Below are 57671 nucleotides of genomic sequence, written 5' to 3'. Positions count from 1 at the left end.
AGAGGGAAAAGACCATGCCTGACTTTCGATACGGCCCCGTGGAGATCTATCTGCTCGCCTTCGAGGGACAAGAGCCGGCCCCCGGTGCCCTGACCGCTCTGGCAGATGTGCTCTCCACCGGCGCGGTGAGACTCCTTGACCTGGTCGCGGTGAGCAAGGACGAGGCCGGACGAGCGGCCATGCTCGACCTGGCGGGACGCGACCGGCTGGGACTGAGCGTGGGGCCGGACCCGGTGACCGAGGGGCTGATCGGCGAGGAGGACCTCATCGAGCTCGCCGCGCCGCTGGCCTGCGGGTCTTCGGCGGTGGTGCTGGCCCTGGAGCTCAGGTTCGAGCTGATGCTCGCAGACCGGCTGGCCCAGGGGGAGGCGGAGGTCCTGCGCACCACGCGAGTACCGGCCCCGGTCGTCAACGCACTCATCGACCTGTATGACCCCGTGGAGGGAGGACCGCCGTGACGATCGAACGTGTCGGACGCCCGGGGCTGATCGGACTGGCTGCCCGAACGTCTGTGCTGCTCGGCGCCACCCAGGCCTTGACCGGGGAGGGGGACGTCTATCAGCAGCGTCGGGCACAGGACCGCGACGACCAGGAGCACTACGCCGCCGCCCATCAGCAGGCGCGCATCGAGGCAGCCGCGCTGGCGGCGATCGCCCATGCCGCTCCTCCGGCCCCGCTCGCACCTGTGCCGCTGGCAGTTCCCAGCGGCACGAGCTTCATGGATGACCTGCAGCGGCTGGCCGAGCTGAGACGATCGGGTCTGCTCAGCGAGGAGGAGTTCGCGGCCGCGAAGGGCAAGCTCCTCCGCTGAGCCGCCGCTGCGCCGCCGCCGAGCGATCACCCCCGACGTTCCCGGAGACTCGGTCCGCCAGCGGGCCGGGGCTGAGCAGGGCGCACCCACAGGGCCCGGTAGGAGGTGCGGCGAGTCTCAGGCACAATAGAGACGCACCGCAGACCACCACCGATAGGACCGTCATGGCCACCGCCCCCCGCCCCACCGGTGAGCAGCGCTTCCAGGATGCCCGCGCCGCGAAGATCGCCGAGCTGATCACGCCTGCGATCACCGCGCAGGGGCTGTACCTCGAGGAGATCGAGCTCGCCGCAAACGGGCCCACCACCACGCTGAAGGTCTCGGTGGATCTGCTCACCGGCACCGACCAGGTGGATCTGGACACCATCGCCGAACTGTCCCAGGCCATCTCCGCCCGCTTCGACGAGGACGACGTCCTGCCCGAACTCGACAGCTATGACCTCGAGGTCTCCACCCCCGGCGCGACCCGCCCGCTGACCACACCGCGGCACTTCGAGCGCAACCTGGGCCGGATGCTGGAGATCACCCAGGCCGGGCACAGCCCGATCCTGGCCCGGCTGCAGGCGGTCAGCGACGGCTCCATCACCGTGGTCGAGCAGAAGCCGACCCCCAAGAAGGGGATGCCGGTGAAGTACGGAGATCCCGCGGAGATCAGTCTCGCGGCGATCACCCACGCACGAGTGCAGGTAGAGTTTTCCCACACGCAGTAGATACTGGCTTAACCGGAGGCACAAGTGGATATCGATATGAGCGCACTGCGCATGCTTGTCAAAGAGCGAGAGATCCCGCTGCAGCGGCTGATCCCCGCCATCGAACAGGCGCTGGTGCTGGCTTACCACAAATCGCCCGGAGCGCTGCAGCACGCCCGGGCTGAGATCGATCAGTCCACTGGCCACGTCACGGTGTGGGCCAAGGAGCAGGACGAGAACGGCACCTTCATCGGGGAGTTCGACGACACCCCCCGGGACTTCGGACGGGTCGCCGCCTCCACCGCCCGCCAGGTCATCATGCAGCGGATCCGCGACGCCGAGGACGATCAGGTCCTGGGCCAGTTCAAGGGCCGCGAGGGCGAGCTGATCTCCGGCACCATCCAGCAGGGCCGCAACCCCAACATGGTCCAGGTGGACCTGGGCAGCGTCGAGGCGCTGCTGCCCCCGCAGGAGCATGTCCCCGGCGAGGAATACGTCCACGGTCATCGGATCCGCGCCTTCGTCGTCGACGTCCACCGCGGCATGCGCGGACCCTCCATCACGCTCTCGCGCTCACACCCGGGCCTGGTGAAGAAGCTCTTCGAGCATGAGGTCCCCGAGATCGCCGACGGCTCCGTGGAGATCACGGCCATCGCGCGTGAGGCCGGGCACCGCACCAAGATCGCGGTGCGCGCCCACCAGTCGGGGATCAACGCCAAGGGTGCCTGCATCGGCTCCATGGGCTCCCGCGTCCGGGCGGTCATGAACGAGCTCAACGACGAGAAGATCGACATCATCGATCACTCCGACGACGCCGCCGAGTTCATCGCCCACGCACTCTCACCCTCGAAGGTGAAATCGGTCACCATCCTGGACGAGGCCACCCGCAGCGCCCGCGTGGTCGTCCCGGACTATCAGCTCTCCCTGGCCATCGGCAAGGAGGGTCAGAACGCCCGCCTCGCCGCGAAGCTCACCGGGTGGCGGATCGACATCGTCTCCGACGCCACGCTCGCCGCACCCTGACCGGCCGCCCACTCCCACGTTTCTGCTCGACGCCGCCGGAAGGGGTAGACTGTCATGGTTCCAGTGCGTACCTGTATCGGCTGTCGCCGTGAGGTCGCTCAGGACAAGGCAATAAGGCTCGCACTCAGCGCAGCCCAGAACGCCGATCCTGCACCGCCGCTGGTGGTGTGGGACACCGATCGGGCCCTGCCCGGACGAGGCGCCTGGCTGCACCCGCAGCGTGAGTGCTTCGAGACCGCCGTCAAGCGCAAGGCCTTCAACCGGGCCTTCCGCCGGACCGTGGACCCGAGGACGCTCGACCTGCACGACATTATTGGCACCAACGGTTGACGCCGCCTGGGGCTGCAGCAATGCAGCGGACAGTCGGAAGAGACCAGAAAGCGGGTTCAGAGAGATGGATCCCCGATGAAGACCGACGCATGAGTTCGCAGCGATGACCCATCACAGCAACTCCGTCACGGTTTCAGAACAGTTCAAACGGCCTTCGCCGATGAACCGCTGACATCAGCCCCGCTGGTGCCAGCGGGGAAGCGTGGGCCAGACAAGGAGAAATGTGGCCAAGGCCCGCGTACACGAGCTCGCCAAAGAGCTCGGCATCACCTCGAAAGAAGCCCTCGCAAAACTGCAGGGCATGGGCGAATTTGTGAAGTCGCCCTCCTCCACCGTGGAGCCCCCGGTGGCGAAGAAGCTGCGTCAGGCATTCCCTGACGCCAAGCCCGCCGCCGACGCCCCCGCGTCCAACGGCGCTGCCCGCCCAGGTCCGAAGAAGTCCGACGGTGCCTCCGCGCCCGCCGCTGACAGCTCAGGCCCGGCACAGCCCGCCGCATCAGGATCCTCCGCGCCACGGCCCGGCGGTTTCAAGCCCGGCCCCCGGCCCGGCCCGAAGCCTGCTGCAGCGCCCGAACCCGAAGCCCCCGCAGCTGCTGCCCCCAAGGCGTCGGCCCCGAAGGCCGAGACCCCGGCTCCTGAGGCCGAAGCTCCCCAGGCTGAAGCCCCCAAGGCTGCCGAGAAGCCCGCTGCGAGCACGGAGGCTCCGGCTGAGAAGCCCGCCTCCAAGCCCGCCGCATCAGGCGCCAAGCCCGGCGGTCCCCGCCCGGGCAACAACCCCTACGCGCCGAGCCAGGGCATGGGCGCCGAGCGCCAGGCCCCGCGTCCCGGTGGAACCGGCGGCCCCCGCCCCGGTCCCAAACCGGCTGGACCCCGTCCGGGCAACAACCCGTTCGCACCCCAGCAGGGCATGCGCAATGAGCGCAGCGGTGGACCCCGTCCCCGCGGCGGTCAGGGTGCACCAGCCGGCGCTCCGCGTCCGGGTGCACCTCGCCCGGCCGGCGCCTCACGTCCCGGCGCACCGGCAGCGGGCGGCGCAGCCCGCCCCGCAGCCGCACCACGTCCGGGCGGTCCCAAGCCGTCGATGATGCCCAGCCAGACCCCGGCTCCTGCCGGTGGTCGTCCCGGCGCCCCCGCCGGTGGCCCGCCACGCGGCGGTCGCGGCGGCGGTCCTCGCCGTGGCGGCGCAGCAGGTGCCTTCGGTCGCGGCGGCTCCAAGGCCAAGGCTCGCAAGTCGAAGCGCGCAAAGCGCCAGGAGATGGAGCAGCGTCAGTCCCGCGAGATCGGCGGCGTGCGCGTTCCCAAGGGAGACGGCACCACCGTCGTGCGGCTGCGCCGCGGCTCCTCGCTGGGCGATTTCGCCGAGAAGATCAATGCCGAGCCGGCAGCCATGGTCACCGTGCTGATGAAGCTCGGTGAGATGGCCACAGCCAACCAGTCCCTCGACGAAGAGACCTTCCACCTGCTGGGCGATGAGCTGGGCTATCCGGTCCAGATCGTCTCCCCGGAGGACGAGGACCGCGAGCTGCTGAACACCTTCGACATCAACATCGAAGATGAGCTGGCAGCCGAGGGCTCCGACGAGCTCTCCGCCCGTGCCGCCGTCGTGACCGTCATGGGTCACGTCGACCACGGCAAGACCCGACTCCTGGACTCCATCCGCAGCGCGAAGGTGACCGAAGGCGAAGCCGGCGGCATCACCCAGCACATCGGTGCCTACCAGGTCCACGTCGAGCACGAGGGCGTCGAGCGCGGCCTGACCTTCATCGATACTCCCGGTCACGAGGCGTTCACCGCCATGCGTGCTCGTGGTGCGAAGGTCACCGACATCGCGGTGCTGGTCGTGGCCGCCGATGACGGCGTCATGCCCCAGACCATCGAAGCGCTGAACCACGCGAAGGCCGCCAACGTGCCGGTCGTCGTCGCGGTCAACAAGATGGACAAGGAAGGCGCCTCCCCGGACAAGGTCCGTGGTCAGCTGGCCGAATACGGTCTGGTGCCCGAGGAGTACGGCGGCGACACCATGTTCGTCAACGTCTCCGCGCTGAAGCACCTGCACATCGACGAGCTCCTCGAGGCCGTGCTGCTCACCGCAGACGCAGCCCTGGAGCTCACCGCGAACCCGAACAAGGCAGCTCGCGGCGTGGCCATCGAAGCGAACCTGGACAAGGGTCGCGGCGCCGTGGCCACTGTGCTGGTCCAGTCGGGCACGCTGCGGGTGGGCGACAACATGGTCGCCGGCACGGCTCACGGCCGCGTCCGCGCCATGTTCGATGAGCACGGCGAGACCGTCAAGGAGGCCCTGCCCTCCCGTCCGGTGCAGGTGCTGGGTCTGTCTTCGGTGCCTCGCGCCGGTGACACCTTCCTGTCCACCTCCGATGACCGCACTGCTCGGCAGATCGCTGAGAAGCGTGAAGCCGTGGAGCGCAACGCTCAGCTGGCCAAGCGCCGCAAGCGCATCAGCCTGGAAGACTTCGACCAGGCTGTGGCCGACGGCAAGATCGACACGCTCAACCTCATCCTCAAGGGCGACGTCTCCGGTGCCGTGGAGGCCCTGGAAGATGCGCTGCTCAAGATCGATGTGGGTGCCGATGTGCAGCTGCGCGTCATCCACCGCGGCGTCGGTGCGATCACGCAGAACGACGTGAACCTGGCCACTGTGGACAACGCAGTGATCATCGGCTTCAACGTCCGACCTGCGGAGCGCGTCAACGACCTGGCCGAGCGTGAAGGCGTGGACATGCGCTTCTACTCGGTCATCTACGCCGCGATCGATGACATCGAGGCAGCCCTGAAGGGCATGCTGAAGCCAGAGTACGAAGAGGCTTCACTGGGCAGCGCGGAGGTCCGCGAGGTCTTCCGCTCCTCGAAGTTCGGCAGCATCGCCGGTTCGATCGTCCGCTCCGGCCTCATCCGCCGCAATGCCAAGGCGCGCCTGGTGCGCGATGGCAACGTGGTGGCAGACAACCTCACCATCGAGTCGCTCAAGCGCTTCAAGGACGACGCCACCGAGGTCCGCGACGGCTTCGAGTGCGGCATCGGCCTCGGATCGTTCAACGACATCCGCGAAGGTGACAGCATCGAGACCTGGGAGATGCGCGAAATTCCGCGCTCCTGACCAGGCCCGCCGGTTTCACCGGTGACAGCTCCGGGGACCCTGCCACAGGCGGGGTCCCCGGACCTGTCCGCAGACCATACCCACCTGGCCCCGCATCAAGCGCGGATCCAGGCCAGGGACACACAAGTCTTCTGAAAGGAGCGCATCATGGCAGATCCAGCACGCGCCGCCCGATTGGCGCAGCGCATCAAGGTGATCGTGGCCGAGGCGCTGCGCCGCCGGGTCAAGGATGAGCGCGCAGAACTGATCACCGTCACCGACGCCCGGGTGACCAATGATCTCCAGCACTCCACGGTGTACTACACCGTCATGGCCCCGGACGAGGAGTCCCGGGCAGGGGCCGAGGCCGTCCTGGCCGCGAACCAGGGCACCCTGCGCTACGAGCTCGGTCGGCAGCTGAACATCCGGCTGACCCCGACTCTGGAGTTCGTCGCCGACGAGATCCCGGAGACGGCCGCGCACATGGAGGACCTCCTGCGCAAGGCCCGCGAACAGGACGAGCAGGTCGCCGCCCTGCGCAAGGACGCCCAGCCCGCCTCGGAGGAGAAGCCCTACCGCTGGCAGGTCGAGGAGGAGCCGGTCGCATCGCAGGACGACGCCGCATCCGACGACGACGCCGGCCGCTCCAGCTCCGCGGATCGCTGAGCGCACGGAAGCTGAGGCTGGATACGCATGGGGAAGAAGCAGAAGCCTGAAGAGCTGGAGGTCGGCTCCGGACTTGTCCTGGTGGACAAGCCGGCCGGCCTGACCAGCCATGACGTGGTCGGACGGATCCGCAAGCTCGCCGGGACCCGCAAGGTGGGCCATGCCGGCACTCTGGATCCGATGGCCACAGGCGTCCTGGTGGTCGGGATCAACCGCGCCACCAGGCTGCTGACCCATATCGTCGGAGTGGACAAGACCTACACCGCCACCGTGCGGCTGGGTCAGTCCACCTCCACCGACGACGCCGAGGGCGAGGTCCTGCAGACCCGGTTCGCCAATGCGGTGACCCCGGAGGCCATCGCGGCCGAGATCGCGAAGCTCACCGGCGCGATCCAACAGGTCCCCGCCACGGTCTCCGCGATCAAGGTGGACGGCCAGCGCGCCCACGCCCGGGCCCGCGCCGGCGAAGAGGTCGCGCTGAAGTCCCGCGACGTCACGGTCCATGACTTCGAGGTCTTCGAGATCCGCCGGATCGACGGCGGCAAGCTCGTCGACGTCGACATCGAGGTCCGGGTCTCCTCCGGCACCTACGTGCGCGCCCTGGCCCGGGATCTGGGCGAGGCGCTCGAGGTCGGCGGTCACCTCACCGCGCTGCGCCGCACCGCGGTGGGCTCCTACAGCATCGACCAGACCCTGACCCTGGACCAGCTGGGCGAGGACTTCGGCTACATCGGCCTCGCCGAAGCCGCCGAGCACCTCTTCCCGGCGCGTCAGCTCACCGCCGAGGAGACCGAGAACCTCGGCTACGGCCGGCGGATCACCGCCTCGGGCACCGGCGAGGACCCGCAGCTCACGGCGGCCTTCGACCCCGACGGGGAGCTGGTCGCGCTGCTCATCGATGTGCCCGCCAAGAAGGGCGCCTCGGCCTCACCGGACGCCGCCCATGCCGCGGACTCCGACTCCATCGACTACCAGGCCAAGCCCGAGCTGGTCTTCGCGATCAGCACCGGACCCGGCTCGGCCGATTCAGCATCGGCGGATTCAGGGTCGCAGACTGCCGGAACCGGGGCTCGGCCCGCCGGAACCGGAGTCACACAGCCGCCCGGAGCCTCCGAATGACGGTGATGTTCCTCATAGGCGCCATCGTCTGTGGGCTCTCCGTGCTGGTCTGCTGGGTGATGACCGCGGCCCGCGATCACCCCGCGGACTCCTCGATCATCTCGCTGGCCGCGATCGAGCTCTACCTCATCGCCTACGGCATCTACGCCGGGATCCGGCAGATCGCCGGGGCTCCGGTGGCCGGCGAGGCGTGGGAGTTCTGGGGCTATATCCTGACTGCACTTCTGCTTCCGGTCGGAGTGTTCATCTGGGCCATGATCGACAAGACCCGCTGGTCCAACCTGGTGATGAGCTTCGTCGGACTTGTCGTGTTCGTGATGGTCTACCGCTTGGAGGAGATCTGGTGGGGAAGCGCGCTATGACCCGGCCGTCGCCGGACGTGCCGGCCAACGCCTCGCCCACTCCGCGCAACCGCGGAGTCGGCATGCTGATCATCACCGCCTACGGCATCTTTGCCGTCTCCTCCTTCGCCCGAGCGCTGTATCAGATCCTCACCGACTTCGACGCCTCCCCGGTGTCCTACTCGCTCAGCGCCTTCGCCGCCGCCGTCTACATCGTCGCCACCCTTGCCCTGGCTCGGATCGGCCCCCGCGCCTGGCTGGTGGCTCTGATCGCGGTGCTGGTGGAGCTGACCGGGGTGCTCGGCGTCGGCTTGTGGACCTACCTGGATCCGGAGCTCTTCAACGAGGCCACCGTGTGGTCCCACTTCGGTGCCGGCTACGGGTTCGTGCCGCTGCTGCTGCCGTTCATCGGCCTGTTCTGGCTGCTGCGGCACCGGCCGGGCACCGAGGCCGCGCGGGACACCCAGTGATGAGCGATAGGCTGATCGGCGTGCAGTTCTGGAATGGTCTTGAAGAAGTCCCCCGCGGGCTCGGACCCACCGCCGTGACCATCGGCAACTTCGACGGCGTCCACCTGGGTCACCAGGAGGTCCTGACCCGTCTGGTCGCCGCCGCCCACGGGCCGGCCGATGGTGCCGCAGTGGACGCTTCTCCGCGCGCCCAGGCCGTGGCGATCACCTTCGATCCGCACCCGCTGCAGGTCCACCGCCCCGAAGAGTCCCCGGAGATGCTCACCGGCACCGCGGAGAAGGTCCAGCGCCTGGCCGAGACCGGCATCGACGCGCTGCTGGTGCTGCACTACAACCTCGACCTCGCCGGGCTCACCCCCGAGGAGTTCGTCAAGACCTATTTCGTGGACACGCTGAACGCCTCCGTGGTCGTCATCGGCCACGACGTGCGCTTCGGCCGCGGGAACTCCGGGAACTTCGAGACCATGGTCGAGCTGGGCCGACGCTACGGCTTCAGCGTGCTCGGCGTGGATGATTTCGCGCTGATCGGGCATTCGGTGGCCGAGACCGAGCGGCGCTGCTCCTCGACCTGGGTGCGTGAGGCCCTGGAGGCCGGCGACGTCGCCGCGGCGGCCGAGGTGCTCGGACGCCCGCACGCGGTGCTCGGCGAGGTGGTCCACGGGGCCGCCCGCGGACGCGACCTGGGCTTCCCGACCGCGAACCTGGGCCGCGACTCCGAGGGCATGATCCCCGCCGACGGCGTCTACGCCGGCTGGCTGGTCGACGCCGCCGGCGCCCGCTGGCCCGCGGCGATCTCGGTGGGCTCGAATCCGACCTTCCACGGGGTCGAGCGGGTGGTGGAATCCCACGTGATCGACCGGCCCACCGAGGCGGTGGAGGACTTCGACCTCTACGGCCAGCACGTGCGGGTGGAGTTCGTCGAGCACCTGCGCGGCATGGTCGCCTATGAAGGCGTGGAGAAGCTGGTCGAGCAGATGTACCAGGACGTGGATCAGACCCGCCAGGTCCTCGCCCGCCTCTCCGTCGAGTAGACCGGATTCGGCACGTGCCCTCCCGTCCCAAGCCACGGCCCGCCCAGCAGGCGCTGATCTCCGACCCAGAACGACGACGTCGCCTGGGCGCCTCCTTCGCCGATGACACCTCGCTCGAGGAGGCCCGGCGCTACGACGCGGTCCGTCCCCGCTACCCCGACGAGATGGTGGACCAGCTGCTGCGCGCGGCTGGATCCTGCGCTTCCGTCGGGCCGCCGGTGGTCGCAGACCTCGGCGCCGGCACCGGGATCCTGACCCGGGCGTTGCTGGCCCGAGGTGCCAGCGTCCACGCGGTCGAGCCCTCTGCGGCCATGACCGAGGTCATGTGCGCCCGCAGCGTCGAGCAGAATCCGGAGCAGAATCCGGAGCAGAGTCCCGGACAGACCCGCCCGCCGCACCGCCTCAAGGTGCACCGCACCACGGCGGAGGCGACAGGGCTGGAGCAGGAGAGCTGCGACGTCGTCGTCGCGGCCCAGGCCTGGCACTGGTTCGATGACGCCCTGGTGCAGGACGAGGTGCGCCGGATCCTGCGGCCGCAGGGAGTGCTGGGGGTGGTCGCGAACTATCTGGACACCTCGGTGCCCTGGGTGCACCGGCTGACCCGGATCATGCGCGCCGGAGATGTCTACCGGCCGGGCTGGACCCCGCCGGTGGACCCGGCACGCTTCACCGCCTGGGACACCACGCAGACCCGGTGGGAGCGGAAGATCACACCTGAACAGATCCGGGAGCTCTCCACCACGCTGAGCTCCTGGCTCTCCGCCGAAGAGCCCGCCCGAGCCCGCCGCCGGGCCAACCTGGACTGGTACCTCGACGAGCACCTGGAGCTCACCCCGGGGGAGCCGGTCGCGCTGCCGTACCTGACCGTGCTGCACACCAGCGTTTCCCGTGTGCCAGGCGCTCCTGTATCGTAGAAAGGTCGCTTCGGCGACGTCGTCATGCTGCAGTCCGCGGTGGCTGACACTGGTCCCTGGCCCTCACCGGCAAAGCCCGGTCCTGTTCGCGGTACAACAATGAAGGAGCTCTTCCATGGCTTTAGATCCCGTTGTCAAACAGGAGATCATCAAGGAGTACGCAACTTCCGAGGGTGACACTGGTTCACCCGAGGTTCAGGTTGCGGTTCTGACGCGTCGGATCTCCGACCTCACCGAGCACCTGAAGGTGCACAAGCATGATCACCACACCCGTCGCGGTCTGATGATCCTGGTGGGTCGCCGTCGTCGTCTGCTGAAGTACCTTGCTGCTACGGACATCGAGCGCTACCGTTCGCTGATCAAGCGTCTCGGTATCCGCCGATGAGCTTCAGCGTCAAACGCTGATCACCAAGCAACGAAACAGGCGGCTCCTGAAACGGTCTTCATGACCGTAGGAGCCGCCTGCTTTGTATGCGAGGATAGTGGGTGGCGCACCCGCCAGTGAGAGGGATCGAACTCATATGTTCCGGTCCTCGGTAGTAGCCTCCGGGAGGCACGACACGTGCCAGGCCCGTGGGCTTCGATCGATGACCGACCGTATGTACGCAGATCCTTTCCTCTCACTGGCTCGCCAGCAATGCACGCTACTGAGAGGAGACACCTGTAATGCAGGGTCCCGAGATTCACTACACCGAAGCCGTGATCGACAACGGATCATTCGGTACACGCACGATTTCCTTCGAGACCGGCCGCCTCGCCAAGCAGGCCGCCGGTTCCGTCCTGGTCACCATGGACGAGGACACCACGCTGCTCTCGGCCACCACGGTGGGCAAGTCACCCCGCGAGGGCTTCGACTTCTTCCCGCTGACGGTCGACGTCGAAGAGCGCATGTACGCCGCAGGTCGCATCCCCGGCAGCTTCTTCCGCCGCGAGGGTCGCCCCTCCGTCGACGCGATCCTGGCCTGCCGCCTGATCGACCGCCCGCTGCGCCCCGCCTTCAAGAAGGGCATCCGCAACGAGGTCCAGGTCGTCGAGACCATCCTCTCGATCAACCCGGATGACCTCTACGACGTGGTCGCCATCAACGCCGCCTCGATGTCCACCCAGCTCTCCGGTCTGCCGTTCTCCGGCCCGATCGGTGCAGTGCGCGTGGCCCTCGTGGACACCGGCTCAGGCGCCCAGTGGGTCGCCTTCCCGAAGCACTCCCAGCTCAAGGACGCCGTGTTCAACATGGTCGTCGCCGGTCGAGTCGTCAACGACGACATCGCCGTGCTGATGGTCGAGGCCGAAGCCACCGATGACTCCTGGAAGCTCATCAAGGAGCAGGGCCGCACCGCGCCCACCGAGGACATCGTGTCCGAGGGCCTCGAGGCTGCAAAGCCGTTCATCAAGGTCCTCTGCGACGCACAGGCAGACCTGGCAGCTCGCGCCGCCAAGCCCGCCATCGACATCCCGACCTTCGTGGACTACGAGTCCGACGTGCTGGCCGCGGTGGAGTCCTCCGCTTCGGAGCGTCTGAGCGCGGTCTACCAGATCGCTGACAAGCAGGAGCGCGACGCTGCCGACTCCGAGCTGAAGGCCGAGGTCCGCGAGGACCTCGCCGGCGAGGGCAAGGAGTTCGAGGGTCGCGGCGGCGAAGTCGCCAAGGCATTCGGCGCGGTGACCAAGCAGGTCATCCGCCAGCGGATCCTGCGCGACCAGGTCCGCATCGACGGACGCGGCCTGACGGACATCCGCCAGCTCACCGCCGAGGTCGAGGTCCTTCCCCGCGTGCACGGCTCGGCCATCTTCGAGCGCGGCGAGACCCAGATCATGGGTGTCACCACGCTGAACATGCTCAAGCTCGAGCAGAACATCGACTCGCTGTCGCCGGTGAAGACCAAGCGCTACATGCACAACTACAACTTCCCGCCGTATTCGGTCGGTGAGACCGGCCGCGTGGGTTCACCCAAGCGCCGCGAGATCGGACATGGTGCTCTTGCTGAGCGCGCCATCACCCCGGTGCTGCCGTCCCGCGAGGAGTTCCCCTACGCGATCCGCCAGGTCTCTGAGGCCCTGGGCTCCAACGGCTCCACCTCGATGGGTTCGGTCTGCGCCTCGACGCTGTCCATGCTCAACGCCGGTGTGCCGCTGAAGGCTCCGGTCGCAGGCATCGCCATGGGCCTGGTCTCCGACCAGGTCGACGGTGAGACCCGCTACGCCGCCCTGACCGACATCCTCGGCGCCGAAGATGCTTTCGGCGACATGGACTTCAAGGTCGCCGGCACCTCCGAGTTCGTCACAGCCATCCAGCTGGACACCAAGCTCGACGGCATCCCCGCTTCGGTGCTCTCCGCAGCGCTGAAGCAGGCCCGCGAAGCTCGCCTGCACATCCTGAGCGTCATGGCCGCCGCCATCGACACCCCGGATGAGATGTCCGAGTTCGCACCGCGCATCATCTCGGTGATGGTCCCCGTGGACAAGATCGGTGAGGTCATCGGCCCGAAGGGCAAGATGATCAACCAGATCCAGGAGGACACCGGCACCGACATCTCGATCGAGGATGACGGCACCGTGCTGATCGGCGCGACCAACGGCGAAGCTGCTGAGGCAGCCCGCGCCGCGGTCAACGCGATCGCCAACCCGCAGGTCCCCGAGATCGGCGAGCGGTACCTGGGCACCGTGGTCAAGCTGACCACGTTCGGCGCGTTCATCTCGCTGACCCCGGGCAAGGATGGCCTGCTGCACATCTCCGAGCTGCGCAAGCTCAACGAGGGCAAGCGCGTGGATGACGTCGAAGACGTCGTCAACGTCGGCCAGCGCATCCAGGTCGAGATCTCCAAGGTCGATGACCGCGGAAAGCTCAGCCTGGCACCCGTCGTCGAAGGTGACGGCTCCTCGGAGTCGGACAACGACGACGCGTGATCAGCTTCTGCGTCAACGGCTCCAGCTGAGAAGCTGAGCCACTGAGACGGCCGGTGAGGCTCCCCTGACGGGGACCTCACCGGCCGTCTTCGTGTCACGGGGGTCCCAGGACCAGTGCCCTCTCCAGCTGCTCTGTCGCGCATCGAGTGGGCGATTTGAGGGATCTCTGGGCCCCGAAAGGGCCGAAAAAGCGCCCAAATCGCCCAGTAGATGAAGGCTGTCGGGGTTCCAGCCTGCCCGGACGCAGCTGTATCCCACCCAGTGAGGCGGCGGGGGTTCAGCGGCTCGATGGACCATGACAAGGTGGGTCCCATGGACCATGTGGTGGGATGGCTGTTCCTCGCCTTCTGGGTCGTGCTCGGCGGGGCGGTGGTGGTCCGCCTGGTGCTGGCCCTCCGACGACGACGCCGCGGATCCTCGCTGCAGGAATCAGTGCTGCGCCCGGTGCTGAGAACAGGCACGGCCGGGGTCTGGCCGACCCTCGACGCGCGCGCCGGAGAGCATCCCGAAGACGTGCCGGGGGGAGCGGAGCGCCGCAACGAGGCGGAGGATCAGCACCACGACCAGGCTGAGGGTCAGTCCCGGGAGTAGTCCCGCGCGTTGCTCACACCCAGCGCATTGGCCACCGCGGCGAGGATGATCAGCAGCGCGGCGACCAGCGGCACCAGCGCCGCGACCTGGGTCCCGAAGCCCTCAGCCAGATACCCGGTGATCGCCGAGGAGGACGACTGACCGATCACGATCGCCGTGGTCAGCAGCGACATCACCGTGGTGGAGCGCCCGCGCGGGCTCCGCTCGGCCACCAGGCTGAACTGGGTGACCAGGGTCGGGCCGATCCCCACCCCCATCACCAGCAGCACCAGCAGCAGCACCGGCAGGGCCGAGGCGAACTGCAGTCCGATGGTGCCCAGCAGCAGCACGCCGCCGAAGCTCAGCCAGCGCGCCTGAAGGCTGAAGCTCGCCGGGAACAGGGCCGCGGCGAGGGCGAAGACCGCCGAGCCGATGCCCATCGCGCCGTAGACCAGCCCGGCGCGTTCGGCGTAGCCGAGGTCGGCCATGAAGGAGGTCAGCGTGGTCAATGTGGAGCCGAAGATCAGCCCGATGCCCAGCGCGCCGGCCATCAGCACCAGCAGCCGCGGCGCGAACAGTGACCGCACCGGTGCGGGCTCCTGGTGGGTGGCGGCGTTCTTGGGCACTACGTCCGCGGTGCGGTGCAGCGCGAAGGTGATCAGGAAGCACAGGGTCAGGATCGCGGCGCCGATCATCGGTGCCGCTCCGCCGAGCGTGGCGGCGAGCAGGCCCACGATGACCGGACCGAAGACGAAGGTGATCTCGTCGGCGGCGGACTCATACGCCATCGTGGAGTTCATCGTCTTCTGCTGCCGTGCCGGGGGCAGCTCGCGGAAGATCACGCTCACCAGTCGGCTGCGCGACATCGGCGGGACCTGCGGAGCGGTGGCTCCCACGAAGAAGGCCGAGGTCAGCACGGCCCAGGTGCCGAAGGGGCTATAGACCACCCAGGCCATGGCGAGCAGCGAGAGGCTGCTGGCGGAGCCGGCGATCAGCAGCACCCGGCGCTGGCCCCAGCGGTCCGCCGCAGCTCCGATGAGCGGGCCGAAGATCGCGGTGCCCAGACCGACCATGGCCGATGTCAGTCCGCCCAGGCTGATGGAATCCCGCGCGGCCACCACCAGGGTCAGCACCCCGACCACCATCATCGCGTAGGGGAAGCGCGCCAGCAGGGCCACCGGGAAATAGGCGGGACCCACGGCGCCGCGCAGGGTCTGCCGCGGGTCGGAGCCGGGGAAGCTGGGTGCGGGACGAGTGCCTGGCTCAGCAGCTGGTCGCGGCTGCACGGCGTCGGACTGGTGCGCGGGCATGGTGGTGGATCCTCCGGGAGTCGGCTCTCGCGTGCTCAGTGCCGCCTTGACTCCACAGCGAGGCCGCCGCCGAGACAGGTAGATACACGAAATGTCAGCGCTCCCGCGATGCGGCCGCAGCTGGACCGGGCCGGGGGAGGGCAGAGTTCTCAGCGTACCGGCTGTCCTTCAGCTGGCGCCATCTGCACTTCCTGCCTCCGGCGCTCAACGCGTCGCGCGCCGGAGGGCTTCCTCGGCGCCTGGGCTGTCTGAAGAGAGGGCCACCGGTGGACATCAGCCTCGTGTCCAGGGGCGCCAGGGGTGCCGGTGAGGAGGTGCTGAGTTCAAGGACTTGCAGAGGCTTCTCAGGGGAGTGCCGTCGGATGACCCTCTTTGGCCCATAGAGTCATTCCGCCCTCCATGCTCTCGACGGTGAATCCTGCGTCGCTCAGGGTCTGCGCCGCCGTCAGACTTCTCCGACCGCTGCGGCACACTGTGATCGTCGGCCGTGCGGAGTCGAGTTCCGGCAGCCGTGTCTGCAGCTGTCCCAGGGGTATATGGAGGGCTCCCGGGATCATGCCAGCGCTGACTTCTTCATCTTCTCGCACGTCAACGATCTGAGCCGTCTCCATCCGTTTGAACGTCATTGAAGGTGAGACTTCCTGCATTGTGGCCTCCTGGGCTATGGGTCGAGGGTCGAAACTGAATTGTGTGCAGTTCAATGTCTGCTCATCGAGGGCCTCTGGTGGGTCTCGTACATCCGTGCCGCCACTATCGCGGCCGAGACTGCGCTGACGGCGGCAGCCACCCACACCGCGGCAGAGAGTCCCATCAGGTCGGCCACGATCCCGCCCAGCACAGCCCCGGCTGCGTAGCCGAGATCGCGCCAGACCCTGTAGACGCCTACCGCACGACCGCGCCAGGCCGGGTGGGCGACGTCGCCGACCACGGCGAGCAGCGTCGGGTAGACCATCGCAGTGCCGGCCCCGAGCAGAGCCGTGCCCGCGGCCCAGCTGCTGAAGTCATCACCCGAGGCGATCAGCATCAGAGCCACGGCTTGCGTGGACATCCCTGCGGTGATCAGATGTTTGCGCCCGATCCGATCCGAGAGCGCGCCGGTGACCAGCTGCCCCGCTCCCCACACGCCTGGGTACAGCGCGAAGAGTAGCCCGACCTCGCCTACCGAGAGGTCGGCCGTGGCGAAGAGCAGGGGAAAGAGACCCCAGGAGAGACCGAAGTTGAGATTATTGACCAGCCCAGCCTGGCTGGCCGAAGAGAGGGCCGGTTCCCGGAAGCTCGTCTGGACTGCGACCTGCCGGCTGGTGAGGTCTGCGTGCAGGTGATCGTGGGTGCCGTCGGCACGGGCCACATGCTCGGCCGCCTCCAAGTGGGCGTGCCCGATAGTCTCGCGCACGAACGCACCTGAGAGCAGCAGCGCCAGGGCGGTGTAGGCGAGGCCCAACAGGAACGGTGCCGGGCGCAGCCCGAACTGCTCCGCCAGGTATCCCGCCAGCAGGGAGGTCACGGCTACAGCGCCATACCCTGCGGCTTCGTTCAGCCCCATGGCCAAGCCGCGCTTGGTGGGCCCCACGAGGTCGATCTTCATCACTACTGTGGTGGACCAGGTGAGCCCCTGGTTGATGCCCAGCAGGACATTTGCGGCGATGATCCAGCCCCAGCCCGGCGCGAGGATCAACATCAGCGGAACGGGCACGGCGAAGAGCCAGCCGATGAGAAGCACCGGCTTGCGGCCGTACCTGTCCGACAGGGTCCCGGCGAAGTAGTTGGCGATGGCCTTGGTGACGCCGAAGGCGGCGACGTAGGTGAAGATGAACGTATAGCCCGTGAGCTGGAACTCGGATTCCGCGAGCAGCGGGAGCACCGTCTGCTGTTGGCCGACCATGCCTCCCACCAGGGCGTTCACCGCGACGAGGAGGGTGAACTGGGAGATGTTGGCGCGCAGTCCCAGCGTCGGTGGCCCTGCGGGGGACCGACGCGCGCTCATGTCTCCACCTGCGGGCTCGCCGTGAAGCGCTGGGTCCGCTCGACGGCGGCCCCAGCGTTCCTGCGAATGTGAGTGCATCCCGAACCCTTCATGAGGCTCGCCCTTCCTAGGCCGGCGCTGCCCGAGGAGTCGGGCTGATCTCGTATTCCAAAGAAAACTAGAATACTGGTTGTTATGATAGTCCAAAGAAGTCTGGAGGATCAATTGGGTGATCGGCAGAAGAAGACCGTGCTGTTCGAGCAGCTGGCTCGAGTGGGGAAGGCGCTGGGCAGCGGCAAGCGCCTGGAGCTGCTGGATTTGCTTGCCCAGGGCGAGCGAAGCGTCGAGCACCTGGCGGCTGCAGCTCAGCTGGGGCTGAGCACCACCTCGGCTCATCTGCAGGTGCTCAAGCAGGCTGGGTTGGTGACCACTCGCCGGGACGGTACCCGGGTGCACTACGGCTTGGCGGGCCTGGATGTGATCCGGCTCTATGAGCAGCTTCGAAATGTGGCCGGTGAACGAGTCTCCGATGTGGGTCGCGCCCGGGAGGACTATCTGGCCAGCGGTCGGGCTGCCGGGGCCCCGGGTGAGCAGGACGAGGTTGGCCGGGACGAGCTTCTGGCCAGGGTTGCCGCGGGCGAGGTCACGGTGCTTGATGTACGTCCTGTCGAGGAGTATGTGGCCGCCCATATCCCAGGTGCCGTGTCCATCCCGGTGGAGGAGCTTCCTCGGCGGATCAACGAGCTGCCGTCCGGTCAGGACGTCGTTGCATACTGCCGTGGTGCCTACTGCGTGCTCGCGTACGAAGCGGTGGATCTCCTGCGTGCCGCCGGCCGGACTGCCTGGCGGCTGCATGAGGGCATGCTGGAGTGGCGCCTGACCGAGCTGCCTGTAGACACAGGCCCTGGCTTGGTGGCCTCCGGAGTGGCTGCACGCCTGCATGACCAGTGAGGACGTCCTCTCCCAGCTCGCATCGGCAAGGTCCAGAGCGCTATGGAGCCCGGGCGACTTGGCTAGATTTGTATACCCCAGGGGGTATGTGCGAGAGTAGTGACATACCCCCTGGGGTATCCATTGACTTTCAAAGGAAGGGATCTCATGCTTCTTGAACGGATCTACGACGAGGACCTGGCTCAGGCCAGCTACTTCATCGGCTGCCAGTCCAAGGGCGAGGCCATCGTCATCGATGCCCGCCGCGACAACAGCGAATACTTCGAACTGGCCGCCCGCCACGGCATGCGCATCACCGCCGTGGCCGAGACCCACATCCACGCCGATTACCTCTCCGGCACCCGCGAGCTCGCTGCCGCCGCGAACGCGGAGGCCTACGTCTCCGGCGAGGGCGGCGATGACTGGCAGTACGGCTTCGACGCCACCCGGCTGACCCACGGGGACACCATCAAGCTGGGCAACATCACCATTGAGGCCCGCCACACCCCCGGCCACACACCTGAGCACCTGGTGTTCCTGGTGACCGACGGCGCCTTCAGCAACGACCCCGGCTACATGATCTCCGGAGACTTCGTCTTCGCCGGAGACCTCGGCCGCCCCGACCTCCTCGATGAAGCCGCCGGGGGAGTGGACACCCGCTTCGTGGGAGCCAAGCAGCTCTTCACCAGCCTCAAAGAGCAGTTCCTCACGCTGCCCGATCATGTGCTGGTCTACCCCGGCCACGGCTCCGGCAGCGCCTGCGGCAAGGCACTCGGCGCGCTTCCCGCCACCACGGTCGGCTACGAGCGGATCAACGCCTGGTGGTCCAAGCACCTGGCCAATGACGATGAACAGGGCTTCATCGATGAGCTGCTCGACGGCCAGCCAGACGCGCACGCCTACTTCGGTCGGATGAAGCGCGAGAACAAGGAAGGCCCCGCAGTGCTCGGCCCGCTGAGCCCCCTCGAGGCCTTCACCTCGGACCAGGTGCGCAGCGCCCTGGAAGAGGACCGTGCGATCTTCGTGGACACCCGCACCAACGACGAGGTCAAGCAGGGCACCGTCCTCGCTGCGCTGAACATCCCCGCCGGCGGCAAGTTCGCCAGCTACGGCGCCTGGGCCTACGACCCGGAGAAGGAGCAGCAGCCGCTGATCCTCCTGGCCGCGGATCAGGACCAGGCCGAGGACATGCGGAATCACCTGATGCGAGTGGGCATCGATGCGGTCAAGGGCTACACGGTCAGCATCGCCGACCTGCCGCAGACTCAGCCGGCCACCATCACCCCTGCCGAGCTGGAGAACTTCGAGCCGGCTCTGCTGCTGGATGTGCGCAACAAGTCCGAACACGCCGACGGCCACGTCCCCGGCTCCAAGCAGCTCAGCGCCGGCCGCGTGCTGTGGAACCAGGATCAGCTTCCTGCTTCCGGCCCGATCGTCACCTACTGCCAGTCCGGGGTCCGGAACTCGGTGGCCGCCAGCGCGCTGCGCCGGCAGGGCCATGACGTCCGCGAACTCGTCGGCAGCTATGCCGGCTGGTCAGACTGGAACAAATCACACTGATCAGACTGTTCTGGTCTCAGCAGCACCACACACTTTTCGAGAGGAAACACCAGCCCTATGGCTAACACCACCACGAGCACCCTGAACCCGACGACGACGGCGGCCGCATCCCCGATGAGCCCCACCGAACTCGTCGAGAAGCTCCGCTCACAGAACGCCCCGCTGCTCGTCGACGTGCGCACCCCTGCGGAGCACGAGTCGCTGCGGGTCCCCGGGTCCCACAACGTCCCGCTGGATCTGCTGCAGAAGAACAAGGAGACCCTGGCCGAGCAGTTCAACGGCGATATCGTGCTGATCTGCCAGACCGGCAACCGCGCCAACCAGGCCCTGCAGCACCTGCGCGCTGCAGGAGTGGACACGGCACGGGTGCTCGAGGGCGGCGTCGTCGCCATGGAAGCGCAGCACAGCCAGCACACGCACCGTGGCCAGCAGCGTTGGGCCATGGATCGCCAGGTCCGGATGGTCGCCGGATCGCTGGTGCTCGCCGGGTTCCTCGGCGGCAAGCTGATCTCCCCGAAGGTCGGCTACGTCGCCGGCGCGATCGGTGCGGGGCTGACCTTCTCCGCGGCGACCGATTCCTGTGCGATGGCCGCGGCGCTGAACAAGATGCCGTGGAACAAGGTGGAGGCTGACCCGACCGTGGAGGCATTCCTGGCGCAGATTCCTCGCTCCACGCAGATCCAGACTCCGGCGTCGCGGGGGTGAGTACCGGTCTCATCCTGGCGATGATCCTTTCCGTCATCATCGGGATCTCGCTGGGCCTGCTCGGCGGCGGGGGTACGATCCTTGCGGTTCCGCTTCTGACCTACGTGGCGGGAATGCCGCCGAAGGAGGCGATCGCCGCCTCGATGTTCATCATCGGGGTCACCTCCGCGGTCAGCGTGGTCGCCCATGCCAAGCGCGGGAACGTGCAGTGGCGAACCGGGTTCATCTTCGGCGCCGCGGCCATGGTGGGAGCCTTCGGCGGCGGACTGCTGGGGAGCCGACTGCCCAGCGTCGTGCTGATGGTGGCCTTCGGCATCATGATGGTCGCCACGGCGTTGGCGATGATCCTGGACCGTCGCGCCAAAGCCTCTGGTCAGCCTAGGAAGAAGCTTCCGCTGGCCAAGATCCTGATCGAAGGACTCGTGGTCGGTCTGGTGACCGGCATGGTCGGTGCCGGTGGCGGGTTCCTGGTGGTTCCGGCGCTGGTGCTGCTCGGCGGGCTCTCGATGCCCGCCGCGGTGGGCACCTCGCTGCTGATCATCTCGATGAAGTCCTTCACCGGGCTCGCCGGGTATCTGACCTCGGTGAGCATCGACTGGGTCCCGGTGCTGATCATCACCGTGATCACGGTGATCGGCGCGCTGATCGGCACCGCGTTCGGCAAGCACGTCCCAGAGAAGGCGCTGAAGAAGGCCTTCGGATATCTGGTGTTGGCCATGGGCGTGGTGGTGTTCCTCCAGGAGCTGCCGCTGGCCTACGGCCTGGGCGCCGCAGCGGCCATCGTGGTGCTGCTCGGGACCCTGCTGTACCGCCGGCGCGGAGATCAGCTGGCAACATAGAGACGAATCAGTGCGAGAAACAGGGAGAGAATCATGAGAGAAGCCGATCCGGAGACACAGCGCAAGATCGTGAACCGCCTGAAGCGGGCCCGCGGCCAGCTGGACTCGGTGATCAACGCCGTGGAGAACGGCGGCAGCTGCCGCGACGTGGTCACCCAGCTCGCGGCGGTGTCCACCGCCCTGGACCGCGCCGGGTTCAGCGTGGTCTCCTCGGCGATGCAGTTCTGCGTCACCGACCCTGAGCGGGCGGCGGAGACCGAGGACGGGCTGACCGTGGAGGAGCTCGAGAAGCTCTTCCTCTCGCTCTCCTGAGCTGAGCAGGCCGGGGCTGCGGGTCAGGGCAGCGCCACCGAGGTGCTCCCGGCTGCATGACGCCGGACGTGCTCACCGCCGTGCATACATTCGAAAGGCCCAGCCGCACATCGGCTGGGCCTTTCGCGCGTGATCGTTCGCATCGGGTGCTTCGCCGCCGCGGCAGAATTCCAGACGCTGCCGCGCATCCGCTCCGAGCCGTGCTCATCTCTGGCGGCAGGCCCCTGTGCATCGCTGGCATCATGGGACTCAGCTGCCCTGCACAGGAGAGGACACATATGACATTGCTGGTCATGGGAGCGGTGAACCGCGACATCACCGCGCGGCTGCCTGAGTTCCCACAGCCCGGGGAGACCCTGCTGGCCACCGCGTCGCAGACCGCCACCGGGGGCAAGAGCGCGAACCAGGCAGTGGCCGCAGCGCTGGTCGGCGCCGAGGCGCAGCTGATCGCTCGCTGCGGGTCCGACGCCGCCGGGGCCGAAGCGGTGAACGCGCTGCGCGAGGCAGGGGTTCACGTCGACGCCGTGGCTCCGGGCCGCGGCGCCCAGGGGATGGCCTTCATCACCGTGCGCGCTGACGGGGAGAACACCATCGTGGTGGTCCCCGGGGCCAACGCGGAACTCCAAGCCCAGGACTGCCCGGAAGCGCTGCTGGACCAGGCCGACTGGATCCTGCTCAGCCTGGAGGTCCCGCTGGACACCGTCCTGGAGGTGGCTGCCCGCGCCCGCGCGGCAGGGACCAGGGTGGCGCTGAACGCCTCACCGCTGTCTGAGCAGACGTTGGATCTCCGCCACGTGGACCTGGTGATCGTCAATGAAGGTGAGGCCGACCATCTGCTGGCGGATGCCGGCGCTGCCCACCGTCACTCGCAGGACCCGACACCCGAAGACCCGACCGGCGCGCTGGGCATCGAGACCCTCATCGTCACGCGCGGAGCAGCCGGGGCGAGCATCCATGAAGCTGGCTTGGAACCGGTGCATGTGCCCAGCGTCCAGGTGCAGGCAGTCGACACCAGCGGCGCCGGGGACGCCTTCGCCGGCGCCCTGCTCGGACGGCTGACCTGCGGAGACAGTCTGAAGACGGCGGCGACCATCGCCTCGAGGTTCGCCGCCGCCACGACTACCCGGCTCGGCGCCCAGGCCTCCTACCCGCGGGACTTCACAATGGCGACAGATTCGTGACCGCGGGCCCTTCCAGAAGCTCCCCGTCGGCGGCGAAGCGTGAGCCGTGCAGCGGGCAGTCCCAGGACAGGGCCGCGTCGTTCCACTTCAGCACCCCACCCAGGTGGGGGCAGATCGCGGAGACCTTGCACGTCTGACCGTCCACGGTGGAGACCCCGACAGGTTTCCCATGGTCGCGACCCACATTGCCCTCGCCCTCCTCGGGGGTGTCCTCGGGCAGCGAGCGCAGCTCGGCGCCCACCCAGCCGGCCACCAGGGTCCCGCCCACCTCCAGGTTGTCCTTGATCCCGGTGAACACGTCCGAAGGCGTGACCATCCGTTTGCTCAGCGTCTCGGCCCAGGCCATGTGCCCGCCGAGGATCTGCGCCGAGATGGCCAGCGCCGCGGCCACCGCGTTGCTCATGCCCCATTTGTTGTACCCGGTGGCCAGATAGATCCTTCCGCCGCCGCGGGGCAGCGCGCCGAAGAACGGGACGTATTGCGCGGTGCGGTAGTCCTGGGCGGACCACACGTGGGTGCGCCTCGCGCCGGGGAAATGGGCCTGCGCCCAGGCCTCGAGATCATCCACGGCGGCGCGCTCGGAGGGTGAACGGCCCACTCCGTGATCGTTGCCGCCGATCAGCAGCAGCTCCTCACCGTTCACCGGGACCGTGCGCAGGGTTCGGCCAGGGGTGTCGGCACTGAGATACATGCCCTTCGGGATGCTGACCGGAGCGCCGGGCACCCGATAGGTCATCGCGTAGGAGCGGTTGGGTTTGAGCTTGGCGAAATAGCCGCCGCGATCCAGGACCGGGACCCCGGTGGCGAGCATCAGCCGCGCCGCGGTCACCTGACCCTGGGAGGTCTCCACGGTCAGCGGCGCCTCATCCACTGCCGGGTCCAGAGGGGAGCCTTCGGTGTCGTCCTCCACCGAGGCCCGGGGAGTTCCCGTACGGGATTTCGCACCGGCGCCCCCGGCAGTGTCGGATGCGTCACCAGCCGCGGAGCCGTTGGAGGTCGCCCCGGTGACCCTGACCCCTTCGATGAGTTCCCCGCCGCGTTGACGGAGCTCCTCGGCCAGGGCGGCGAGGACCTCCATGGGGTGGAACTGAGTCTGCTTCGCCAGTGCCACGGCGCCGCTGACCTCGAACGGCAGATCGGTCTGATCGGTCCAGGTCACCGGCAACCCAGCCTCCTGGCAGGCGGCGAACTCCTCCTGCACCGAGGAGAGTCCGGATTCTGTGGTGGCGTAGGTGTAGGCGGTGCGATGCTGATAGGGCACCCCGTGTTCCTGCATATAGCGGACCAGCCAGGAGACGCCCTCATCGTTGCCGTCCACATACGCCTGCAGCACCTCAGCGGAGTGGTGCCTGCGGATGCTGGAGAGCGTGGTGCCCTGCAGCAGAGAGAGCTTCGCGGTGGTGTTGCCGGTGGCGACAACCCCGACTGCTCGGGCTTCCAGCACCGCCACCTTATGCCCTGCCCGGGCCAGCAGCACCGCCGTGGTCAGACCGGTCAGGCCCGCTCCGGCGACGACGGTGTCATAGTGCGCGCCCTCGGTGAAGGAGTCGCTGGGGATGGACTCCGGGGAGTAGGTGTCCAGCCAGACCGAGCGGTGGGTGTTCGAGGGCTCATAGGCGGTGTGCGGGCTCTGTGCGTTCACAGGTCGTCCTTCCTCAGGCTGCTGCCGGTGGCCGGGAGCGGAGTCCCGGCGATGGTCCTCATCCTGGTGGCTGGAGCTGGGAGTATCCAGCATTCACGCCCGTACCCTCCGCCTGTTCATCCCGCCCGAATCACCTGCAGGGAGTCGGGATCAGCCGCGCATGCCCAGCGCGAAGGGGAGCACCTCTGCCGCACCCGCCCCGCGCAGCTCCCGGGCTGCCACGGTGAGCGTCCAGCGCGAGACGACCTCGTCGTCGACCAGCAGCACCGAGGCGCCGTTGATCTTCTCGGCGAGTTCCTTCGGCACCGCGAACTTCCCCAAGAGCCCGGCCAGCCGGAAGGCGCTGTTGGTGTCCGGGGTGCTGGTGGGACCGCCGTCGACCCACTCCAGTGCTCCGGCGTAGGGCAGCCGACCGACCTGGGCCAGCGCCCGGGCGATGGAGTCCACCAGCACCGGATGCTTCCGGGAGGGCATCGAGACGACGACGTCGGGTCGACGCGCCCAGCCCCATTCGGCCAGGACCCGGATCGCTCCACGCACCAGCTGTTCGGAGACCTCCGCGTCGGCGCCCTGGAGCGCCTCGCGGACAGGGGTGCCCCAGCCGAGGTCGCTCAGCCGGGCGAGTGCTCGTCCCGGCTGGGACTGTGCCTCGGCCGGGAGCTTTCCCTTGAGGTTGATCCCGAGTGCGTCCAGCCCGGTGGGCCACTGCTTGCGCGGGGCGATCTCCAGACCGACGCGGTCCAGGCTGTCTTTGGCCTCGGCGAGGGCCGACTGGGAGACATCATGCGGGAACCAGGTCTCTGCGCAGGTGTCACAGCGACCGCAGGGCTGGGCTTCCTCGTCGTCGAGGGCGTGGGCCAGGAAGACCATTCGACAGACCCCGGCGGGGAGCCGCTCGTAGTCGAGCATCAGCTGCTGCTCGGCCCGGCGCATCGCCAGGATGGTGTCATAACGCTCGGCGTCATAGGTCCACGGTCTGCCTGTGGAGAGCCAGCCGCCGGAGACCCGGCGGACGCTGCCGTCGACCTCCAGGACCTTGAGCAGCAGCTCCAACGGGGAGCGGCGGATCTCCACCATGGCCTCGAGCTTGGCCACCGAGAGCGTGGTCTCGGGGGAGAGGGCGCCCAGCACGGCATCGGCGCGTTCCTGGGTCGGCATGGAGGCCTGGGCGAAGTACTCCCAGATGCGGATGTCCTCCTTGCCGGGAAGCAGCAGCACGTCGGCGCTGTCCACCGCGCGTCCTGCACGGCCGATCTGCTGGTAGTAGGAGACCGGGGAGGAAGGGGCGCCGAGGTGGACCACGAACCCGAGGTCCGGCTTGTCGAAGCCCATGCCCAGCGCGCTCGTCGCGATCAACGCCTTCACCGTGTTGTCCTTGAGCGCCTGCTCCAGCTGCTGGCGCTCATCCGGGTCGGTCTGCCCGGTGTAGGCGGCGACCTTGTAGCCGTGGGAATTCAGGTGCGCGGCGAGGTCGGTGGCCTGGGAGATGGTCAGCGCGTAGACGATCCCGCTGCCGGTGAGGTCCTTCAGATGTTGGGTGAGCCAGGCGATGCGCTGTTCGGAGTCGGGCAGCGAGAGGACGCCCAGGCGCAGGGATTCACGGCTGAGCGTGCCGCGCAGCACCAGGACCTCTTTGTCAGCCCCCTGAAGTCCGGCAGCTTCCCCGGCAGGGGTGAGCTGGGCGGCGATGTCATCGACCACCCGTGAGTTCGCGGTGGCGGTGGTGGCCAGGACCGGGACCTCGGCGGGGAGGTTGCGCACGATCTCCCCGATGCGGCGGTAGTCGGGCCGGAAATCATGACCCCAGTCGGAGATGCAGTGAGCCTCATCGACCACCAGCATGCCCATGCGCTGCAGCAGCCCGGGCAGGACCTCGTCGCGGAAGCGCGGGTTGGCCAGACGTTCGGGGGAGATCAGCAGCACGTCGAGCTCGTCATTGCGCAGGGATTCCATGATGGAGTCCCATTCGTGGGCGTTGGCGGAGCTGACCGCCTGGGCGCGCACCCCGGCGCGGGTGGCGGCGGCGATCTGGTCGCGCATCAGCGCGATCAGCGGGGAGACGATCAGGCTGACCCCGCGTCCGCGGCTGCGCAGCAGATGAGCGGCCAGGAAGTAGACCGCAGACTTTCCCCAGCCGGTCTTCTGCACCACCAGCACCCGGCGTCGTTCCTGCACCAGCGCGGAGATCGCCTCGAACTGGCCGTCACGGAAGTCCACCTCGGCTCCGGCCAGCGCGGCCAGGCGCTCGCGGGCCTCGGTGTAGAAGGCCGGATCGCGCTCGGCGGCGGAGGAGTCAGGGCTGGCTGTGTTCGTGCTGGGGATGCTCACGTGACCACTCTGTCACAGCCCTATGACACGGCTTCCGGGACGAGATGTGATCAGCTCAACGCCGTTTCATCATCCATTGCTGCATCTTCCACCGCTGCATCTTCCACCGCTGCATCCTCCGCGCGGAGGGTCCGAGTGATCTCGACCCAGCGGCGCAGGAACGCCGGCTCGTCGAGGCGCCGTCGTCGCATCCAGGAGGTGACCTCGTCGTTGCACTTGCTCGCGTTGCAGGAACGGCAGGCAGGCACCACGTTGTCGATCGTGTAGCGCCCACCCCGGGAGATCGGGGATACGCAGTCCTTCTGGAGAGGAGCACCTTCGGCGCCGCAGTAGGCGCAGCGCGCCCACGCCTGGAGGATGCGGAACCACTGGTCCTTCGTCAGGTCGCTTCCCGAGGCGGCGACGCGTCTGGTCCGCCGGCGCGCGGCGCGGACGCGGCGAGTGTTACGAACCGGCATGGCCCGAGATTAGCACTGCGGAGGCCGTCCTCCGGGTGCCACACGCACCGAGGATCGCAATCTTGAGCGCCGAAGCCGGCACGTCCTTAGGGTCGCGATGATCCGGTCGAATCACTAGGTAACCGGTCGCAGACTGATGACGAGAACCACTCCCAGGCATCGAACAGTGAGTGCGGGTGGCGTTCTGCTGTCACAGCACTCTGACGAGTTTTCATGTGAAAGAGATCACTCATCTCGGTAGAACTGCTGATGTCTTCGGGGCTGTCCTGGCTGATGCTGAGATCAGCCGGACACCGGCCCCTAAACTACCCGAGAGGAACGGCCTCATGACCTCGACCACCGGCTATATATGGAACACGCTCTACGGCTGGACTGACACGGGAAGCGGCGGACTGTTGCCGTCGAGCGTCGATTCCCTGACTCAGCCGATCGGACATCATGTGGCACACCCGGATACCAAACGTCGTCTGCATGAGCTGATCTCAGCCTCGGGGCTCATTGATTCCCTGGAACAGATCGACGCCCAACAGGCGACAGAAGCTGACATCCTGCGGGTCCATGACAAGGCGCACTACGACCGAATCCTCGCCGAAAGCGCCCTTCCCAAGGGTGGCGACGCCGGTGACGGGGTCTCGCCGTTCGGCAATGGGGGGCACCGGATCGCGCTCCTGGCCGCCGGAGGGGCCATCGAGGCAGTCCGCGCGGTTGTCGAGGGTCAGGTCAGCAACGCCTACGCGCTCATCAACCCTCCCGGGCATCACGCCGAACGCAGCACCGGCAGGGGCTTCTGCACCTTCAATAATGGAGCCATCGCCGCCGCATACGCCCTCGAGGTGCTGGGTCTGAAGCGAGTTGCCATCGTGGACTGGGATGTCCACCATGGCAATGGAGCTCAGGACATCTTTCGCGAGTCTGCCGAAGTCCTGAACATCTCGGTGCACCAAGACCGTTGTTTCCCCTCTGATTCTGGTTTTCGCGATGAGCGAGGTGAGGGGGAAGGATTCGGCTACACGCTCAATGTGCCACTGCCTCCGGGCGGAGGAAGCGGTGCCTACGAGTACGCATTCGATACTGTCGTTCTGCCCGCCGTGAGGGCCTATCAGCCCGAGCTGATCATCGTCGCCAGCGGTTTCGATGCGTCCATCATGGATCCGCTGGCGCGCATGATGATGCGCAGTGATGGGTTCCGAAGTCTGGCGCGAAAGCTGGTGGATCTCTCCGCCGAGGTGTCCGAGGGCAGACTCGTCTGTCTGCAGGAGGGTGGATACAGCCCCATGTACGTTCCGTTCTGTGGACTCGCGGTGATCGAAGAGCTGGCGGGCGTACACACAGGAACGTCGGATGCCTACACGCCGATCCTTGGTGCCATGGGCGGCGATGAACTTCTCGACCACGAACGCGAGGCGGTCGATCTGGCAGGCGTGCTGGTCTCAGACATCCACTAGCGCACTCTGTTGAAGACCCGCGCAAGGTCCCTGATAGGCGCAGTGGAAGCACCTGGAATGAAGATCGAGGCCGTCGCAGCTCTTGCGGCGGCCTCCGCTCTTCTCCCGACACCCATCTTCCGCCGAATGTTGGCCATATGGGTGTTGATCGTCCGTTTGCTGAGCGTGAGCGCCGTCGCGATCTCTGTGTCGGTCCGACCGATGACCAGGCCGCTCAGGACGCGCAGCTCCTGCAGGCGCAGCTGCCAGAGATCTTCCCGCGTGACCTTCTGAGCGGTCACCGCGAGGTCGTCGTTCTCTGAGCGCCGGGACAAGGTCACGCGGACCCAGCTGCCGTCGAAATGCCAGATGTATCGGAGAGTGTCGAGGGGACTCTCCAAGAACTCAGCCACCACCATGATGAAGTTCGGATCCTTCAACAGCGGGACGCTCTCCTGCGTCGACGGGCACGGTGTTCCCGCAGTCCACCGCAGATGCACAGTCTCTGCGGTGGACTGACGAGCGGCATGACTGCGCAGCCCCAGAGCAAGGAGACCCGACAAGCTCTGTGCCAAAGCCCGCTGGGCGGGTTGAAACGTGCCGGACTGTCTCGCGGAGAAGTGTACGAGCCCAAGATACTCGGACTCGTCGAACAGCTCGAGGCTCATTCCGTCGCGATACCCCTCGGTGCTCAGATAGCGGCGGAACAGAGGTGTCCGGACGAACTGCTCACGCAGGTCCGCCCCGATGTCACTGATCGAAGGGGGCAGGTGATCGACTGGATCGAGGCGGTCGGTGAAACCTATCTCGTAGTTCAGCGGGAAGAGGTTCTGCAGCGCCCAGGCCGTTCCGTTGCTGTACCCGAGCCGGGTGACCACCCGAGAGTCACCGCTCCCCGGCTGGTGAATCACCAGGGCCGAGTCGAAGAGTATGTGGCGCTGCAATTGGCCAAGCGCCATCGTCAGGTCGTGTCTCGGTGGGGGTTCACTGGGTAGCCCTCTCATAGGTAGAGGCTAGATCCGACCAGTCAGCTTGCCAAGGAAGGCGCCTCCCAGACACCGGGCAGTGAGGCCTGGTAGCGTTCCGGCTAAGCTGTCGCGCCAGGTCTACCAGGAGGCATTATGCCGATCTTCGAGTACGAGACCCACCTGCCTTTCTCCCGTGAAGACGTCTTCGACTGGTACGCCCGCCCGGGTGCGCTGGTGCGGCTGCATCCGCCCTTCGCGGGTCGAGTGATCGAGGAGCCCACCAATGGTCTGCAGGACGGGTCGGAGTCGGTGCTCGGGATCAACATGCCCAGCTTCTTCGGCACCACCCTCTCCTCCCTCGCCGATATGGCCGGCTCAGCCAGCTCGCTGCCGATGCGCGGGTACACCAAATGGCGCTCGCGGCACACCAATTTCAAGCCTGGACATGGCTTCTCCGATGAGATGATCTCGGGTCCCGCGAAGTCCTGGCGGCATGACCGCAGCTTCGAGGACGACGGCGCCGGGATGGTCCTGCGTGAAAAGGTCACCTACGAGCTGCCCCTGGTGGACAAGCTCCCCGCTGCGGTGCAGAAGGTGGTCGCTCGCCAGTTCGAGGCCGAACTGAACCGGATCTTCGCCTACCGCGGCCGACAGAGCAGCGATGACCTGGCCTTCCACCAGTCCCACGGCCGCCTGGCTTCACAGCTGAACCAGGACCCCCACCACGTGCCCGAGGTCGCCCCGATCAAGGTGGTCGCCGTGAGCGGCGCGTCCGGGCTGATCGGACGCCAGGTCTGCGCGCTGCTCGGCGGTGCCGGCATCGAGGTCCGCCGGATGGTCCGCGGCCACGGGGACTCCTCTGGCGGAAAGGCCGGAGAGATCATCTGGGATCCCGAGGCCGGAACCCTCGACCCGGAGGCGCTGCGCGACGTGGACGCCGTCATCCACCTCGCCGGACACCCGCTGGCCGCCCGCTTCACCGATGAGCACAAGAAGAAGGTCCTCGACTCCCGCGTAGAGGGGACCTCGCTGATCGCCACCACCCTCGCGCACCTGGAAGAAGTCGATCAGCGCGGCCGCGTGCTGATCAGCAGCTCCGCCATCGGTTACTACGGTGCGACGCCGGCCGATCGCTCCAGCCGCAGCGCCATCCTGACCGAGGACTCACCTGCGGGCACTGACTTCCTCGCTGACGTCTGCAAGAAGTGGGAAGAGAGCACCGCGCCGGCGAAGAAGGCCGGGGTCAGGGTCGGGATCGTCCGCACCGGGATCGTGCAGACCCCCGCCGGCGGCGCGCTTTCTCAGCTGCTGCCGCTCTACACCCTCGGTGCTGGCGGACCGCTGGGTGATAAGGAGTGGCAGAGCTGGATCAGCATCGATGACATCGCCTCATTGATCGTGCACCTGGCGCTGAACCCGCACGCCGAAGGCCCGGTCAACGGTGTCGGGCCTGAGCCGGTCACCGCCAAGCAGTACTCCAAGACCCTGGCCGCGGTCATGCGCCGCCCCTCGGCGATCCCGGTGCCGGCCTTCGGTCCGAAGCTGGTCCTCGGTGAGCAGGGTGCCAAGGAGATCGTCGGCGCGGATCAGCAGGTCACCTCGGTGAAGGCCCAGTCCCTGGGATACGCGTTCCGCCACCACACCCTGCAAGAGGCCCTCGAACACGTGCTCGGCAGCTGACACCGTCAGACAGCTGACCCTGGTCCAGAGAAGGAAGACTGCTCAATGACAGAAGACACCAAGATCCGGATGTTCGGCGCCCAGTGGTGCGGGGACTGCCGGCGGACCAAGGCCCAGCTCGACGCGCTCGAGCTGGACTATGACTACATCGATCTGGAGCACGACGTCGCCGCCGCGAAGGTGGCCGAGGAGATCTCCGGACGCAAGCAGATTCCCGTGGTCGTCTACCCCGACGGCTCACACCAGGTGGAGCCCTCCAACGCCGATGTCGAGGCCAAGCTGCGGGAGCTGGGCGCGACCTATTGAGCTGAGCCTCAGATCTACGGTCCAATGGGCGCAGCAGATCTGCCCGACCAGCTGCCGAATCCTGAGGGACGCCGGATGAACATGCCAGTCCACGCCGGAGAGCCGCACACCGCAGGCATCGCGGGACGGCTGAACTGGTTGCGCGCCGGGGTGCTCGGCGCGAACGACGGGATCATCTCCGTCGCGGCCATCGTCGTCGGCGTGGCTGGAGCCACCAACCAGCTCGCGCCCATCGTGACCGCAGGCACCGCCGCCCTGGTCGGCGGCGCGATCTCCATGGCGCTGGGCGAGTACGTCTCGGTCAGCAGCCAGAGCGACAGTGAGAAGGCGCTGATCGAGAAGGAGCGCGGAGAGCTCGCACAGATGCCGGAGCAGGAGCTCGACGAGCTCACGGGCCTCTACCAAGCGCGGGGGCTCTCCGCCGAGACCGCGCGCAAGGTCGCCGAGGAGCTCACCGCGGATGACGCGCTGGCGGCGCACCTCTCCGTCGAGCTCAACATCGATCAGGAGGACCTGATCAGCCCGTGGCAGGCGGCGTTCGCCTCGGCCGCGGCCTTCACCGTCGGCGGGATCATTCCCTTCGCCGCGATCCTGCTGCCGCCTGATATCCGGATCGCGGCGACCTTCGCGCTGGTGCTGCTGACCCTGGCGCTGACCGGGGCGCTAGGTGCTCGGCTCGGCGGCAGTCCGATGCTGCGGCCCACCATGCGGGTGGTGATCGGCGGAGCGATCGCGCTCGCGGCCACGTTCATCATCGGCACGCTGCTGGGCACCGGGTTCGGGTAATCGAGTCCCGCGCAAGCCCTGGACGCTCAGTTCATCAGCGCGATGTAGAAGTTCAGCGTCGAGGCATACAGAGTCCACGCCAAGTACGGGAGCAGCAAGTATGCCCCCACCCGGGAGATCGGCCAGAACCGCCAGATGGTCAGCCCGATCGCGACGATCAACACCACGATGAGCACCATCGCGGCCCAAAGAGCTGCGGTGCCGAAGAGCGGATAGCCGCCGAAGAACAGCGGGGACCAGATGCTGTTGAGCACCAGCTGCCCCACGAACAGCGCCAGTGCAGGGGTGGCGTTGACGCTGTGCCGACGGCGCCAGACCAGCCAGGCGCCCACGCCCATCAGCAGATACAGCACGGTCCAGACCGGACCGAAGACCGCATCCGGCGGTGTCCAGGCGGCCTTGTCCGCGTCGGCGTACCAACCGTCGGTCTCATCGGCGGTGAGAATGTTGCCCAGGAACCCCACTGCCTGCGGGATCCCGACGAAGAGGATGAGCGCGATGAGCTGCTTCACCGTGGAGTCCGGGGTGCCATGTGGATCGAGCCAAGTTTCGGTGCGTGCCTGCGGAGTCATCTCACGGTCCTTCCGTACCCGAGTGATGCCCCGACCATACACTTGGGCCTATGACCTCTACAGCTTCTGAGCAACGCCAAGCCCTGGTCACTGCACTGCGCAGTGTCCCCGCCGACGCCCCGACGCTCTGCGAAGGGTGGGCCGCCGAGGACCTGGCTCTGCACATCGTGATCCGCGACTCCCGCCCGGACCTGATCATCGGTCCGGCGCTGCCGCTGGTGGGCGACGCGGCGCGCAGGACCCTGGATAAGCTGCGCGCCACCGGGTATGAGTCACTGGTCAACCGGGCGGAGGCCGGGCCGCCTCTCTACTTCCCGCAGAGCCTCCCACCGCTCAACGATCTGATGAACACCGCGGAGTTCTACATCCACACCGAGGACGTGCTGCGCGCGCAGTCGGACTTCGATCCGAAGAGCCCGCGCCGCATCTCCGAGAAGCTGCGCAGGCGACTCTGGAAGCAGGGCTCCACCGCGATGTTCGCGATGGCCGCGCGCAAGGCGAAGCGGCGCATCACGTTCATCAGCCCCGGCTACGGCGCGACGACGAGCGGACCGTCCTCCGCCCCGCTGCAGGAGATTCAGGGCGCGCCCGAGGAGCTGCTGCTCTGGGCCTTCGGCCGCGAGGAGAAGGCCCAGGTCAGCATCAGCGAGGGCTGAATCTAGAACGGGTAGGACGCAATCTCCGAGCGCACAGTCAGCCACTGGGTCTCGGTGAAGGACTCGATGTTCGCGCTCGCGCCGCCGAGCCGGGAGCCGGTGCCGGAATCGCCGACCCCGCCGAAGGGCGCGTTCGCTTCGTCGCCCACGGTCTGTTCGTTGATGTGGACCTTGCCGGAGTCGACCTGGTCGGCGATCTTCATGGCCAGGCCGACATCGCCGAGCACGCCCACCGAGAGCCCGTATTCGCTGCTGTTGATGATCTCCACGGCCTCCTCGATGGTGGAGAAGGAGATGACCGGAGCCACGGGGCCGAAGATCTCCTCGGTCCAGGCCGGGTTCTTAGGAGTGATCCCGGAGATCACGGTGGGGGAGTAGAAGAGGTCGGTGAAAACGCCGCCGGCCTCGACCGTGCCGCCGTCTGCGGTGGAGGATTCCACGATCGAGTGGATCCGGTCGAGCTGCTTGGCGTCGATGATGGGGCCGATGGCGATGCCGTCCTCCGCCGGGTTGCCCACCGGAAGGTTCTTCGCCTTCTGGCTCAGCTTTGCGATGTACTCGTCCTTCAGCGACTCGTGCACCAGGTGGCGTCCGGTGGTCATGCAGACCTGACCCTGGTGCAGGAAGGAGCCGAAGGCACCGGCCGAGGCTGCCTTGTCCAGGTCGGCACCGGGCAGGATCACCAGGGCGTTGTTTCCGCCGAGCTCCAGGTGGGCGCGCTTGAGCAGCTTGCCCGCGGTCTCACCGACCATTCGTCCGGCCGCGGTGGAGCCGGTGAAGGAGATGATGCGTACCTCGGGTGCCTCGGTGAGCGCCTTGCCGACCTCGCCGCCACCGGGCAGCAGGTGCAGCACGCCGGCGGGCAGGCCGGCTTCTTCGAAGATCCGGGCGATGGTCACGCCGCCGGAGACGGTGGTGCGTGGATCCGGCTTCAGCAGCACCGCATTGCCCAGCGCGAGTGCGGGGGCGACGGAGCGGATGGAGAGGATCAGCGGGAAGTTGAACGGGGAGATCACCGAGACGACGCCGGCGGGGCGGCGCCGCGCGAAGGACCAGCGCGGCTGCTCGGTGGTCAGCACCTCACCGGCGGGAGCGGAGGGCAGTGCGGCGGCCTCGAAGCACTCGGCCGCGGCGACGTGGGATTCCAGTGCGGCCTTGGCCGGGACTCCGCCGGTCTCACGGATGATCCAGGTCTCGATCTCCTTGGCGTGCTCCTCGAAGAGGGTTCCGGCGCGGCGCAGCACTGCGGCGCGCTCGGAGGGCTTCATCGCGGCCCACTTCTTCTGCGCGGCGGCCGCCGCGGTGGCGGAGCGCTCGACGTCGGCGACGGAGGCGCCGCCGGCGGTGCCGAGGCTGTCGCCGGTGGCGGGCTCGGTGATCGGGATCAGCTCACCCCCGCCGGTCTGCCATTGGCCGGTGAAGACCTTGCTGTCCCAGTGGGCGTCGTCGAGGAGCGTGGTCGTGTCAAGCGTGGAGGTGGTGGACATGTGGTGACCTCTCGGGAGGGGGAAGACTGCACGGCAATTTTGCCTATCTCCATAGTGATCTGCCGCACAGCTCAATTCAAGTGTCGTGTGCGAAAAAGTCGACCTTCACATCTGTCGCGGTGAAGTGCGACAACGACCTGAGTCAGGCATCGAGAGCTGATTCTGAGCGTGGAACCGGGTGAGTCCGGGCACCCGGACTCACCCGGTCATGTCGACGGGATCTCTACTGTGCAGTCCATTCGCCGCAGTCGCTGGTCTCGAAGGCGACATCCGTCTCGGCGATGGTGACAAATCCCTGTCCCTCGGGGAGTCCATTGGTGATGATGTCGTCGAACTCACCGCTGAGTCCTGAGAGTCGGGCCCAGTAACAGAACCCTGAGGTGCTCTCGGTGCGATAGGTGCCCGGCTGGATCTCCTCGCCGACCAGGAACGTTCCTGAGCCCGGGATGGATCCGGAATCCGAGGCTGATGTCTCTTCCTGTGCGGACTGCTCGGCCGCTTCCGTTTCGGCTTCCTCCTCGGCCTGCAATGCCAGCTCCTCCTCCCGTGCGTCCAGGGCATCTTCACGGTCATCGAGCTCGGAGGCCCGGGTCTCGAGGGATTCCTCGTCTTCGGCGATGACCTCGCGGCGCTCCTCGAGGTCTGCCGGTTCCACTTCGACTTCCACCTCGACCTCTTCGGTGATGGTCTCCGTCTCGGTCTCGGTGACGATCTCAGGTTCGGGCTCTCCGCTGCTGCCGATACCGATCCCCGCGACCAGCGCGACGATGATGCCTGCGATCCATGGCCAGCGGCGTCGCTGCTTCGGGTGCTCCGATGAGTCCGCTCCGCCTGCCGCCGGCGGGTAAGGCTGGTGCTGCTCATTGGAGTACTGAGTGTTGGAGTGCTGAGTGTTGGGGTACTGCTCGGTGGGGTGCTGGTCCTGGTGCGAGTGATTCATGGTGTTCCTTTCCCTCGGGTCATTCACTGGGAGATCCAGTGCGCCGACGCGGAGAACAAAACATTTTCTGCGTCAGTAAAAATCACCTTAGGTGCGACCATGGACATGAATCCGAGCCGAACAGATACAACAACTACCGAGGATCATCTTCGGTATATCGGCGCTGGAACTCGCGCTGGCCGTGCGTCACGCGGCGGATGTCCATGCTGGAGTCGAAAGTGGACCCTATGGCGCCGGCGACGACGCCCATCGCCGCGCTGAGCCAGGCGATGTCGAGGTAGTTCAACAGGCTTACGTCACTGCCGATGAGATCAGCGAGGAAGTCCGGGTCGATGACCACGAGGGCGCCGAAGAAGATCGCCACCACAAGTGCCAGGTAGAGCATGGTCACGGCGACCAGCAGCGTCAGGATCGTAGAGCCGTTGTAGAGCATGACCACTCGGCCCACGTGCTTATTGATGGGTTTGTCCCACAGCCGGTTGGTGAAGATGAGCCATGCCACCATGCTGAGGATCACCGCGACTCCGATGGAGAGCAGGCGCACGGTGCTCAGTGCGTCGGCCATCTGCCAGATCGAGTAGTAGAAGATGCCGAACGCGCCAACAGCTGAGGCTGCTGCGAGTGCCCCTGAAAGTTTGGGGGCGGTTCGCATCGGCTCGTTGGCGACGGTCATGCCTAGAATTGTTCGCGGATCTCCGGTCACGGTGTGCGCAAACAAGCGGTGTTGGTCGCCTGGTTCCGTGGACCTCCAGCGAGCCCATCGCTGGGAGTATTTCTTCTCCACCGGGCCGTGCTCGTCTGGCAGCAGCTTGAGAAGACAGTTCATGAAGATCTCGCGGATCCTGCGCTTCGTGTCCCACACGCCCAGAGTGGGGAAAGAGATGATCGCGGTTCGCTTGTCGGAGAAGATCTCCGCGACCAGGGCTTGTCCTTCTTCGTAGCGAGGTACTTCGGTGAGCACCAGCACTGCATCAGCGTCGAGGTGCTCGGCGTCGAGTTCGCCGATGGCCGCGATGTCGAGCGCGCCGTCGGTGTCGATGCGCACGCTTCGGGTCTCGACCTCCACCTCGACATCTTTCGTCAGCACCTGCCTCACCTCGGTGGTGAAACGTTCGGTGATCGCCTGGATCCGTCGGGTGGCTACTCCCGGATCCGCGATCAGCATCAAGCGCAAGGGTGTGTCGGGGGATGACATGTGCGGTTCTCCTTCAGTCTCCCTGCGCAGAGCCAGGCCCATATCGGGAGAGATCAGCGTGAGGCGTCACCTCGAGCGTAACTACAGTGAACGTCGTTGTCCTCACCGCTGGTCTGTGATGGACTCAAGGAAGACAGTGGCCACCACAAGAATCGAGGCTGACATGACCCGCATCGTCGTGCTGGCCACCGGAGGAACCATCTCCTCCCGTCAGAGCTCGGCAGGCGGGTCCCGCGCTAAGGACAGCGCCGCAGACCTGATCAGCGCCCTGAGCACGCACGGACTCGACGACTTCGGAGCCGGCGTCGAACTCGAGTCCGAGGACGTTGCGGTGCAGAACTCCTTCAACTTTTCTCTAGCCGACCTCTCCCGGATCGCCCACGCAGTCGCGCGGATCCTGCGCCGGGAGGACGTGGACGGCGTCGTCGTCACCCATGGCACCGACACCATGGAAGAGACCCTCGCGCTGCTGGGCTTCACCCATGATGATCCGCGGCCGGTGGTGCTCACCGGAGCCCAGTGCAGCCCCGATCACCCCGACAGCGACGGCCCACGCAACCTCCACGACGCCATCCACACCGCGGCCTCGCCAGCTTCCCGCGACCAAGGCGTTCTGCTGGTCTTCGGCGGGGAGATCCACAGCGCACTGGGTCTGAGCAAGAACCACACCCTGGCACCGCAGCCCTTCGGCCACCGCAGCGCTGGCGCGCTGGGCGCCGTCGTCGGCTCCGGCACCAGCTACTTCGCCCAGGCGCTGACACCCGAGCCGCTCCCGCTGCCCAACGCGGCATTCGAAGATCAGCGGGTGGACATGGTCCTGGGCTATCCCGGGGCCGACGCCGCGCTGATGCACGCAGCTCTCGAGGCCGGGGCCACCGGCGTCGTCGTGCTCGGCGCAGGGGCAGGCAACCCCGGTGTTCCGCTCACCGATGCCATCGCGCAGGCCACCGCTCAGGGCGTCCTGGTGGGTCTGGGCACCCGCACCGGGGCCGGGCCCGTCGCGGTGATCTACGGAGGCGGGGGAGCCGTGGACGCCGTCGCCGCCGGAGCCATCCCGCTTTCAGACCTGCCCGCCACCCAGGCCCGGATCCTGATGGCGCTGCTGCTGAGCGCCCATTCACCCACCCAAGCCAGAGACCAGCTGAAGGCACGGCTGAACCCGCAGACCTAGAACACTTCAGACGCACTGCACCAGACACGGAAGAGGTACCCACATCATGGCCAAAGAGATCTACGTAGCACTGGGCATCGACGTCGACGCGGTCGGCGGCTGGCTCGGCTCCTATGGCGGCGAGGACTCCCCGGGAGACATCTCCCGCGGCATGTTCGCCGGGGAGGTCGGGGTGCCCCGGCTGAACAACCTGTTGGCCAAATACGACCTGCCCTCCACCTGGTTCTGGCCCGGGCACTCCATCGAGACCTTCCCCGAGCAGTTCGATCAGGTGGTCGCCGCAGGACACGAGATCGGAGTCCACGGCTACAGCCACGAGAACCCGATCGCGATGACCCGGGAGCAGGAGACCGAGATCCTGACCTACTGCATCGACCTGATCGAGAAGCGCGCCGGCCGCCGCCCCACCGGCTATGTGGCGCCCTGGTGGGAGTTCTCCACCGTCACCAACGAGCTCCTGCTGGAGCAGGGCATCAAGTATGACCACTCGCTGATGCACCGGGACTTCGAGCCCTACTACGTGCGCGTCGGGGACAGCTGGGAGCACTCGAAGATCGACTACGACAAGCCCGCCAGCTCCTGGATGAAGCCCCTGATCCGCGGCGAGGAGACCGACCTGGTAGAGATTCCCGCCTCCTGGTACCTCGATGACCTGCCGCCGATGATGTTCATCAAGTCCAGCCCCAACAGCCACGGCTTCGTGAACCCACGTCAGCTCGAAGAGATGTGGCGCGACCAGTTCGACTGGGTCTACAGGGAGAGCGACTACGCGGTCTTCACCATCACCATCCACCCCGACGTCTCCGGACGCCCGCAGGTGCTGCTGATGCTGGAGCGGCTGATCGAACACATCAACTCCCACGAAGGCGTGAAGTGGGCGCAGTTCAATGACATCGCCGATGACTTCATCCGCCGCTCACCGCGCACAACCGAGTGACCTTCCTGCCCCCTGAAACCGCCGCTGCATCTGCCACAAGGAGACACCGTGTCCAAGAATGAGAAGAATGCCCACCGGCTCGATGTCCCCCTGGACGGCGTCCGCGGACCCAAGGGCGCGAAGAAGACCCCGTTCGAGGGCGACCCCCGCAAGCTCTGGCGGGTGAACCAATACCCGTCCCCGTTCTCACTTGCAGATGCCCCCACCCGCGAGAAGGTCGGGTTCAAGGGCAAGAAGGACGACGGTGAGGACGCGCTCGATGAACGCGCCGAGATGCTGGCCGACCTGCAGGAGCTGATGTGGGCACATGTCGTCTCAGCGTCTGAAGAGGACCAGCGCGAGGTGGCCAAGGCCATCGCCGGCCGAGTGCCTCGGCGAACACCTGCGGAGAAGGCCCGTCGGGAGGAGCTGTTCTCACCCGAGGTGGAGAAGGCGCTCAGCAACCTGGCGCGGGGGCCCAGGATCTTGTTGGTGCTGCAGGGCATGGACGCCTCCGGCAAGGGCGGGGTGGTCAAGCAGGTCGTGACCTCCATGGACCCGATGGGTGTGGACGTGGCCGGGTTCGGCAAGCCCACCGCAGCGGAGAGTCGCGAGCACTACCTGGAGCGCATCATCCGCAGGCTCCCACGCCCCGGGCATGTGGGAGTCTTCGACCGCTCCCACTACGAAGACGTGCTGGTGCCCACCATCCTTGGCAGCGAGAGCGCGGAGGAGCTCGAGCGCCGCACCGAGGCGCTGATGCTCTTTGAACGCGAACTGGTCCGGCTGGGCTTCGTGATCATCAAGGTCAAGCTCACCATCTCCCAGGAGGAGCAGCTGGACCGGCTGGTCTCCCGGTTGGACCGGAAGGAGAAGCACTGGAAGTACGACCCCTCCGACGCCGATGCCCGGGCCGAGTTTGACCTCTACCAGGAGGTCTACTCTCGCCTTATGGAAGCCACCGACGCCGACCACGCGCCCTGGCATGTGATCGGCGCGGACCGGAAGTGGTACTCCCGACTTGCGGTCCAGGAGCTGCTCATCGCCGCGCTCTCTGACCTGAAGCTGCGCTGGCCCGCAGCGGACTATGACGTGGAGACGGAACGGACGCGGCTGCTGGAGTCGTGAGTGACTCGTTGACCATGACCACCTTCCTCGGAACTCCATGACACTGACGACCCGTTCCTCGTTCGGCTGGCTCGACGCTGGCCATGAACGCCGTCGGCAGATGCTCGAGGTCCTGGACAGCTTCGCGGATAAGACCACCGTGGATGACCTGGGGATCGGCACCATCCGAGACGCGCTCGCTGACACGATGTTCCCCGGCACGTCCGTGCTGCACACCCGGCTGCGCTACGTGCTCATGGTCGCTTGGGGCCTCCGTCAGGCAGGAGAGCAGCCGAACGTGGATGAGATGTGGGGCGAGCTGCGACAGTACGAGTGGCGCACGCTCGCGAGCCTCCAGAAAGGGGGAGAGGAGCAGGGCGTCATCGGAAGCCGTGCCCAGAAGACGTTACAACGGATGCCCAGCAGCATCTACTCCTCAGCGTTGAAAAGCTGGGGGATTCGGACGCCCTCCACCATCGGCGCCTACTTCCAGCTCTGCCACCTGCGCTCCAGAGACCAGAACCCGTGGGCGGGGGAGCTCGGTCCACAGAATTCACTCGGCTCAGGCCTTGACCCGAATCTCCCTGCCGCGCCGCAAGGACTGCTCAGGCAAGCCAGCTTCGCGCTGCGCCCGGAGGAATCCGAGTATCTTCGGGAGCGAATCCGCCGGTCCCATCGGGAATCGCTCTTCGCCTGGTTGGCGGATCACGAGCCGGTGGTTCTCGAGCGGGTCGATGCGCCCTGGGACATCACCTCGGAGGTGGAACTGCCTGAGCCTCTGCACGAATTGGTGAATACGGCTCGGGGCATCTCCTTCAGCATCCTCGGAGCTTCACTGCTCTACAACCTCGCCCTGGCGGAGAAGAGTGAAGATGAGGAACGGGCCGATCACTATGAATCCGCGCTCAGCGCCTGGTTCAGTGACCGCGAGGCCGAAGCCCCACTTCCTTCCTTCCAGCCGAGGGAATTGCTGCGCGTACTCCCCGAATCGATGGTGAGGAGGGTCGAGTCATCCCGAGGATTCCTCGCTCAATGGACAGAACACGTGGAAAATACCCGCTCGGCGGAGGCGCTGTTCAGAGCTCCGGAGGTCCGCCAGCTGATCAGTAACCGTGAGCGCCGAATGAAGGGCAAACGCGCCCGCCTCTACAACCCGGCCGCCCTGGATCAGTGGTCAGGCGCCAGCGGCACTGGACGGCTCACTTTTCGCTGGTCCGTGGTGCGGCAGCACCTGGAAGACCTCTACGCGGCAGGAGCTGATGCATGACGCTGAATCCGCAGAACCGGATCTTGCTGCAGGACTCCCTGCAGCCACCTCCTGGATACCGAGTCGATCTCGCCATAGGCACCACGTATTCGCTGGACCTGGTCTCCCTCCTGGCAGCCTCCTTGTCCTTCGCCTCCCCTGATGCCGCCGAGGTCTCGGGGGAGCACAGCGATCCAGTGCAGCTGCTCGAGGCCGTCCAACGCTGCGCCGAGAAGATGCTCATCTTCACCCAGGCCGGCGGCATCTATGTGCCGTCCAAGTACCGCAGCGTCCTGACCTTCATCGAGGACAGCATTCACGAAGTGGTCGCACCGAATCCCGACGGCATCTTCCATCCGAAGATCTGGGCGCTGCGCTTCGCCGACGACGACGGGGCTCTCCGTCACCGGCTCATCGTCCTGAGCCGCAACATCACCCAGGATCAGGCCTGGGACACCGCACTGGTCCTCGATGAGATGCCGGATTCAGGCGCCGAGGATCAGCCTTCCATGGACGCGGCTCCTGCATCGGATTTTCTGCGGAGACTGCCCCGCCTCGCCACTCGTGATCTTGACCCAGGACGAGCAAGGCAAGTCGAGGATCTGGCCGCCACCTTCAGCCGAGTTCGCTTGATGCTCCCTGAACCGTTCACTGACGGAGAGCTGCTGTCGATCGGACTCGACGGCTCGGAGACTTGGCCGTTCGCAGGGACGAAAGCCAGACGAATCCTGGCGATCAGCCCGTTCCTCTCACCCAAGGCCGTCACTGCGCTCAAGGAGGTGACGCCTGGAGTCTCGTCGGATAAGCGGCTGTTGCTCTCCTCCCCGGTCGCTCTCGACATGCTGGGTGCTGAGGCGGCGAAGGGATGGCAGCTCCGCGTGCTGCCGACAACTCCAACCGCTGATCACGAGGTCGAGGAGTCCGAGAACGGACGGTCCCATCTGGATCTGGAGACCGCCAGTGGGCTCCACGCCAAGACGGTGGTGGTCGACCTGCCCGAGAGACGTTCACTCACCGTGACGGGAAGCGCCAACCTGACCGGCCGTCCATCCTGGGGCCGCAGCGTGGAGTTCAACGCCCTGCTGTTTGGAAACACGCGCGAGTGCGGAGTGGAAGCCATGCTCGGCACATCCGTGGGTAAGCCGGGGCTGGAGGATGTGTGGGAGCCGTATACACCTGCCGCGGAGGAGACTGCTGCACAGCAGGAGTACGAGGCTGAGCGGAAGATCGAACTGTGGCACATAGAGCTTGCCAGTGCCCGTCCGATATTGGCTGTGCGCACCACCGGGGAGGCCACTGTCGAAGCCACGTTGAGCCTTGAACTGCCGGCGGGGGAGATCGGAGTCACCACTGTCTGGCCCATCTCGCTGCCGCAACACGCCAGACTTCTTGGTCCTCAGGTCCAGTGGTCACGGCTCTCCGCGCTCAACGTCACACCGTTCCTAGCAGTAGAGACGACCCTGGGGTCAGGTGAGACGCGGGTGACCCGACGCCGCGTCATCTTCGCTGAGCTTGCAGGTGACATCGACGGCCGGAAACACGACGCGTTCCGCGAGATCATCAAAGACAGATCGGATGTGTTGCGCTACCTGATGCTGCTGCTCAATGAAGCTTCCTACGCTGACCTCCTTGCGCAGATGGACCTGGTTGACTCCTCCGGCACCGCGCTCGCCGCCGGGGACCAGGGTCGCATCTACGAGGACTTCGCACTTTTTGAACCTCTGGTCCGCGCTATCGGGCGTGATCCTGAGACGCTTGTGCGCGTCGGCAATCTGATGGAACAGCTGCGTGACTCGCCGGATGCCGAAGACCTCGTCCCAGCCGGGTTGGAAGAGCTCTGGTCCACCGTGTGGGCCGTCCACGCGGAGGTCTCCTGATGGAGCGTCCCAACTTTTCAAACTCGTTGAGTGGGCTCAAGGACTTCCAGCGGAACACGGTGGAATACACCTTCAGCCGCCTTTGGGGTGAGCATGACCCGGTTCAGCGATTCCTGGTCGCGGATGAGACGGGGCTGGGGAAGACCATGGTCGCCCGCGGTGTCGTGGCTCGAACCGTCGATCACCTCTGGGACAAGAAATCCCGGATCGACGTCGTCTACATCTGCACGAACGCGCAGATCGCCGCCCAGAATCTGGCTCGTCTGAATTCAGTGGGGGCGAATCAGGTGAGGCATGCAGACAGACTGTCCCTGTTGCCCAGGGTCACCGGCCATCTCAACAGCAATAAGGTGAACTTCATTGCGCTCACCACCGGCACCTCATTCACCCAGGGAGATCGATTAGGACGCGCCGATGAGCGGCTTCTGCTCCTGAAGATGATCGCCCTCGGCGGCGTGGAGGCGGCCCATGAAAGCCCCGGTTGGCGGGAAATGTTCCGCGGTGGCAAGAGCCGAAAGAACTTCGACAACGAGTTTCGCGCCTTTGACACCGAGGGACTGGATGAGGAGATCTGTCACACCTTCGTCCAGGGGTGCCGGGTGCGCCGGGACCACGGGAATCGATCCCTGCTGGAGGAGCTCACCCAATGCGCGGAGGACTTCGTCAGGATTGATGGCGCTGATCCCGATGCGGCACTGCATGAACGTCGCATGAGCATCGTCGCTCGACTGCGTGCAGCCGTGGCGGAGATCGCCCTGGATCTGCTGTCACCAGACCTGGTCATCCTCGACGAATTTCAGCGCTTCAAGGACCTGTTGGACGCCCCCGCTGAGTCAGGGGTCTCCGGGGCGCGGCTTGCCCACCGCATGTTCAATCAGGACAAGGCCAAGATTCTGATGCTCTCTGCCACCCCTTACAAGATGTACACATTGCACGACGACGAGGGTGGCGACGACCACTACCGTGACTTCATCAAGACGGTGGAATTCCTGGCTGGGCAGCCACGAGCGGAGCGGGTGGAGTCCTATCTGAAGACGATGGGCCGAGCGATGGAGACCTTGGCAGCTGACCCCTCGGAAACCACACAGGCTGATACGTCGCAGGCGGCGCGAGCCAAGGATGCAGTGGAATCTGAACTGCGGCGTGTCATGTGTCGCACGGAGCGGACTGCCTTCACTGCTGACGCCGATGCCATGGTGAATCTCCGTCACTTGCCTGCTTCGCAGGTCACGGCCCAGGACCTGCGTTCTTGGAGGACTTTGGATCGTGTCGCCGAGCAGCTCGGTTCACGCGACACGTTCGAATACTGGCGCTCCACCCCGTATCCGCTGAACCTCATGGAACGGAATTCCTACCAGATTCGTAAAGACTTCCACGCCCGCGTGGAGCTCGGCGACTCGACGCTTGCTCGAGCATTGGAAACTTCCGACGGGCTGTTGGACTGGCAGGTGATCAGGGACTATCAGAAGCTCGACCCGGGCAATGCCAAGCTGAGGTCGTTGGAGGAAGATGTGTTCCGCTCGGGCGCGGCAAGCGTGCTCTGGCTGCCGCCGTCGATGTCCTACTACCGACTCAGCGGGCCTTTCTCACACGCTGAACTTGGACCCTTCACCAAGCGGCTGGTCTTCTCTGCCTGGACGGTGGTGCCGAAGGCCATTGCGACGCTGCTCAGCTACGAGGCCGACCGTAGAAGCCATGAGCGCGAGCTCGCGGCGGTTGCGGCTTCGGCCGCAGAGGGGGCACCGCGAAGGTACGACGACCAGCTCCGTCCCGTCGCGCCACTGACTTTGAAGCTCACCGAGAACCGTCCCATGACCATGGCGACCTGGGCATTGACGTACCCATTTGAGGAGTTGACTCGTGTCACCGACCCGTTGGCCATTGCGCGCCAGATGCGGCGTCGAGACCTCAGTCAGAACGAAGTGCTTGATGTCGCGGAGAAAGGAGTGCGCGGTCTTCTCGCAGAAGTGCTGCCGGAGGCACTCACGGCTGCGGACGGCTCTGGCGCTGAGGATCCCCGCTGGTACTGGGCGGCCCCGATGCTGCTGGACCGGCGTCGAGACGCCGCGGCAGCTGACGCGCTTGCCCGAGCGATGCGCAGATTCCTGTGGGGACTGCCCACCGATTCGGTCGAGCCAGAGGGACAGTCGGGACAGGGCGGAAATTCCCGTGCGGCTCGGCGTCACCTTGATCAGACGCAGAGATTGCCGGACAACCTGGGACGTCCACCCGCCGACCTGCCAAGACGAATGGCGGAGCTCGGCGTGGGGGGATTCGGAACCAGCGCGTCGCGCGCCTTGAAGCGTGTTGCAGGAGAGCCGGATGAGGTTGAGACAAAGGATCTGCGGGTGGCGGCGTTCAGCATCGCCCGAACCCTGAGACTGCTGTTCAATCGCCCAGAGGTTGTGCCTGTCGTGCGGTCCTCGGAAGGCAGGGCCTATTGGCGCGACGCCGTGCAGCATGCCCTTGATGGCGGCCTGCAGGCAGTCTTAGATGAGTTCGTTCATGTCCTGGTGGAGTCGGAAGGACTGGCAGGAAAGGAACCCGGGGAGCGAGTGGCAGGGGTGGCCGCCGCGGTGGTCGAGGCTCTGGGTCTTCGCAGCGCCGTCAACGAGGTCGAGACCTTCGAGGTCCAGGGGTCCCGGATTCACTCACACCAGCACCGCATGAGTACGCACTTCGCGGCACGCTATGGAGGTCGCAGAGCTGCGGATGATCAGACCGTCCACCGTGAGTCCTCCGTGCGCAGAGCCTTCAACTCGCCCTTCCGGCCCTTTGTGCTCGCCTCGACCTCCGTCGGGCAGGAAGGGTTGGACTTCCATCCATACAGTCACGCGGTGGTGCACTGGAACCTTCCCTCGAACCCAGTGGACATGGAGCAGCGCGAGGGGCGAGTCCATCGGTATAAGGGCCACGCGGTCCGCAAGAACATCGCCGCGGACTATGGCGACCAGGCGGTGCTCGGGGAGTATGCAGACCCTTGGCAAGGGGCGTTCGATGCCGCCGTGAGGCAGTCCCGTCAGCAGGGGGTCTCCGAGCTGGTGCCGTACTGGCTGCACACCAGGTTCGGAGGTGCGACGATCGAGCGGTACATCCCAGTGATCCCCTACAGCCGCGAGGTCGGTCACCAGCGTCGGCTCACCAGGACGGTCGGGGTGTACCGCCTGGCGTTCGGACAGCCCCGTCAGGACGACTTCATCAGCGTGGTCGCGGACCGGTATGAAGAGCTTGCCTGGATGAAGGTGGACCTGAGCCCCCCAGGGACGCTGAACGGTGGGATCAAAGGCCTTGGCCGGCAAGCGTCCGCGCCGGACTCAACCGAGAGGGAAAGTGTTCATGACTGAACTGGGAGAGACGGCAGAACGAGCCTCTGAAATGCAAGCTATCGATGCCTTCGACCTTTCGGCTCTCAGCGTGAAGGATCTGCTCCAGCTGGAGTCTGGGATCGTGAGAGAACTGCGTCATCGCGACCTGGTTCGGACCATCAACAAGCCTCTGGGAGATATCGCGGAGCAGGTTGTCTGGCTCGCGCGGGGCGGAGTGTTGGAACCCAACTCGACGAAATCGCATGACATCACCACGTCCGGAGGTCAACGAATCCAGGTCAAGGCGATGACCGTTCGCAAGAGCGGTCGCTCAGCAAAGTTCAGTCCCTTCCGGAGTCTTGACTTCGACACAGCCGTCTTCTTGGTCTTCGAGAACGTGCTGTTTGACCTGGTCGAAGCCTATGAAGTTACGGCGAACGATATTCACGAGCACGTCCGTCTTGTTCCGCACATCAACGGGAGGCAGCCGACACTTCGAAAAGTCGAAGGACTTGGGTGGGATATTTCGCTGGAGATGGGGGCTGCCTATGAGCGCCTCAATCACGGACTCCCTGTGCCAGTAGAGAGCGCAGACTGAGTACGTGATTCCGAGTATTGGTCGGCCTTCTGGGACGCTGATAGACGTGACGTTCGACTTCCGTTCGGACACCCCGCCCGGGCGCGACCCCGACAGTCACAGCCCGACGCTTCGGACCTGCCACCGCTTGCTCTGGAGCAAGCCGCTTCCCGGCGGCGGCATGTTCAGCCTGAGCGAGACCAGGCGGAACTGTTATCTGCATCACAGGTCGGAGCTTGGCGAGTTCTTCCTTTCGAGTGACCGGATCGCGCAGGGGCTCGCGGGGTGGGGTGGGCGGCTTCAGGCTTTCGCTGCCAATTTCTCGGAGGCTGAGAACGAGGACTACAGGGCGCTGGCGAACTCGGTGACCGGGGTCATCGTGTGGCCTGGCAATCAGATCGGCCGAAAGCAGACCATCAACGCGGCCCGTGGTTTGAACAGCAGGATCGCTGACCGAATCGACCTGACTCTCGAGGCCGTCCGGCGTCACTACGCGGGGGAGCGGAGTCCACTTTCGGAGACGCTCGGCCGTTACGCTGACTTCTTCGATCTGTTTGAGAGTTTCCAGGGCTACGTCGAGTTCTTCCATCTGCAGGACCTCGTCGCAACCGATACCTCACAAGTGCGTTTCTTCGTACCGTTCGACGACTTCCACAGCTCCGGGGTGCCGGTGACCGTCGAGTCCTACGCGGACTTCAGACGGCACCACACTGACTTCCTCATGGCGCGGCGCCAGCGCATCGCAACCTGGCAGAAAGGCCACCTCGTCACGGCTCCGACGTAGTATTTCAATATATGTCTATATTTATGATCAAGTCTTGCGCTTGAAATGAGTACGATCTACGCTGAACCTCAGAATCACGAGTTCCGGACGACAGCCCTGGCTGTCCGGACAGCAACCCTCTCACCGTAGTGGGGTGCTCCAGGTGATGATTCGGCCCGGAGTCAACACCGTCCCGGGCAAGTACGGTGCCCACGCATCCGCCCCCAATACGGGAAGCTGCGCGGCGCCATGGTCCGAAAGTGACGTGGAAACCTCATGCCTCACAACACCTCCGCACGCACCCCGCTGCATTTCAATGCCTTCGTGATGAACACGAGCAGCCACATCCACCACGGCCAGTGGCGCCGCGAGGATGCGCAGCAGACCGAGTTCACCGACGTGAACACCTGGATCGATCTGGCCAAGATCCTGGAGGATGCGAAGTTCGACGCGATGTTCTTCGCCGATGTCTCGGGCCACTACGGGGATTCTGACGCGGACTATTCGGTCTATCTCAATGAGGGGCTGCAGATCCCGTCCAACGATCCGACCGTGCTGCTCGGCGCCCTCGCCGTGGTCACTGAGAACATCGGCCTGGCCACCACCTCCAACGTCTTCCAGTCGCACCCGTTCCAGTTCGCCCGGCAGATCTCCACACTGGACCACATCTCCAAGGGTCGGATCGCCTGGAACATCGTCACCGGGATGCAGGACAACGGGTCACGCAACTACGGCCTGCCAGGACTCACGGAACACTCCGAGCGGTACCGCTGGGCCGACGAGTACGTCGATGTGACCTACAAGCTCTGGGAAGGCTCCTGGGACGAAGGTGCCGTCATCAAGGACCGCGCCGGTTCCCGCTACTCCGACCCGACCAAGGTGCACAAGATCTACCATCAGGGTGAACGGTATGCTGTGGAGGGCCCGCACCTGCCCGCACCCTCCCCCCAGCGCACCCCGCTCCTGTTCCAGGCCGGATCCTCCGTCTCCGGGCGGGACTTCGCCGCCCGCAACGCGGAAGCGGTCTTCCTTGCCGCCCCGAACCCAGCGGTCGCCAAGCTGCAGATCGAGGACACCCGCGCTCGCGCCGCGGACGCAGGACGTGCACCAGAGGACATCAAGTTCTTCCAGGGGCTGAGCTTCATCATCGGTGACACGGAAGAAGAAGCGCAGCGGAAGCTGAAGGAAGTCGAAGAGTTCGTGTCCCTGGACGGATACCTCGCGCACGCGGCGCTGGTGGACCCTGACGGACGCGTCTACCCTCCCGAGACCCCGCTGAAGGACGTTCAGACCAACACCCGGCGCGGGTTCACCGAGTGGGCGTCGAAGACGATCACCGATCGCGAGCCGCTGGTGGCCGACATCGCCTGGCGCTCCAACCGCAACAACCGGATCGTGGGCACCCCTGAGCAGATCGCTGATCAGCTTCAGCTGTGGCAGACCGCCGGAGTGGACGGGGTCAACGTCGTCAACTGGGTGATCCCCGGCTCCTTCCAGGAGTTCGCCGACAAGGTGCTGCCGGTCCTGCGCGACCGTGGACTGGCCCAGAGCGAATACGCCCCCGGCACGCTGCGGAAGAAGCTCTTCGGCCGCGACCGGCTGCCCGAGACCCATCCCGGCGCCCGCTACCGCGGAGCCTTCGCCAAGGTGCCTGCCACCCTCTGAGCCCTGCGCACCACGATTCTTCCTGTCTGAACCACTCCGAGAAGGAGCCCCATGACCACCCCGCCCTCCCCGAACGCACCCAAAAACCGGCTACGACACACGCTCCTGCTGGGCACTACCGCGTTCCTCAGCGCGGCCGTCCTGGCCGGGTGCAGCAGCAGCTCGGGCTTCGTCGGCACCGAACAGGTCGCAGACCGGCAGCCCACGGATGACCCTCAGTCCGGCGGCATCATCGAATACGGCCATCTCCAAGAGCCGCTGTGCGTCTACGGAGGCTGGATCCAAGAGACCTTCACCTCGCGTCAGATCCTGGACTCGCTGGTCTCCCAGGATGAAGACGGGGACGTCGTCCCCTGGCTCGCCACCAACTGGGAGGTCTCCGAGGATCAGCTGGTCTGGACGCTGTCGCTGCGTGAAGACGTGTCCTTCACCGACGGCACACCGGTCGACGCCGAAGCCGTGGCGTACAACTTCGACCACTGGCTCGACGGCGGCAATGGAACGGCCGCCGCCCACCTGGGCGGGTTCTATGAGGCCGCGGAGGCAATAGATGAGCATACCGTGGAGATCCGGCTCTCGGCCCCGTTCTCGCCCTTCCTCTCGACCATCTCCCAGTCCTACTTCGGGATCCAATCGCCGACGGCGTTGGAGACCCGCAGTGCTGAGGAGAACTGCCGGGCCCCGATCGGCTCCGGGCCCTTCATCGTACAGGCCTGGGAGAGCGGCCAGTACCTCGAGTTCTCGCGCAACGAGGACTACAACTCAGCGCCCGCGAACGCGAAGCACCAGGGGCCAGCCTATGTGGAGGGCATCCGGTGGAGCTTCATCCCGGACAACACCTCGCGCTACGGTTCGCTGCTCTCCGAGGAGAGCGACGTGATAGGCGAGGTGCCAGCGGTGAACATCGCCGAGGCCCAGGAGCGGTTCAACTTCAAGCAGTTCATCACGCCTGGCCGGCCTGTGGTGATCAACCTCAACACCGAGAAGGGTGTCTTCGCAGATCAGCAGGTCCGGCAGGCGCTTAGCTTCGCCACCGACCGCGAAGCCAACATCGAATCAGCCTTCCTCGGCACCGTCCCGTCTGAGCCCAGTGGGTACCTCTCCCAGAGCACTCCGGACTACGACGTCGCCGCGGCCACCGAGTACCCCTTCGATCTCTACCAAGCCAATCAGCTGCTCGACGACGCCGGGTGGACCGAACGCGACGAGGACGGCACCCGGCTCAAGAACGGAGAACGTCTCGAGGTGCTGTTCACATATGGGCTCAACACCATCGTCACCCCCGACGGGAACACCGTGATCCAGAACTTCCAGGAACAGGCCCGCGCCGCGGGCTTCGACATCCAGCTGCGCCCACTGACCCCCTCGGAGATGTTCTCCGGCGCGTTCTCCGGTCCCGATGCCTATGACGCGCAGGTCGGTTATTGGACCTCACCGCACGCGGGCATTCTTAACATCAACTACCGGCCGGGCACCGAGGAAGCGCCCAATGGGGCCAACACCACGTTCCTGGCGGACCATGGCGTCTTCGGCACGATCCAGAAGGCACTCCAGGCCCCGACGTCGGAGGAGGTCACCGAGCATTTCTCCGCCGCGCAGCGCCAGCTCAGCGAGCTCGCCCCGGCCATCGGGCTCTACACCCAGACCAACACGATCGCAGTCTCGGATGAGCTCACCGGGGTCTGGCTGGAGGCCTCGCAAGGTGCGCCGGTCTTCCACGACGCATATTTCATCACCGAGGAAGAGGGCTGACCCATGACGCTCCCGACGCTCAGCGCATCCGCAGAGCCCCGCCAGGCCGCGGCCGCGGAACCAACTCCGACCTCCCCACGTCAGCGCACCGACCCGAGACTCGTCGTCTCACTGATCCTGCGCAAACTCGGCGGTGCGGTCTTCGTGGTCTGGGCCGCCGCATCCTTGACGTTCCTGATGCAGGCGCTGCTTCCGGGGGACCGGGCCACGATGCTGCTGAATCAGCAGACGGGCCAGGTCCAGGAGCGATCCGCCGAGGAACTGGCGCCGATCAATGAGATGTTCGGCTTCTCCGACCCGCTGTTCCTGCAGTACCTGAACTTCTTGGGCGGCCTGCTCCGCGGGGACCTGGGCATCTCGTACCAGCTCCTGCAGCCGGTCACCACGGTCATCGGAGACCAGATCGCCCCGACGGTGATCCTGACCTTCGCGTCCCTGGTGGTCGCTTGGGTCATCGCCCTGGCCCTGCTGGTGCTGACCGCGCGCCGAGTGGGCTGGGTGTCCCGGTTGTTCTCAGGGCTCGAAGCCGCTGCGGCCGCTCTGCCGCAGTACTGGCTGGGCATCATCCTGCTCGTGGTCTTCGCACTCGGTCTGGGACTGTTCCCGGTGGTCGGGGGAGAGGGACTCCTGGGTCTGGTGCTTCCCGCACTGACCCTGGGCATCCCGCTGGCCGGGTTCCTGGGACAGACCATGCGCGCCGCCTTCGAACGCACGTTGGACGAGCCCTTCGTCCTGACCGCGCGGGCACGCGGCATGAGCGACACCGGGGTGCGGATCAGGCACGTGCTGCGCCACGCGCTGCTGCCCGGGCTCACCCTGACCGGCTGGGCCATCGGCTCGCTGTTCTCCGCGGCGGTGATCGCAGAGAACGTCTTCTCCCGGCCCGGCCTCGGACGTGTCCTGGTCGACGCGGTCAACGGGCGTGACCTGCCGGTGGTCTGCGGCGTCGTGATGCTCGTGGCGCTGATCTACGTCATCGCGAACCTGGTGGTGGACACCGCCTATGTCCTCGTTGATCCGCGACTGAAACTGGCTCGCTGAAACTGACTCACCGAGTCAGATTCTCAGCGAGTCAGATTTCTTCCGAACCCGAGTTGGAGTAACTCATGACCACCACGCTTAGTGGCCCGGCAGCCACAAAACCGACCACCCAGAAGCCGACGACGGCGGCCTCCCAGTTGCACGTGTCGCTGCAGTCCCACAGACACAAGAGTCGGCTCCGTCAGGTCCCGCTCACCGTCTGGATCGCTGCGGTCTTTGCGCTGATCCTGCTGATCGCCAGCCTGGCGCCGTCGCTGCTGGCCACCCACGATCCCCGCGCGCTTCGGCTCGACATTCCCTTGGCCGCGCCGACCTGGGGACACTGGTTCGGCACCGACCAATCCGGGCGGGACCTGTACTCCCGGATGGTCCACGGCACCGGGCAGTCACTGCTGATCGGGCTGGGCGCCACCGGGATCGGCGTCGGCCTGGCAGTGATCTTCGGATCCTGGGCCGGGCTGGGCGGTCGGTGGGCGGACGCCTTGATCGGGCGGGGCCTCGACGTGTTCTTCGCCTTCCCGACCCTGCTGCTGGCGATGGTCTTCATCACCGTCTACGGGCCGTCGGCACCCACGCTGATCCTCGCGGTCGGGCTGGGAACCGCCCCCGGTTATACCCGCATGGTGCGTGGACAGATCCTCGCCGTGCGCCGCTCCGGATACGTGCAGGCCGCTGAAGCATTGGGGCACTCACCTGCGCGGATCCTGACCCGGCACATCCTGCCCAATGCGCTGCGCCCGCTGCTCGCGATCCTGACCCTGGGGATCGGGCAGTCGATTGTGTGGGCCTCCGGCTTGGCCTTCCTGGGCTTTGGCGTGGCCCCACCCTCACCCGAATGGGGGGCCCTGCTGGAAGCCGGTCGCCCCTACATCACCGAAGCCTGGTGGCTGGAAATCCTGCCCGGCCTCGCCGTGCTGGCGACCGCGCTGACCGCCACGGTTCTCGGCAAGCATCTCGAATCCGCCTTGGAAGGATCCCCATCATGACGACTACCATCGCTAATCCCGTCTTCGACACCGCTATCCCGGACCGGCCCGTGGCCGCAACTGACCCGTCGGCGACATCCACGTCCCTGGTCGCGCTGGAAGATCTCAACGTCTGGTTCACCGACGCCGCCGGCACCGCCCACCATGTGGTGCGCGACCTCTCGCTGGGGATCAACCCGGGTGAATGCGTGGCGGTGATCGGTGAATCCGGGTCCGGCAAGTCCGTGACCGCTCGCACCCTGATCGGTCTCACCGGATCGAACTCCCACGTGCAAGCGACCCGCGCCACGGTCGGTGGACACGACATCCAACAGACGACCGACGCTCAGTGGCGTCGGATCCGCGGTGCCCAGGTCGGTTTCATCCTCCAAGACGCATTGGTGTCCTTGGATCCGCTGCGCACAATCGGTGCGGAGATCGGGGAGTCGCTGCGGCTGCACGGAGTCACCAAGGCCTCCCGACGGCACGAGCGGGTGATCGAGTTGCTCGAGGCCGTGGGAGTGCCCGAACCCGACCTGCGGGCGCGGCAGCGCTCCGGGGAACTCTCCGGCGGCCTGCGCCAGCGCGCGCTGATCGCTTCGGCGATCGCCAATGACCCGCCGCTGCTGGTGGCCGACGAGCCCACCACCGCCTTGGATGTGACGGTCCAGGCCCAGGTGCTGGACCTGTTGGCGGAGCGCAAGGCTGCCGGCGCAGCCCTGCTGCTGATCAGTCACGACTTCTCCGTGGTGGGACGGCTCGCCGACCGGGTCCTGGTGATGCAGGGCGGGCACATCGTCGAACAGGGCACCGCCGAAGATGTGCTCAACTCCCCGCAGCATGAGTACACCCGGCAGCTGCTCGATGCCGTCCCGTCCGGCACCACCAAGGGCGAGTACCTGACCGCGGCGAAGCGCGCACAGGCCCTGGAGGTTCCGAAGACCTCCCCGGTACGGGGCACGGAGTCAGCGGACGCGCCCCCAGTGTTGGAAGTGACTGGTCTGACCAAGTCCTTCCGCGGTCCCGACGGGGTCACCCGCACCGTGGTGAAGGACGTCTCCTTCGAGGTTCGTGCGGGTCAGACCTTGGGGATCGTGGGGGAGTCCGGCTCAGGGAAATCTACGACCGCCTCGATGGCGCTGGGTTTCCTGAAGCCCGATGCCGGGACGGTGCTGCTGAATGGGCAGCCGTGGAGCAACCTCGCCGCCTCGGGGCGGCGGAGCCGACGGCGCGAGGTCACCGTGGTGTACCAGGACCCGCTGAGTTCCTTCGATCCGCGGTGGACCGCCGAACAGATCCTCACCGACGCCCTGGAACCCGCCACCGATGGCATCGCGTTCGGCGCACGGCGCAGGCAACGCGCGCAGTTGCGAGAATGCGCCGAGGAACTGGTGCGCCTGGTGGGGCTTGATCCACAGCACCTGGCCAAGCATCCCCTGCAGCTCTCCGGCGGGCAGCGCCAACGGCTCGCCATCGCCCGAGCCTTGGCTCCGGAGCCCGACGTGGTGGTGCTGGATGAGGCCGTGTCAGCCCTGGACGTCTCGGTGCAGGCGCAGGTGTTGGATCTGCTCACCGAGCTGCAGGGGACGCTGGGCACCACCTACGTCTTCATCTCTCACGACCTGGGCGTGATCCACCATATGAGTGATCACATCCTGGTGATGAAGGACGGGGAGGCCGTGGAGTCCGGGAACGCCGAGCAGATCTTCCACGCACCGGCGCATCCGTATACCCAGGAGTTGTTGGGTTCGCTGCAGATGCTGACCGCTCACACGCCGCTCAGCCGCTGAGCCGCCAGTGGGGTCGCCGGCGCGGGTGGGTCGGGGAAGGAACGGTCTCCGAAGAGCACCTTCCGTGCCGCGGCTCTGCCGAAAGGCGTCCGCAGCACCTCGAACCCGGCGCTGGCCATCAGCGGGTTTGTCACCTGAGCCAGGGCGTGGCGCATCATCAATCGTCCGGTGAACTTCCGGCGCAGCGCGCCGCCATCGTAGGCCTGCAGTGCCTCTCGCCGGCCGGTCCGCAGTGCCTCGTCCAGCGCGGAGGCCGCGTAGTCGGAGAGCCGCAGACAGGGATCCAGTCCGCCGGCGGTCAGCGGTGACACCGCACCGGCGGCGTCACCGACGAGCAGTCCGTCGGGTGAGCTGATTCGTCGCAGCAGCCCGCCGACCGGGATGGGTCCGCCGCGGCGCTCCACCTGGGCGGGGGAGCGGTCGGCCTCGGCCAACCCTGGAGCTCGCGTTGCGAATTCGTCCAGCGTGCTGCGCACTCCGCCGGTGAAGCGCCGGGAGTACCCGGCCGTTCCCACATGGGCGTGGGTTCCATCGTTGATCACCCACCCGATGTATCCGGGGGCCAGCCGGGGGTCCAGCGCACAGTGGAAGGCGGGGGAGTCCACCGGCTCGGAGACGGTGAAGACGTCCTCCGCGCCGACCAGCAGGTGCGTGTTGCGGTCCAGTCCCAGATCGCGAGCCACCCGCGACCGCGCGCCGTCTGCGCCGACCACGAAGCGGGCGTGCACCGTGGTGGGTCCGCCAGGCCCGGTCACCTGGTATCGGCCATCAGAAGCACCCAGGTAGCGGGTGCCTAGCATCAGTTCAGCTCCGGCGCGGACTGCGGCCCTAGCGCCCGCGGCGTAGAGCGGGCCCATCTCGCCGACGCGGTACTCATCGCGCTCGCTGACCAGCTCCACCGGATCCCGCAGGCTCGGCGGGTACAGCACCACCCGGCGGATGGCTGGACCCAGGAGGTGCTCGGGCAGGTCGTAGTCATCCAGGGTGCGCCGCACGAAGATCCCGGTGGTCCTGATGGAGGTGGTCAGGTCCCGGCGCCGATCGATGACCACCACCGAGTGCCCGCGCTCCGCCAACAGGGTCGCCACGCGCAGTCCCGCCAGTCCGGCCCCGACGACGAGCACATCCGTCTGCAGCACCGGGCCGCTCATTCCTCCACCCACTCGATCAGGTCTCCGGGCTGGCACTGCAGGACCTCGCACATGGCCTCCAGCGTGCTGAACCGGATCGCCTTGGCGCGTCCGTTCTTGAGCACCGCCACATTCGCCGGGGTGATCCCGACCCGCTCAGCGAACTCCCCGACGCTCATCTTCCGTTTGGCCAGCTCCACATCGATCCGCACGATGATCGGCATCAGATCACGGCTTCCATGTCGGTGCGCAGCGTGTTCGCTTGCTTCAGCAGCGCCCGCATCACCACGATCACCAGGCCGACGACGGCACCCACCGCCACCATCAGCGCGAGCACCAGAGGGATCCCCGGATCGCTGGCGCTGATCCCGATGTAGAGAAAGACTCCGACCAGGACCAGCCATGCGGCGCCGATCGCACCCAGTACGAGGTTGACCCAGCGCATCGAGGTGGAGCTGAAGATGCGGTCTTTTTGGACCAGGGTGAGCAGATGCCAGATGCAGATGATGACCACCTGGACGCACAGCACCCAGAAGATCGTGATCAGCGTGGCGGGCCAGCGAAGGACCGCCAAGTCGGGAGATTCCTGCGCCATATAGGCGAACTGCCCTGGGAGAGACATGGTCTGAAAGAGGAATAGGAGCCCGAAGAGCAGGACCAGTGATGCCTTGAGGGTGGCAACAACCCAACGTTGACCTGTCATGTGTTGATCGTCGGCGATTATCTATCGATAGTCAATAATTTTCGTTAGGGTTGCTGTCGGATCGAGTCATCGGCACATCTCCGACTTCTCGGACGTAGGGTTCAATCATGATGCGGAACCACTTGAGAGCACGTGAATCTGTCACCTATCGGTGCGTCAGGCCCAACTTGGGACGCTTCAATCACACTATGGCGTGAAATTCGGCCCTGTCCGGTGGCGAATACCAGCAGCTCTTGGCTATCGAGCCACTTGTCAGTCTGAACCTCATTATTCCCGTATCCTCGGGCCAGCTACAGGAGTAAAAACTCCGCTGAACCCATCGTCACTCCGATACCATCGGGGACGTCGGTCTGTGCGGGAGAAGGAGAACCGCAGTGGCCCAGCCGTGTCTGTCTGTCGACGAAATCGCCTCGCATCTTGGCGTCACCATAGACACCGCGTATACCTTGGTTGCATAGA

At 66.3% G+C, this 57671-nt stretch carries 53 protein-coding genes and 1 riboswitch; of the genes, 39 read left to right on the top strand and 14 right to left on the bottom strand.

Annotated features, from left to right (window positions below):
* The first annotated feature begins 14 nt into the window (after positions 1–14).
* The 15 genes from LTH93_RS03355 (at position 15) to LTH93_RS03285 (ending at position 13983) form a co-directional block, all read left to right on the top strand.
* Positions 15–458: a DUF6325 family protein gene (locus tag LTH93_RS03355; RefSeq protein ID WP_241464086.1), complete on the top strand. Its 444-nt coding sequence runs from the start codon at positions 15–17 to the stop codon at positions 456–458.
* Positions 455–811 (top strand): SHOCT domain-containing protein, encoded by a 357-nt coding sequence (locus LTH93_RS03350; RefSeq protein ID WP_241470082.1) that lies wholly within the window; start codon positions 455–457, stop codon positions 809–811. The genes LTH93_RS03355 and LTH93_RS03350 overlap by 4 nt, the downstream gene beginning before the upstream one ends.
* A gap of 164 nt (positions 812–975) precedes the next feature.
* Complete coding sequence (rimP, locus tag LTH93_RS03345) at positions 976–1521, top strand: ribosome maturation factor RimP (RefSeq protein WP_241464090.1); 546 nt, start codon at positions 976–978, stop codon at positions 1519–1521.
* A 24-nt stretch (positions 1522–1545) separates the two neighbouring features.
* Entirely contained in the window at positions 1546–2523 is a 978-nt protein-coding gene (gene nusA, locus LTH93_RS03340) for a transcription termination factor NusA (protein ID WP_241464092.1), read from the top strand.
* A 54-nt stretch (positions 2524–2577) separates the two neighbouring features.
* The gene (locus tag LTH93_RS03335) at positions 2578–2853 is read left to right on the top strand and encodes a YlxR family protein (protein ID WP_241464093.1); all 276 of its coding nucleotides are present in this window, start codon (positions 2578–2580) and stop codon (positions 2851–2853) included.
* Between the two features lie 223 nt (positions 2854–3076).
* Positions 3077–5968 carry a translation initiation factor IF-2 gene (gene infB / locus LTH93_RS03330; RefSeq protein WP_241470081.1) on the top strand — a complete coding sequence of 964 codons (2892 nt, stop codon included), beginning with the start codon at positions 3077–3079 and terminating at the stop codon, positions 5966–5968.
* Positions 5969–6115: 147 nt separating this feature from the next.
* Complete coding sequence (gene rbfA / locus LTH93_RS03325; protein ID WP_241470080.1) at positions 6116–6613, top strand: 30S ribosome-binding factor RbfA; 498 nt, start codon at positions 6116–6118, stop codon at positions 6611–6613.
* A 27-nt stretch (positions 6614–6640) separates the two neighbouring features.
* The gene (gene truB, locus LTH93_RS03320) at positions 6641–7732 is read left to right on the top strand and encodes a tRNA pseudouridine(55) synthase TruB (protein ID WP_241470079.1); all 1092 of its coding nucleotides are present in this window, start codon (positions 6641–6643) and stop codon (positions 7730–7732) included.
* A gap of 5 nt (positions 7733–7737) precedes the next feature.
* Positions 7738–8094, top strand: coding sequence for a hypothetical protein (locus LTH93_RS03315; protein WP_342357715.1), 357 nt, complete (start codon positions 7738–7740; stop codon positions 8092–8094).
* Positions 8076–8543, top strand: a complete 468-nt coding sequence (locus tag LTH93_RS03310) for a hypothetical protein (RefSeq protein ID WP_370642648.1) — start codon at positions 8076–8078, stop codon at positions 8541–8543. The genes LTH93_RS03315 and LTH93_RS03310 overlap by 19 nt, the downstream gene beginning before the upstream one ends.
* On the top strand, positions 8543–9574 hold the full coding sequence (locus tag LTH93_RS03305; protein WP_370642647.1) for a bifunctional riboflavin kinase/FAD synthetase: 1032 nt from the start codon (positions 8543–8545) through the stop codon (positions 9572–9574). Before LTH93_RS03310 ends, LTH93_RS03305 begins: the two co-directional genes overlap by 1 nt.
* A gap of 14 nt (positions 9575–9588) precedes the next feature.
* Positions 9589–10488 (top strand): class I SAM-dependent methyltransferase, encoded by a 900-nt coding sequence (locus LTH93_RS03300; RefSeq protein WP_241470077.1) that lies wholly within the window; start codon positions 9589–9591, stop codon positions 10486–10488.
* Positions 10489–10603: 115 nt separating this feature from the next.
* Positions 10604–10873 carry a 30S ribosomal protein S15 gene (gene rpsO / locus LTH93_RS03295; protein ID WP_036473966.1) on the top strand — a complete coding sequence of 90 codons (270 nt, stop codon included), beginning with the start codon at positions 10604–10606 and terminating at the stop codon, positions 10871–10873.
* A 281-nt stretch (positions 10874–11154) separates the two neighbouring features.
* Entirely contained in the window at positions 11155–13392 is a 2238-nt protein-coding gene (locus LTH93_RS03290) for a polyribonucleotide nucleotidyltransferase (protein ID WP_241470076.1), read from the top strand.
* A 312-nt stretch (positions 13393–13704) separates the two neighbouring features.
* Entirely contained in the window at positions 13705–13983 is a 279-nt protein-coding gene (locus LTH93_RS03285) for a hypothetical protein (protein ID WP_241470075.1), read from the top strand.
* Here the strand turns inward: LTH93_RS03285 and LTH93_RS03280 are convergent.
* From LTH93_RS03280 to LTH93_RS03270, 3 genes are all read right to left on the bottom strand, one after another.
* On the bottom strand, positions 13968–15272 hold the full coding sequence (locus LTH93_RS03280) for an MFS transporter (RefSeq protein WP_241470074.1): 1305 nt from the start codon (positions 15270–15272) through the stop codon (positions 13968–13970). The two genes, LTH93_RS03285 and LTH93_RS03280, sit on opposite strands and share 16 nt — an antisense overlap.
* A 344-nt stretch (positions 15273–15616) precedes the next feature.
* Positions 15617–15883 (bottom strand): rhodanese-like domain-containing protein, encoded by a 267-nt coding sequence (locus LTH93_RS03275; RefSeq protein ID WP_370642691.1) that lies wholly within the window; start codon positions 15881–15883, stop codon positions 15617–15619.
* Positions 15884–15969: 86 nt separating this feature from the next.
* Entirely contained in the window at positions 15970–17256 is a 1287-nt protein-coding gene (locus tag LTH93_RS03270; protein WP_241470073.1) for an MFS transporter, read from the bottom strand.
* Positions 17257–17460: 204 nt separating this feature from the next.
* On the opposite strand from LTH93_RS03270, the gene LTH93_RS03265 reads away from it, so the two are divergent.
* From LTH93_RS03265 to LTH93_RS03240, 6 genes are all read left to right on the top strand, one after another.
* On the top strand, positions 17461–18186 hold the full coding sequence (locus LTH93_RS03265) for an ArsR/SmtB family transcription factor (protein ID WP_241464114.1): 726 nt from the start codon (positions 17461–17463) through the stop codon (positions 18184–18186).
* Between the two features lie 147 nt (positions 18187–18333).
* Entirely contained in the window at positions 18334–19725 is a 1392-nt protein-coding gene (locus LTH93_RS03260) for an MBL fold metallo-hydrolase (RefSeq protein ID WP_241464115.1), read from the top strand.
* Between the two features lie 57 nt (positions 19726–19782).
* Positions 19783–20430 (top strand): rhodanese-like domain-containing protein, encoded by a 648-nt coding sequence (locus LTH93_RS03255; RefSeq protein ID WP_241464116.1) that lies wholly within the window; start codon positions 19783–19785, stop codon positions 20428–20430.
* Entirely contained in the window at positions 20427–21269 is an 843-nt protein-coding gene (locus tag LTH93_RS03250) for a sulfite exporter TauE/SafE family protein (RefSeq protein ID WP_241464118.1), read from the top strand. The genes LTH93_RS03255 and LTH93_RS03250 overlap by 4 nt, the downstream gene beginning before the upstream one ends.
* A gap of 33 nt (positions 21270–21302) precedes the next feature.
* A complete protein-coding gene (locus tag LTH93_RS03245) occupies positions 21303–21581 on the top strand; it encodes a metal-sensitive transcriptional regulator (protein WP_036473958.1) in 279 nt (92 codons plus the stop codon).
* A 278-nt stretch (positions 21582–21859) separates the two neighbouring features.
* A complete protein-coding gene (locus LTH93_RS03240; RefSeq protein WP_241470072.1) occupies positions 21860–22762 on the top strand; it encodes a ribokinase in 903 nt (300 codons plus the stop codon).
* Here LTH93_RS03240 and LTH93_RS03235 read toward each other — a convergent pair.
* The 3 genes from LTH93_RS03235 to LTH93_RS03225 all read right to left on the bottom strand — a co-directional run bounded on the left by LTH93_RS03235 (position 22740) and on the right by LTH93_RS03225 (position 27190).
* Positions 22740–24404 carry an FAD-dependent oxidoreductase gene (locus LTH93_RS03235; RefSeq protein ID WP_241470071.1) on the bottom strand — a complete coding sequence of 555 codons (1665 nt, stop codon included), beginning with the start codon at positions 24402–24404 and terminating at the stop codon, positions 22740–22742. The genes LTH93_RS03240 and LTH93_RS03235 overlap by 23 nt on opposite strands.
* 150 nt (positions 24405–24554) lie before the next feature.
* Positions 24555–26732: a RecQ family ATP-dependent DNA helicase gene (locus LTH93_RS03230; protein ID WP_370642646.1), complete on the bottom strand. Its 2178-nt coding sequence runs from the start codon at positions 26730–26732 to the stop codon at positions 24555–24557.
* A gap of 50 nt (positions 26733–26782) precedes the next feature.
* Positions 26783–27190: an HNH endonuclease gene (locus tag LTH93_RS03225; RefSeq protein ID WP_241470070.1), complete on the bottom strand. Its 408-nt coding sequence runs from the start codon at positions 27188–27190 to the stop codon at positions 26783–26785.
* 170 nt (positions 27191–27360) lie between these two features.
* Between LTH93_RS03225 and LTH93_RS03220 the strand changes: the two genes are divergently transcribed.
* The gene (locus LTH93_RS03220; RefSeq protein ID WP_241470069.1) at positions 27361–28635 is read left to right on the top strand and encodes a class II histone deacetylase; all 1275 of its coding nucleotides are present in this window, start codon (positions 27361–27363) and stop codon (positions 28633–28635) included.
* Here the strand turns inward: LTH93_RS03220 and LTH93_RS13405 are convergent.
* Positions 28632–29525 carry a helix-turn-helix transcriptional regulator gene (locus LTH93_RS13405; RefSeq protein ID WP_241470068.1) on the bottom strand — a complete coding sequence of 298 codons (894 nt, stop codon included), beginning with the start codon at positions 29523–29525 and terminating at the stop codon, positions 28632–28634. The genes LTH93_RS03220 and LTH93_RS13405 overlap by 4 nt on opposite strands.
* Positions 29526–29735: 210 nt before the next feature.
* On the opposite strand from LTH93_RS13405, the gene LTH93_RS03210 reads away from it, so the two are divergent.
* From LTH93_RS03210 to LTH93_RS03200, 3 genes are all read left to right on the top strand, one after another.
* A complete protein-coding gene (locus LTH93_RS03210; RefSeq protein ID WP_241470067.1) occupies positions 29736–31262 on the top strand; it encodes a TIGR01777 family oxidoreductase in 1527 nt (508 codons plus the stop codon).
* 45 nt (positions 31263–31307) lie between these two features.
* Complete coding sequence (locus LTH93_RS03205; RefSeq protein WP_241470066.1) at positions 31308–31568, top strand: glutaredoxin domain-containing protein; 261 nt, start codon at positions 31308–31310, stop codon at positions 31566–31568.
* A gap of 81 nt (positions 31569–31649) precedes the next feature.
* Positions 31650–32354, top strand: a complete 705-nt coding sequence (locus LTH93_RS03200; RefSeq protein WP_370642690.1) for a VIT1/CCC1 transporter family protein — start codon at positions 31650–31652, stop codon at positions 32352–32354.
* A gap of 26 nt (positions 32355–32380) precedes the next feature.
* Here the strand turns inward: LTH93_RS03200 and LTH93_RS03195 are convergent, their stop codons facing one another.
* A complete protein-coding gene (locus LTH93_RS03195) occupies positions 32381–32926 on the bottom strand; it encodes a TspO/MBR family protein (protein WP_241464135.1) in 546 nt (181 codons plus the stop codon).
* A 50-nt stretch (positions 32927–32976) separates the two neighbouring features.
* Here LTH93_RS03195 and LTH93_RS03190 point away from each other — a divergent pair, with 50 nt between their 5' ends.
* On the top strand, positions 32977–33582 hold the full coding sequence (locus tag LTH93_RS03190; RefSeq protein ID WP_241464136.1) for a TIGR03085 family metal-binding protein: 606 nt from the start codon (positions 32977–32979) through the stop codon (positions 33580–33582).
* Positions 33583–33584: 2 nt separating this feature from the next.
* Here the strand turns inward: LTH93_RS03190 and LTH93_RS03185 are convergent, their stop codons facing one another.
* The 3 genes from LTH93_RS03185 to LTH93_RS03175 all read right to left on the bottom strand — a co-directional run bounded on the left by LTH93_RS03185 (position 33585) and on the right by LTH93_RS03175 (position 37204).
* Positions 33585–35069, bottom strand: a complete 1485-nt coding sequence (locus LTH93_RS03185) for a benzaldehyde dehydrogenase (RefSeq protein WP_241470065.1) — start codon at positions 35067–35069, stop codon at positions 33585–33587.
* A 223-nt stretch (positions 35070–35292) separates the two neighbouring features.
* Positions 35293–36009 (bottom strand): hypothetical protein, encoded by a 717-nt coding sequence (locus tag LTH93_RS03180; RefSeq protein ID WP_241470064.1) that lies wholly within the window; start codon positions 36007–36009, stop codon positions 35293–35295.
* Positions 36010–36142: 133 nt separating this feature from the next.
* Positions 36143–37204: a hypothetical protein gene (locus tag LTH93_RS03175; protein WP_241470063.1), complete on the bottom strand. Its 1062-nt coding sequence runs from the start codon at positions 37202–37204 to the stop codon at positions 36143–36145.
* 136 nt (positions 37205–37340) lie between these two features.
* Between LTH93_RS03175 and LTH93_RS03170 the strand changes: the two genes are divergently transcribed.
* The 13 genes from LTH93_RS03170 to LTH93_RS03110 all read left to right on the top strand — a co-directional run bounded on the left by LTH93_RS03170 (position 37341) and on the right by LTH93_RS03110 (position 55379).
* Positions 37341–38375, top strand: a complete 1035-nt coding sequence (locus LTH93_RS03170) for an asparaginase (RefSeq protein ID WP_241470062.1) — start codon at positions 37341–37343, stop codon at positions 38373–38375.
* A 46-nt stretch (positions 38376–38421) separates the two neighbouring features.
* Positions 38422–39312, top strand: coding sequence for a polysaccharide deacetylase family protein (locus tag LTH93_RS03165; protein WP_241470061.1), 891 nt, complete (start codon positions 38422–38424; stop codon positions 39310–39312).
* A 48-nt stretch (positions 39313–39360) separates the two neighbouring features.
* Complete coding sequence (locus LTH93_RS03160; protein ID WP_241464145.1) at positions 39361–40419, top strand: PPK2 family polyphosphate kinase; 1059 nt, start codon at positions 39361–39363, stop codon at positions 40417–40419.
* Positions 40420–40456: 37 nt separating this feature from the next.
* Positions 40457–41665, top strand: a complete 1209-nt coding sequence (locus tag LTH93_RS03155; protein WP_241470060.1) for a DUF6361 family protein — start codon at positions 40457–40459, stop codon at positions 41663–41665.
* A complete protein-coding gene (locus tag LTH93_RS03150; protein ID WP_241470059.1) occupies positions 41662–43521 on the top strand; it encodes a phospholipase D family protein in 1860 nt (619 codons plus the stop codon). Before LTH93_RS03155 ends, LTH93_RS03150 begins: the two co-directional genes overlap by 4 nt.
* The gene (locus tag LTH93_RS03145) at positions 43521–46865 is read left to right on the top strand and encodes a helicase-related protein (RefSeq protein WP_241470058.1); all 3345 of its coding nucleotides are present in this window, start codon (positions 43521–43523) and stop codon (positions 46863–46865) included. The genes LTH93_RS03150 and LTH93_RS03145 overlap by 1 nt, the downstream gene beginning before the upstream one ends.
* The gene (locus tag LTH93_RS03140; RefSeq protein WP_241470057.1) at positions 46858–47424 is read left to right on the top strand and encodes a hypothetical protein; all 567 of its coding nucleotides are present in this window, start codon (positions 46858–46860) and stop codon (positions 47422–47424) included. Before LTH93_RS03145 ends, LTH93_RS03140 begins: the two co-directional genes overlap by 8 nt.
* Positions 47425–47470: 46 nt before the next feature.
* The gene (locus LTH93_RS03135) at positions 47471–48187 is read left to right on the top strand and encodes a DUF6994 family protein (protein WP_241470056.1); all 717 of its coding nucleotides are present in this window, start codon (positions 47471–47473) and stop codon (positions 48185–48187) included.
* Between the two features lie 72 nt (positions 48188–48259).
* A riboswitch (SAM riboswitch) is annotated at positions 48260–48376 on the top strand.
* A gap of 66 nt (positions 48377–48442) precedes the next feature.
* Positions 48443–49831, top strand: coding sequence for an NtaA/DmoA family FMN-dependent monooxygenase (locus LTH93_RS03130; RefSeq protein WP_241470055.1), 1389 nt, complete (start codon positions 48443–48445; stop codon positions 49829–49831).
* A gap of 51 nt (positions 49832–49882) precedes the next feature.
* Positions 49883–51583: an ABC transporter substrate-binding protein gene (locus LTH93_RS03125; protein ID WP_241470054.1), complete on the top strand. Its 1701-nt coding sequence runs from the start codon at positions 49883–49885 to the stop codon at positions 51581–51583.
* Positions 51584–51586: 3 nt separating this feature from the next.
* Positions 51587–52624 carry an ABC transporter permease gene (locus LTH93_RS03120; protein ID WP_241470053.1) on the top strand — a complete coding sequence of 346 codons (1038 nt, stop codon included), beginning with the start codon at positions 51587–51589 and terminating at the stop codon, positions 52622–52624.
* A gap of 65 nt (positions 52625–52689) precedes the next feature.
* Complete coding sequence (locus tag LTH93_RS03115; RefSeq protein WP_241470052.1) at positions 52690–53610, top strand: ABC transporter permease; 921 nt, start codon at positions 52690–52692, stop codon at positions 53608–53610.
* Complete coding sequence (locus LTH93_RS03110) at positions 53607–55379, top strand: dipeptide ABC transporter ATP-binding protein (RefSeq protein ID WP_241470051.1); 1773 nt, start codon at positions 53607–53609, stop codon at positions 55377–55379. The genes LTH93_RS03115 and LTH93_RS03110 overlap by 4 nt, the downstream gene beginning before the upstream one ends.
* Here LTH93_RS03110 and LTH93_RS03105 read toward each other — a convergent pair.
* Genes LTH93_RS03105 through LTH93_RS03095 form a run of 3 tightly spaced genes read right to left on the bottom strand, consistent with a single transcriptional unit; the run spans position 55358 to position 57212 of the window.
* The gene (locus LTH93_RS03105; RefSeq protein WP_241470050.1) at positions 55358–56518 is read right to left on the bottom strand and encodes an FAD-dependent oxidoreductase; all 1161 of its coding nucleotides are present in this window, start codon (positions 56516–56518) and stop codon (positions 55358–55360) included. The genes LTH93_RS03110 and LTH93_RS03105 overlap by 22 nt on opposite strands.
* Before the next feature lie 8 nt (positions 56519–56526).
* Positions 56527–56733: a helix-turn-helix domain-containing protein gene (locus LTH93_RS03100; protein WP_106122916.1), complete on the bottom strand. Its 207-nt coding sequence runs from the start codon at positions 56731–56733 to the stop codon at positions 56527–56529.
* Positions 56733–57212: a DUF2975 domain-containing protein gene (locus tag LTH93_RS03095; protein WP_241470049.1), complete on the bottom strand. Its 480-nt coding sequence runs from the start codon at positions 57210–57212 to the stop codon at positions 56733–56735. The genes LTH93_RS03100 and LTH93_RS03095 overlap by 1 nt, the downstream gene beginning before the upstream one ends.
* Positions 57213–57671 lie beyond the last annotated feature (459 nt).

This window comes from Nesterenkonia sp. DZ6 (genome assembly GCF_022565835.1).
Classification (GTDB): domain Bacteria; phylum Actinomycetota; class Actinomycetes; order Actinomycetales; family Micrococcaceae; genus Nesterenkonia.
Note: the sequence above shows the minus strand (reverse complement) of the source record. Positions and strands in the feature narration are given on the sequence as shown.

Bases quoted from the DNA above. Each gene is read 5' to 3' on its own strand.
- LTH93_RS03260 (WP_241464115.1), top strand. From the start codon at position 18,334: ATGCTTCTTGAACGGATCTACGACGAGGACCTGGCTCAGGCCAGCTAC.
- LTH93_RS03335 (WP_241464093.1), top strand. From the start codon at position 2,578: ATGGTTCCAGTGCGTACCTGTATCGGCTGTCGCCGTGAGGTCGCTCAG.
- LTH93_RS03270 (WP_241470073.1), bottom strand. From the start codon at position 17,256: ATGAGCGCGCGTCGGTCCCCCGCAGGGCCACCGACGCTGGGACTGCGC.
- LTH93_RS03190 (WP_241464136.1), top strand. From the start codon at position 32,977: ATGACCTCTACAGCTTCTGAGCAACGCCAAGCCCTGGTCACTGCACTG.
- LTH93_RS03155 (WP_241470060.1), top strand. From the start codon at position 40,457: ATGACACTGACGACCCGTTCCTCGTTCGGCTGGCTCGACGCTGGCCAT.
- LTH93_RS03165 (WP_241470061.1), top strand. From the start codon at position 38,422: ATGGCCAAAGAGATCTACGTAGCACTGGGCATCGACGTCGACGCGGTC.
- rimP (WP_241464090.1), top strand. From the start codon at position 976: ATGGCCACCGCCCCCCGCCCCACCGGTGAGCAGCGCTTCCAGGATGCC.
- LTH93_RS03145 (WP_241470058.1), top strand. From the start codon at position 43,521: ATGGAGCGTCCCAACTTTTCAAACTCGTTGAGTGGGCTCAAGGACTTC.
- LTH93_RS03095 (WP_241470049.1), bottom strand. From the start codon at position 57,212: ATGACAGGTCAACGTTGGGTTGTTGCCACCCTCAAGGCATCACTGGTC.
- LTH93_RS03285 (WP_241470075.1), top strand. From the start codon at position 13,705: ATGGACCATGTGGTGGGATGGCTGTTCCTCGCCTTCTGGGTCGTGCTC.
- LTH93_RS03180 (WP_241470064.1), bottom strand. From the start codon at position 36,009: ATGAATCACTCGCACCAGGACCAGCACCCCACCGAGCAGTACCCCAAC.
- LTH93_RS03245 (WP_036473958.1), top strand. From the start codon at position 21,303: ATGAGAGAAGCCGATCCGGAGACACAGCGCAAGATCGTGAACCGCCTG.
- LTH93_RS03120 (WP_241470053.1), top strand. From the start codon at position 51,587: ATGACGCTCCCGACGCTCAGCGCATCCGCAGAGCCCCGCCAGGCCGCG.
- rbfA (WP_241470080.1), top strand. From the start codon at position 6,116: ATGGCAGATCCAGCACGCGCCGCCCGATTGGCGCAGCGCATCAAGGTG.
- rpsO (WP_036473966.1), top strand. From the start codon at position 10,604: ATGGCTTTAGATCCCGTTGTCAAACAGGAGATCATCAAGGAGTACGCA.
- LTH93_RS03140 (WP_241470057.1), top strand. From the start codon at position 46,858: ATGACTGAACTGGGAGAGACGGCAGAACGAGCCTCTGAAATGCAAGCT.
- LTH93_RS03240 (WP_241470072.1), top strand. From the start codon at position 21,860: ATGACATTGCTGGTCATGGGAGCGGTGAACCGCGACATCACCGCGCGG.
- LTH93_RS03175 (WP_241470063.1), bottom strand. From the start codon at position 37,204: ATGTCATCCCCCGACACACCCTTGCGCTTGATGCTGATCGCGGATCCG.
- LTH93_RS03290 (WP_241470076.1), top strand. From the start codon at position 11,155: ATGCAGGGTCCCGAGATTCACTACACCGAAGCCGTGATCGACAACGGA.
- LTH93_RS03150 (WP_241470059.1), top strand. From the start codon at position 41,662: ATGACGCTGAATCCGCAGAACCGGATCTTGCTGCAGGACTCCCTGCAG.
- LTH93_RS03210 (WP_241470067.1), top strand. From the start codon at position 29,736: ATGCCGATCTTCGAGTACGAGACCCACCTGCCTTTCTCCCGTGAAGAC.
- LTH93_RS03200 (WP_370642690.1), top strand. From the start codon at position 31,650: ATGCCAGTCCACGCCGGAGAGCCGCACACCGCAGGCATCGCGGGACGG.
- truB (WP_241470079.1), top strand. From the start codon at position 6,641: ATGGGGAAGAAGCAGAAGCCTGAAGAGCTGGAGGTCGGCTCCGGACTT.
- LTH93_RS03255 (WP_241464116.1), top strand. From the start codon at position 19,783: ATGGCTAACACCACCACGAGCACCCTGAACCCGACGACGACGGCGGCC.
- LTH93_RS03225 (WP_241470070.1), bottom strand. From the start codon at position 27,190: ATGCCGGTTCGTAACACTCGCCGCGTCCGCGCCGCGCGCCGGCGGACC.
- LTH93_RS03100 (WP_106122916.1), bottom strand. From the start codon at position 56,733: ATGCCGATCATCGTGCGGATCGATGTGGAGCTGGCCAAACGGAAGATG.
- LTH93_RS03315 (WP_342357715.1), top strand. From the start codon at position 7,738: ATGTTCCTCATAGGCGCCATCGTCTGTGGGCTCTCCGTGCTGGTCTGC.
- LTH93_RS03205 (WP_241470066.1), top strand. From the start codon at position 31,308: ATGACAGAAGACACCAAGATCCGGATGTTCGGCGCCCAGTGGTGCGGG.
- LTH93_RS03275 (WP_370642691.1), bottom strand. From the start codon at position 15,883: ATGGAGACGGCTCAGATCGTTGACGTGCGAGAAGATGAAGAAGTCAGC.
- LTH93_RS03130 (WP_241470055.1), top strand. From the start codon at position 48,443: ATGCCTCACAACACCTCCGCACGCACCCCGCTGCATTTCAATGCCTTC.
- LTH93_RS03185 (WP_241470065.1), bottom strand. From the start codon at position 35,069: ATGTCCACCACCTCCACGCTTGACACGACCACGCTCCTCGACGACGCC.
- LTH93_RS03280 (WP_241470074.1), bottom strand. From the start codon at position 15,272: ATGCCCGCGCACCAGTCCGACGCCGTGCAGCCGCGACCAGCTGCTGAG.
- LTH93_RS03305 (WP_370642647.1), top strand. From the start codon at position 8,543: ATGAGCGATAGGCTGATCGGCGTGCAGTTCTGGAATGGTCTTGAAGAA.
- LTH93_RS03110 (WP_241470051.1), top strand. From the start codon at position 53,607: ATGACGACTACCATCGCTAATCCCGTCTTCGACACCGCTATCCCGGAC.
- LTH93_RS03195 (WP_241464135.1), bottom strand. From the start codon at position 32,926: ATGACTCCGCAGGCACGCACCGAAACTTGGCTCGATCCACATGGCACC.
- LTH93_RS03355 (WP_241464086.1), top strand. From the start codon at position 15: ATGCCTGACTTTCGATACGGCCCCGTGGAGATCTATCTGCTCGCCTTC.
- LTH93_RS03125 (WP_241470054.1), top strand. From the start codon at position 49,883: ATGACCACCCCGCCCTCCCCGAACGCACCCAAAAACCGGCTACGACAC.
- LTH93_RS03115 (WP_241470052.1), top strand. From the start codon at position 52,690: ATGACCACCACGCTTAGTGGCCCGGCAGCCACAAAACCGACCACCCAG.